The sequence below is a fragment of the Paraburkholderia metrosideri genome (genome assembly GCF_904848625.1).
Lineage (GTDB): Bacteria > Pseudomonadota > Gammaproteobacteria > Burkholderiales > Burkholderiaceae > Paraburkholderia > Paraburkholderia metrosideri.
The window spans coordinates 57,672-115,342 of the sequence record NZ_CAJHCP010000017.1; the positions used below are offsets into that span (position 1 = coordinate 57,672).

Here is a 57,671-nt window from a genome sequence, read left to right on the forward strand (position 1 = left end):
GCCGGGCATTTTCACATCTGGAGGTGGTTATGTCCCAAGCTGAACCGGCAGGACAGGGCAGAAACCGTCCGGCATTACGGCTCGTGGAAACGAAAGACCTCTCACGCGACGAATGGCTATCGGTGCGGAAGAACGGGATTGGCGGATCGGACGCCGCTGCTGCCGTGGGTCTTAGTCCGTACATGAGTCCGCTCGAACTGTGGATGGTCAAGACCGGGCGAGACGCCGGGCTGGTACGGCCTGATCCCACCGACACCAGTGAACCGGTCTATTGGGGAACGTTGCTCGAACCGATTGTCGCCGCCGCGTACACGCAGCAGACCGGCAACCGCGTGCGAAAGGTCAATGCAGTACTCCAGCATCCGACGATTCCCTTCATGCTCGCGAATCTGGATCGGGAAATCGTCGGCGTGCCTGGTGTGCAGATTCTCGAATGCAAGACTGCGGGCGAGTTCGGCGCACGGCTGTGGCGCGAGGGTGTGCCCGAATACGTGCAGGTGCAGGTTCAGCACCAACTTGCCGTCACGGGTAAGCGGGCGGCGGATGTGGCCGTGCTGCTCTGCGGGCAGAAGCTTGACGTGCACCGGATCGAACGTGACGACGCATTGATCGCGCGGCTCATTCCACTCGAAGCCGCGTTCTGGCGATACGTCGAGACCGATACGCCGCCGCCCGCGGATGGCTCGGATTCGGCCGATCGCGCGCTGCGCTGCCTGTATCCGGGAACCGGCGGGACGGTTGATTTCAGCGACGACCGGCGCATGTCGTCGGCGTTCGCCGACTTGGTTGCAGTTCGGGCCGATATCGAGCAGCGCGAGGCGCAGGAAGCGCTGCTCAAGCAGACGATCCAGCAGGCGATGGCCGAATCCGACCGTGCGATCTTCGAGACGGGTTCGGTGTCGTTCAAACGCAGTCGCGATAGCACCGGTGTCGATCTCAAGCGGCTGCTTGTCGATCACCCTGAATTCACGACACAGTACGCGCTCACCAAAACCGGCTCACGCCGGTTTCTCGTGTCCATCTGAACCACTTCCTGCCGTTCCCGCAGTTTTCTCTTTCTCCCACATTGGTTTGCTTCGCCCATCAGTTTCTCTTTCCGTTGTCCGTTTCCCTTATCTACAGGAGAACCACCATGCTCAAGGGCCTCTCAATCACGCCGCCCGTGATCGGTCGCATTTCCATTGGCCGTGTCGTCGAAAAGAACGGTAAACGCCTGCCAGAGAAGGACGATCAATTTACCCTGACGACCCAGGTTCAGCAGCGCGGCGAATGGATGCTGCATCCGCTGAACGAGTCGTTGCGCAAAGTCACCTCTGGCAAGCTTCGCGCGATTCCCGTGCGTTTCCTGTTTAACGATCCCAATCTGAACCTGCGTGCCGAGTATTCGCTGTTCGACCGCGATACCGGGCGACCCGTATGCGTTGGCAATGGCGAGACGTGCAGACGGGCGGGCGAAGCAGGCATTGAAGCGCTGCCGTGTCCGTCGCCAGACGGCTGCGCATTCGGGCAGGCAGGCAACTGCAAGCCATATGGTCGGCTGAACGTCACGATCGGCGCCGAGGATGAACTTGGGTCGTTCGTCTTTCGCACAACCTCGTTCAACTCAATTCGCACGCTTGCCGCCCGGCTTCATTACTTCAGCGCCGTGTCAGGCAATCTGCTCGCGTGTCTGCCGCTGGAGTTGAAGCTTCGCGGCAAGTCCACAACGCAGAGTTACCGGTCTGCCATCTACTACGTGGACCTTGGGATGAGCGGCGGCGCCACGCTCGAGGAGACGATCACGCAGGCACGCGAACTCGATGCCCGCCGCAAGGCTGCCGGTTTCGATCAGTCGGCGCTGGATGCCGCAGCGCGAACCGGTTTTGCCAACGGCGCTTTCGAGGAAAGTCCGGAGGACGGTGCGGCCGTCGCCGAAGAGTTCTACCCGGAGGGCGAACCGGATGGATCGAGCGGCAAGGCTCAGACAGCGCAAGGCCAGACCGGAAACGATCGGCCGACGCTGCGCGACAAGCTCGACCGGAAAACAGCGCTCCTTGGGGGAGCCGCCGCATGAGTACGCGTGGCGTTGCGCCGTCGCGCTGGTCAATCGTGCTCGCAAGCGGAGCCACCGGAACCGCCATCTGCATGTCGGTGCTTGCGGGCTGGCAACGCGGAGGCCGACTGCCAGAGCGGCTGGTATGGGTGGCGATCGGTATCGTGCTGGTGATCGCTGCTCACCTCCTGCCGGCACTCACACGGACAGCGCCACGACCGGTGCGCTGGGTGGCTGGCTGCCTGTGGGTCGCGTGTATGGCGGCAACCTGCTACGGTCACGCAACGTTCTTCCTGCTTGCGCAGCAGCACGCCGGCGAAAACCGGGCGGCATCAGTCACGCCGATGGTCGCGACGTTCTCGGGACCGTCTGGTCGTAGTCTCGCGGCGATCATGACGGAACGGGCGAAGGTGACGGGCGCGCTGGCTGTCGCCAATACCCGGCATTGCGCGCGTGACTGTTCAGCGGTACTGATCCGTCGGGTATCGCTGGCGGCGCAGCTCGATGCGCTGAACGCTCAGGCCGATGAGGCACGGCGGCGACAAGTCACGGCTGACCGTGATGCGGCACGGCGTGAACTGCTGCTGGGCGATCCGGTCTCCAAGCGGCTGGCGGCGACGCTCGGCACCAGCGTGACGCGTATCGATCTGTTGTCAGGATTGGCGTACGCGGCCATATTGGAAGGCGTCGCCTGCTTGCTCTGGACGGTCACGCTTCAATCACGAACCACCGCAGTAGTCACGCCGGCGGCGATCAATCCGGTCGCGCTAAGTCACGTGAGCGTCTCGCCCAGTCACGCGCCGATTGCGGTACCCGGTACGGAATCGGTGACGTCTCCAGTTCCCCGGGGCTCACCAGATACCGAAGTCATGGGACTCGCCAGAGATGTGGCAGCCGGTCACGTGCGCGCAACCGTTGCCGATATCCGTCGTCACCTGGGCTGCTCGCAAGCCCGCGCGGCAGCATTGCGCAAGCGGCTGGGCGAACTCTCTCAACCCTCCTAACCCAGGCGCTCGCCTGGGTTTTTCCACTTAAATCCCGTGTATCCGATTCTCTTCGGAGGCGGACGCACGTCTATCGACTGGAGAAAACCATCATGAATCTGCCGTCTATCCACCTTGCTCGCCCACGTATGAAGTCGGGGAAAATCTTCGTCACACCTGCGGCGCTGACAGCATTGCAGACCGCGGGCGTTTCCCTCTTTGTGCCGCTGCTCCGGCATCTACGCTGTGACTGGGGCGATATTTCCGAGAGTGATCGCCGACAAAACGAACTTGCCCTGACTGCCGGCTTACGCATCCTATCGAACTACGCGCTACCGAAGGGTGGAAGTGTGTGGATCATCACGGAATGGGACCGCTCGGCCACGACGATCCTGTTGCCAGACGATTACTGATGTGAGTTAGCGACGGGCGAGTCGACCGGCAAGACGCTCGACGATCTCAATCACCATCGCCCGGTCGTTGCCGCTCAACTTCGCGAGCAGTTGCCCGACGTACTTGGCTTGATCACTGGTGCGACCACTGGCTTCGGTCAGCATGTCCGCCGCGTCGCACTGAAAGATCTCGGCCAGTTCCACCAGCCGCGCGACGGTCGGCATGACGATGCCGCGCTCCAAGCGCGAGACCGCCTCGTTGCCGATGCCGAGGTATTCCGCGACCTGCTCCTGCGTCAGGCCGCTCTCCACGCGGTGCTTCGCGATCGCCCGGCCGATCACGCCGGCCAACCGTTCCGTGTCTGTTTCTGGCATGTGCTCTCCGATTCGACCTGAATGGTTGAGCACCACCCTTTTAAAATTAAGGACTCTATGAGTTGAAACTAAACCTTTAACGATCAAATGCCGTTATTCCATCCAGCAGGAAAACTCCCAAGCGGGACATGGTGGGCAATTGCGCTCCCGATAACACGCCGCGCGATGACGCCTTTTGCGATCGCCGCGCGAACTTATCCATTAGGTTCAGGACATGAAAGATCGTTTCAAGCCACGTCTTTTTCTGCTATGTGCCACCGCCGCGTCGCTGCTTGTGTACGGTTGCAGCGACAAGGACCTCGACTACCGCAACGCTGAAGTCAACAACGGCAAAATATACGCTGGCGATGGAAACACGCCGTTTTCTGGTCGCGTTACAAATGTACCGTTCAACCAAGCTCTAATGCCGCAACCGGGCTTCAGCACGGCCATGCAGACGTTCAATGCAGTGATCAAAGGCCCCGCGCCCGGCTTGTACAATGCCGCACTATGCGATTTGCATGTCCGCGACGGCCTGCTTGACGGCAAAGCGATCTGCAAGGCTCCGCAGTCGGATGTTGTCCGGGCCGAAGCAGCGTTTAGCGACGGCACGCTGAAAGACACGTTGACGATCAACGACGAGGATGGGACGACTGTTCTCACCAGCGTGTCATTCGTCGACGGTCAACCCGATGGCAAGCAGGAGATCCGCAAGCCCGGCACGCACCAACTGATTCACGTTGTCCATTGGAGGAAAGGCGTTCTCGACGGTGAAGAGGAAGGTTTCGATGAAGACACCGGCAATCGCATCCTCCTTGCGAACTGGTCCAACGGACAGCACGATGGTGACTATGCCGAGTACGCGCCGGACGGCAAGCAGGTAATTCGTCACGTGAAGTTTGTTCAGGGCGCGAAGGACGGGGTTGAAGAGCTCTTCTATCCCGATACTGGCAAGCCAAGACAGTACGGTCAATATGTCCACGGCCGGGCGACGGGAACTGCGAAGGCCTGGGACCCGGATGGTCGGCTCGTGTACGAACGCGATTACGCGGACGGAAACAAGATCCCGGACAGCCCTGAGTTGATCGCCTGTATCGAGCACGTCATCAACGACGTCAAGGATGCGGCTGATGGCTCGATCGGTCGTGAGGATGTCGCGAGAGCAACGTGCAGGGAAGCGCAGCAAGCAAATCCAGGAACGACGGAGCAGCCTGCTGCACAGCAGATTGCACCGGAGATCACTGCCTTGACCACCACGGCATCGTCGCCGACTGCAGGCCTTAGTACTAGCGCAAGTTCGTCGAGCAGCGTAAGTGCCGCCACCAGCGACGGTCCGGCAGCAAAGCGCTGTGGGTGGATCGAAAACGATATGCCGTCCGGCCTGACGCTCAAGGATCGCGATGGCAAATGGAGCGTTTCATCGGCCGACAGTCAGGCAGACGGATTTGCACATATGCCGGACACGAACAAAGGTGACTCTTGTGGCTGCCTAACGGTCGAGACCAACAAGCAATCAATGCGCGTCACCAAAGTACTTGGCGGGAAAATCCTTCCGGTCGCAACCTGTCAGCGCGACAGAAGTCTGGGCTAATCTGGATCATCGAGGTGACGAAGTGGCACCCCGCTTCATTTAGAGGGGTGCCACTTCAACGCCACCTTCGGCTATTTTTTTTGCGTCCACAGGCGACCTAAATCTAAGTTGCTTCCATCGGACCGATTACAGGCCATCACCGTTCGCTCGTACAAGCACGGATACCGGAGTCATCATCGGACTTGGCATCGATAGTTGGCGACGTCGCGGCGAATTTCCTGCCAACGCATGTCTAACCTAGCCCGGCGCCTCCCGCCGAGAATACCGATGTTCATTTTGCAGCTGGGAAAGGCGGGCTGGCCTACTTCAGAAGACTCTTGAATGCAGCGACGATGAGCTTCTCGCGCTCCTCGATGAACACTGCAAAATTCTCCAGCGATAGATCAACCTCAGGAATATAGTTCCTCGCCATGTAGGCCTTGCGCTCATCGACGTTTGGATAGCTCCCGATCAGCCAAGAGCCAAAGTCCTTACCTGACTTCTCCATGTTTGGCACGCCCTCCAGGAGCTGAAGATTGGCCAGCCGATTAAAACTGTCCAAGTAGCGAGCGATATTCGCCTCAGGAATATTCCTTGCCGCCAGTCTTTTAGCTGTGAACAAGCTTTTCGGAAAAATATGGTCCTGGTGAAACTTGTTTCGAAAATCCAAGGTCGGGTAAAGGAATGCAAGGATTGAATATGTATAGGGCTGGGCGTACTGAAAGTGGAGCAGGCTCGTGATTTCGTCGTCGTCAAAATTAAGCGACTTGGAAGTTCCTCGAAGTTTCGCCGCTATCTGCTCGACAGGAAAGCCCTCGGCTTCGCCGGACTTGCTGATGACCTCTCGGATGGGCCTCAGCACATTGTCAGGCTGTCCGCTGAACGTCCCTTTTAGGAGCACGGCGACCAGCCACTTAAAGATCTTTTTGCGATCTTCTACATATTTTCCGGAGTCTGAAAAATTCAGGGGGCTTCCGATTTTCTTAAGGTAATAGGCAATCGGAATCACCGCGTTGTTTGACGTCAAGGTATCGCGCTGATAACCCAAGACGGACAACAGATCGAAAGCGGCGCGGATGGCCCCACATATGTCCGGCCAGTTTTTCTCAATCCTGAGCATGTTAGCCTGATTGAAATTGTCGACCTTGAAGGCGATTTCCGAGAAATCGCTGAGCACCAGGCAGCTCTTCAGCACGAAGTCTTTATTGACGTTGAACCCGTCACCGATCGCGTTAATTTCGTCCACGAAAGAGGTAATTTCCTCTCTGGCGTCGAGCTCCTTCCACTGAGCGGTGGCGATCGAGAGCAGCAGGTCCGAGTAATTGAGCTGGGTACCACCGCTATTTACCCGAATGAAAATGTTGAGCACCTTGTCGAGGCTCTCGTCCCTCTCAAGGAAAAAATTGATCAATCGCCGATTGTGCACGATGTCGTAGAGTTTGAAGAGTGCCCGATTGGCGAAGAGAAATTGCTCCGGGCCAATTGACGAAATACCCTTCGTGATGAGGTAACTGTTAACATCGACAATCTCCTTAAAATTTAGGACTTCGCCGACCGAGAACCAGTAATGGGCTGCATCGCTCTTCATCGCCTCATCAGCGGTCAAGAAACTGAAATCGTATTCGAAGTCATCGTCCGCTGAGGGGGCAATGAGATTCAAATGCAGGCGTCGCTTTGGAAACGCCGTGTTGTTGTCCCAGCGCTTATGGGGCAGTTTGTAGGCGTATGTGCCTTTGAGCCCGATATATAACGAGGTCAGCCGCTGCTGACCGTCCAGGATGGCGGTAATACCATGCTCGCCATTTGTGTTAGATTTCGGATTATGCCGCCCGTCGCGTTCGTGGTAATTCTGGACGAACTCATAGAACTGGTAGTTTCCGACGTTCTCCCGTTCCACGTCCCAGAACAGGAACGAACTGATGGGATAGTCGCGCATCAGCGAATCGAATAATTTTTCGATTTGATACGTATTCCAAACGAACTCGCGTTGAATGGCTGGGAGTAGGTAGTTCTTGCGATGAACCTTCTCGACGGCTTCTTTGATTGTAATCGGTTCCACAAAGGCCAATTTTCTCTCTCCCCGTTGGCTGTCGTTTGAATGCGGCGCCGTGCCCCCATGTTTGCAAACGCATAGAGGCTCTCTGTTAGTTTAAGCAAAGCGTCTGCCGCTGGAACCCTTAGCGTAGTGCGCCAGCGTAAGTGGCAGCGAGACTTCGGACCGATTCTACCGCAACGCTGTAAATGAACATGCCCGCTCAGGGTGCCGAGCTGATAGCTTTCTTCACGATCTTGGACCTGCGTGAGCGGCTATGGTCCACAGTAGGCTGATTGTTCGGGACCTTTGGAATTTCGGCAATCAACGATGAACGAAACGCTCGTACACGCGGAGGGTAATCGGGCAACATAAACGCCATCTTGGTTATAAATCATTCTATCCACATGGCTAGCGTGCGCGGCATTCGAACCGCTACCACGCTCAGCTAAATGTTCTGCTCAAAAAGAAGCCGCCTAAATGCGACTTCTTTCTTGTGCCGTTGATCGCGCCATCGCTTACTTCTTCGCGCTCAGGCAACTCCAGAACCGAGTCTGACAACTGGTCAATACATTACCCGAGACTCGGCGCCCGATGATTCAACTGATTTACTCATCGTCTGGGGCGTCCGCTCCGGCCATGCGGTATTTAATGTCATAGTTGATGACGAAGTCGGTCTCTTCTGCGGTTAGTCCGTAGAGCGAAGCTAATCGCAAATCAATCTTGTCGATGCTCGCTTTCGCTCGCGAGCCGTAAAACTCGTCGTATTCGATGTGATCAATTCCACCGCCAGCGCGGGACGTAATTTTTTTTCGCTCCGCATGGCTAGCCAGTTCACGCATGAGTTGCATATTCTGTTTCGCCAGATCGGCATCTTCTAGTAGCCCAGCGGGAACAGGGAAATTAGTGGCGAGCGTATCGCTCAAATGGAAACAGTCGCTGTAAGCAACGAAATAGGAGTAAAACAAGCTGCTGTTGAGCAATGCGGTCGCTGCTTGAGCGTGTGCCGATTTCCCAAAATAAATGTAGCGAGCATGAGAATTCGCCGATTGCACGCCGTTCTTCGCGTAAAACGGGAGTATTGACGTTACTTTTGTCCAGTATTGGGTAGCTTCCTGATAAAAGGCGAAATGCGTGCTTTCGCCGCGCTGCTTGAACGCTCCAATGTTTAGTGTGGACGCTTTTCGCACCTTGTTGAAAACCGAAGAAGACAAGGTGCTAGGGTGCTTTGCAATAATGCGACCGGGTTGCTCACTATCCGTTTCTTCAACGAAATACATCGTGCTGAACAACGTGTTGCGGCTGCTGGTCGGCCATCGGTGATAGCGTGTTGTGTACGTTAGCCGATGTCTTTGGCCGCGCTTCGCGAAGAAGATCGTGGAACGGCAATGCTGCAGACCATCAAATAGTTTTCCTGGCCGATCGTCAAAAGTTGCGGCCCAAAGAACGCTGCTCGCGTCCCTTAGGGTTGAGCGTAAGATATTCATTCGTGACGAACATACTAACGGCATCTGCACGATGAAACTAAAGCGCGTCGACTCGTGACATAGAAGAAGCGAACGTTCGGAGCAAAGGCCGTAGAGGTTGCCGCAAGCCTCCGTTGCATAACCTTTGACTGTATAGACTTTCTTGACGCTAGAATATTCTTTCCATGGTGGATTTCCGATCACGACATCAAATCCGCCGTCGTGCATAACGCTGTAGAACTCGGCGAACCAGTGGAACGGTTGATGACTTTCGCGCCACGCTGAAAAATGTGTCTTTTTTGTCGGGTCGATGCCGTAGTCTCGGGCGAGATCTTTGTCCAATTCCAAACTCAGGTTCCTCAGCTTTTCGCGCAAGCGACGCTTTTCTTCGGACGTCACTTTGCCGCCGTGCAAGGTCTGTTGATTGCGGAATTGGTCGAATAGTTTGGCCAGTTCGGCGATGCTCCCCTTGATCTCGGCACGATGGGTTTGGTCGCTCGCCAACGTCTTTGAACCGTCGAACTGTGCCTCCGTGGCGTAGCCGATCAATGTATTGCCGGTTCGGATGTTGAAATCGATGTCCGGCAACGGTTCTAGATCCCGACCGCGTTCTCCATCCACCTGCGACACCAACTTGAGGAAGAGGCGCAATTTACAGATTTCCACCGCCTCGGCCATGATGTCCACGCCGAAGAGGTTGTGCAAAATGATGCTCTTATAAATGTAGTACCGTCGAGAAGGGTGCTTGTCGACTTCCGCCAGCACGTTCTCGAAATCGGCTTCGCACGCCTTGTTCAGTTTTTTTGCATCCTGAACGAAGCCGTCCATGCGGTCTAGGCACGATTCGTAGAGTGGTTCGAGAACATTCAGTGCCGCGAACAGAAAGGCTCCGGAGCCACAGGTTGGATCGAGGACGGTGATTCCGTGATGGAATTTCCCGCCCGCTGTGTCTGGCGAGCGGCCGACGATAGCCTGCCAGACTGCGCGCAGCAGATCGGGGCTTGAACAAGTGTCAATGACGTCTTGTACGAATTGGCGGATGTCCAGGTTTAACGTGATCAGCGTATCGACGTCGTTGACCTCGCCTTTCAGTAGCTTCTCGCGCACGGCAAGGCAGCGAGTTCGACGCTCCACGTATTCCCGCCAGGTTTCGTTCGGAAGGCTGCCACGCTCACCCGTCGCGGTGGCGAACACCGCGTCTCCTAGGTTGTAGCGACGATCGAACATACGCGCCTCGGCATCCTGCATGCCGGCACAAACAAAGTCGGGCAAGGATGTTTCCGGGACGACCACGCCGCTGGCGTCGATTACTCCCCTCGTCATTGCTGGATTCAGGTAGCGTTCGGGCGTAAGACTCAGCAAATTCCAGATGGAAGCCTCCCCGTCGAAGGCGACTTTGCACCGTGCGCGCGTTTGTTCCAACAGGTACGGAATGACGGTGTTCTTGCTGATGTATTCGGTGATGTCTTCCTTGGTGTAGTACGCCCCCATCTGCTTCTGGTTGATGTACTTCTCGAAGATGTAGCCCAACACGTCGGGGTTAATCTCCTTACCGGACGACAGGGGCCGGTCGTCTAGGTGCCAATCCCACGCATCGAAAAACGCAAACAGTTGCTCGAATGCTTCGTCGGAGACGTCGATGTTGTCGTTGGCCTCTTCCAATTCGTGAACGGCGAACAGGCCGCCGTTGAGGTAGGGGACATCACCGATCAGTTGAGCGAGCGAGGCGTCGCGTTCGGCCTTGGGTTGACCCAGACCTTCGTGGAAGAGGCGGCGCAGGAACTGACGGTAGAAGCTGTGGAACTGGTCTTTGCCCGCCTGAGCCTGCACCTGAGCCATGCGGTTGGACAGGTAGTTTTCGTCGCCGTGGAGGAAGCCTTTCTTCTGAATGAAATAGACGAACATCAGTCGGTTGAGCATCAGAGATGCGTACCAAGCTTGTTCCGCTTCGCCCTTGAGCCCCTTGATGAACTTGGCGAAAGCGCCGTGCTGCGCCTTGAATTTGTCGTAAAAGCGCTTGGACACCTGATCGCGATCGAAGGCTCGCCGCAACCCTGTGATGACGTCAGTCAGCGTAACCGCCTCTTCCTCTTCCAGCGACCAAACGATCTGCTCGAGCTTTTGGCGCAGCGACTCGCCGCTTTGCCCCTTGCGCCAAGTGTGCGTACGGGTCGCCGTGGGTTGCCCGGGCACGCGCAGTACCCAGAGCCAAGTGAGCATGGTTTCGCCTTGATCGGCAAACACTAGCAAATGCTCGTGGGCAATCTTAGTGGTTTCCCGGTCGATCTTGAGCTGCACCGAGCGGGGGGGGATGTGACCGGCGGCGTCGGGCGTGCATCGGAATACGGCGACGCCGTGGTTTTGAGCCACTTGGGTGAGTGTGTAGCCTTGGCCGTCGACCGAAATGGATTGCGGCCGAAGGGTGGGATTTGCCCATCCCATTTCGTTGAAGAGCTGCTTCAAGTCGAATTCGTTTAGCCGCTTTTGAAAAAGCGATGCGGAGATTTTCATTGTTGGTCTCTTGCTTTACTCAGACGAGCCCCATTGAGCAGATAAGCTTGGGTTCGCGTTGCTGTTCTTGGTCATCGATCATGCAGAAACGACCATCTTCTCGCAGGGCGAAGACCATTTCGATCAGCGTATGATCGCCGATGCCGGCCTTGAGCTGGCGGTTGAGCGTGTCAGTTGCGGATTGGTAGAGGGGGTAGCGGTAAATTTCTTCCAGCACCCGGTCGATGCGCTTCACGTAATCGTCGGTGATGAACAGATCACGTTTTTCGCCTTGGCTTTCGCGGAAGCGCTTGATCCGCTCGAACGTCTTGAAGCGCGCACCGGACGGGCGTCCCAACGCACCGCCGAAGGTTTTCTCTTCCTCGGCAATGTGTGCCAACCCCGCCAGCGTGAGCGTGTGGTGGTTTTCGGAGCGTGGACGCGCCGGCGTGTCTGCGGAGCATGCCGCCGCCTTTAGGATCGTGAGCTGCGACTGAGTCACAGGTTGGCCCGACTCGTCAATCCAAGCCAACGCGTCGTTGCCTTGCGTAGTGCGCATGTAGACCAGCGCGCCGCAGGGCGCTGTTAGCGTTGACTCATGGGCCTTGGTGGCATACACCACGTTGGGCATGGCCTCGATCTTGCTCGTGAGAGTTGGGTCAGCGTCGGTGGCGTTTTTCCAGATTTGCCAAGCATAAGAGGACAAATCTACCTCCGTATCGCCGTCGTCGTCGAGGATGCCGTTCTTTTCGGTGTATAGGTCGCGGATCAGATCTCCGTCCGCGTCGTCGTCGAAGAAGGTTTCGTCAGAGCCCACGACTTCGGCGTTTTGGATCAAACGCTGCCGTACGCGCGCACGTAAATTGATAAGCCGTTCCACGCCATCGGCCGGCACGAACGAGTAGCACAGGATCGTATCGGCTTGCTGGCCGATACGATCTACGCGGCCGGCGCGCTGGATCAGGCGGATGATGGCCCAAGGTAGGTCGTAGTTGAGGATAATGTGCCCATCCTGCAGGTTCTGTCCTTCGGAAAGTACGTCGGTTGCGATGAGCACCCGCAGCTCGTCTACTTTCTTGATGATCTCCCGCTTGTCGTTGGACACGGGGGAGAAACGCCATGCCAACAAGGTCGGGTCGGCGCTTTGGCCGGTGGCTTCTTCCACCTGTTTGATCCCGTGCGCCAACAGTTGCGTTTTCAAGTATCGGGCCGTGTCGGCGAATTGGGTAAAGACGAGAAGTTTGTCTTCGGGGTGACGCTCCTTGATCAACTCGATCAGAGCGGCCAGTTTGCTATCGGCGTCTGCTTTCCACTTGCCGCACCGCGCGAGCACCTGGAGCAGGGATTTCGTGTCATTCAGCAAATCCTTGGCGAGTGCCTTGACGAACAAGGAACTGGGCAACCACTTGAAACGACTACTCAATGGGCCGCTATACGCTTGGTAGGCTTTAGCCGCGCGTTCACGGAAATCGGCTTCGGTGTTCAAGCCGTTGGTGCTAGTCGGGTCGCTGTCTTCGTCGTCTTCGGTTGCGAGCAGGCCGTCCGGGTCCTCGTCATAGTGGCGCGTGTCGAGCAATTCTGCGCTTTGCGTTCCGAGCGGCACATCCAGTCCGTTCTCCAAGGCGTGCAGGACGATGAAATTGCGGAGAATGTGCCGTTCGATCGACAGAATGAAGGCCGGCCCGGCGCTTTCTAGGCGCTTAAACAGGTTGGTGCGGCAGAAGCCCATCAGCCGGGTGCCGGCGCGCGACAAACCATCGATGACCCTAATTTGATGCGGTGCCGGCGGCGACTTCGGCTTCAATGCGATGTAGTTGCCTAGACCGTACCGGGGCAGGATCAGATCGTTTATGGCGTTGACGACTGAGTCGCTGTAGAACCGCGCATACGGGTCTGCCGGATTCTTTTCGTCGATGTTAAACGAGAGGTTCTTCGGAATGCGCTTGGGAAAATACGACTTGCGTCCGTCTGAAAACAAGAGGTATTTGCCTCGGGCGTCCTCTTTCGCGTAGTGCTGCATGATGAAGCCTCGAGTGCGGCGCACCATGTACATGCGCATCAGTTCGCGCCAGTCGTCTGGGATTTCGCTCTTCTCGAAGGCAGCCAACGACCGAACGCTGCACTGATGGCGGCGTACGAACTCGTGTTCGCCACCCAACTGGGAGAGCAAGTGCTCGGGGCGGATTCCGATGTCGGCGTCGTCGCGAAGGAACAAGGCCAGTTGGGCCGATAGGTCCAAGTAGGTTTTGTTATAGGGCGTTGCCGAGAGAAGTACTGTCCGGCAATCGTTGCGCTCGATGTATTCACGGATGACCTTCCAGCGCTTTCCTTCCTTGTTGCGCAGATTGTGCGATTCGTCGACCACCACGAGGCGGTAACGCCGTGTTTTTTCGGGAAGTTCGGCGATCACCTTCGACAGCGACAGCACCTTGGCGTGTAGGCGATATCGATGCGCGTAGTCTTCCCACATCGGCACAAGGTTCTTCGGGCAGATAATCAGGGTTTCGGTGTGGTAATCGTCCTCGAACACCTTGGCCAGCGCCGTCGCCATCATGGATTTGCCGAGGCCCACGACGTCGCCGATCAAAACGCCGCCGCGCTTGTTCAGGTGGTGAGCTGCGATCTTGACGGCCGCGACCTGGAAATCGAACAGCGAGTCACCAAAGACCGACGGGATACCGAACTCTGACAGGCCTGCCCGGGCTTCCTGTGCCAAGTGGTAAGCCATCTTGAGGTAGACGTGGTAGGGCGGCACCAGACGCTCTCCCGCCCAGCTCTCGTCGATGATGTCGGCCAGCTCCTTGGAGATGTCGACGCACCAGCGATCTTCCCAGCGGTCCTCGAACCACTTAGCCAGCTTGTTGCACGCGTCGTGCTCCAACACGTCAACGTTGAGTTCGCCTTGCTTGGCAAGGCCGGCCAGCGTGAGGTTGGAACTGCCGAGGAAACCTGTAATCGGATTGTTGGCGTCCTGCCGGTGCAATAGGTAGAGCTTGGCGTGGAGTGGGTGGCGTAGATACACCTTGACGACCAACTTGGACGTCCGAATTTGCGCCGATAGCTTGCGCAGGGCCCCTTCGTCATCATTGGTGGGTGCGCCGAACGTCAACTGCTGACGAAACTCTTCGGCGATGCGGCGCTTTTCCCGCAACGCGGTCTGGTTATCGAGCAGGGATTCGTCGTCGCGAACGCGAAGCGCGTGTCGCAGCTCGTCGCTTGGCGTGACGTGCATGCCAACGAGCAAGCGACAGCAATGACCGTCGCCGCCGGACCATTTGTCCACGTAGCTGGAAAGGTGGCGCCATCCGCGAAGGTTGAAATAACCGACGCAAAAATCGGCCCGCTCAGCAACCTGAAGGGTCTCTCTCAGCGTGGGCAGCAGCGCCTTTTCTATGTTGTCGAATATTCTCGGCATGTTTCGCCCTCTGCGCGGCGAGTTTCGTTCGATGTTGGGATTCTAAATATCCGACCGACCGCGCTAAGCTTTCACCGCCAAAGACGCCCGGTCAAAATACTTACTGAGTCGAAAGGGCACGAATTTATCAGGTCTGAGGCTATTTCGTCTCTGCGGGCAACTGCGTTAACGCTTCATAGGCGGCTATGCGGCATCGTATCGTTGTTTCGCTGCTTACCGATCCGCACGCGCGTAGCATAATGGCGCAAACGGAACGAGTGAGTCCAGCATGGCTTGGGACGACCGAAAGCAGAACCGGTGCTGAGCGTGGACGAACTGCCGCGGTTGATGGCGAGGTACCCTGTTCGTGTTCGGCGGGTCAGCGATGGACCAAAAAAGCAAAGAAGGTCAAGCGGATTGCCTGCAATCCTGGAAATTATCGGTTTGGTGGGTGCTGCTCAACCAAGCTGCGGATTGGGAACTCCGTGGGCAAGGCGCCGTCCGGCGATTGCGTTAATTTTGAATTTCGAACGCGAAATCGCAACTATATTGATTTTTTTTACAGCGCAGCGTTTTTAAAACCGAGCCGCGGCTGCGGCGAAAAAAAGTGCCACGTAGGCCAATGGAGGTGGGGGCATATCTGGGGGCAACTTGCTTTCATGGCTACGGCTGATGCTTATAAATACTGAAGTTCAAGGCATTGTTTGATTGTCCTCCTCCCACCAAACCCATTCCGCTCAAACACAAAAACCGGCCCAAAGCCGGTTTTTGTGTTTCACGCCCACGCATTTCAATCAGCAACCCATATCGGACTTTCGCCCTCCAAGCCCCCCAAAAAACCACACCAGCGCCGCCTCCAACCACGGCGCCTCCCCCTCCAAGCCCCAAATCAAAACCTGTCCCACCCATCATCCGCACTCACTCTTGCGGTCGCGGGCCCCGCTAGCGCCACAGCCGGTGCCGAACTCACCCGCCCACCTCTCCGCGCAGAAGCAGCAGAAGCAACAGAAGCGGCTGAAGCAGCCGAAACAGAAGCCGCCCCAAGCGCCGCAGTAGCACGCACACCACCCCCCTCAACCCGCACCACCTCCTCACGCGACCCACCACCACCCGTACCCAAACCTCCCCCCTCTACCACCCGAAAAAACGCCACAACCTCATTCAACTGCGCCCCCTGATCTTCCATCGACCGCGAAGCCGCCGCCGCCTCTTCCACAAGAGCCGCATTCTGCTGCGTCACATTATCCATTTGCGTAATCGCGACATTCACCTGCTCGATCCCACGGCTCTGTTCACTCGATGCCGCCGCAATCTCCGCCATGATGTCCGTCACCCGCGCCACCGCCACCGTGACCTCACCCATCGTCTTACCGGCTTCACTAGCCAGCGCCGAGCCATCACGAATCTTGCCCACGGAGTTAGCAATCAGATCCTTGATCTCCTTCGCAGCACTCGATGACCGCTGAGCCAAACTTCTCACTTCACTCGCCACCACCGCGAACCCGCGCCCTTGCTCGCCAGCACGCGCAGCTTCCACCGCAGCGTTCAAAGCCAGAATGTTCGTCTGAAAAGCAATCCCTTCGATAATCCCCGTGATGTCCGCGATCTTGGTCGAGCTCTCGCTGATTTCCTGCATCGTCTCGACCACCTGACCTACCACGTGGCTTCCCTTCTGCGCCACCGTCGAAGCATTCGCCGCCAACGTGCTGCCTTGCTGCGCATTGTCAGCATTCTGCTTAACGGTCGACGTCAGTTCTTCCATACTCGACGCGGTTTCCTGCAACGAGGCTGCCTGTTGTTCGGTGCGTTGGCTCAAGTCCATATTGCCGGCAGCAATCTCGCGCGCGGCCCCGGCAATATTGACGCTGCTATCGCGCACCCGCGTGACAATCGCCGTCAACCGCTCGGTCATTTCACGCAACGCGCCCAGCAGCTTGCCGGTTTCGTCATTGCTGTCGACGTTGATCCGCGTGCGCAGATCGCCCTGCGACACCGTCCGCGCGACATCAATTGCGAGGCGCATCGGTCCGGTCACTGAGCGCGTAATCAGCACGCAGGCGCCAATCGCGAGCGCGACCGCGATCAGGCAGATTGCGATCAGCAGGTTGCGTTCATTCTCATAGTGCGCGGCGTAATCATTGATCAACTGTTCCTGCCGGCTATGCGTGTAGTCGGCGTACGCGTCGGTCGCGCGAATCAACGCGGCGAGCAGCGGGCGGCACTGGTTGTCCATTTTGACAATGGCCTCGTCGCGCCGGTTGGTCAGCGCGAGATTGACGATATCCGTCGCGACCGGGCCGTAAGAGGCTTCCACGTGATTGATCTCGGCGGCAAGGCTGCGCGCTTTCTCCGACGTATCGGTCGCACTCGCCAGCATGTCGTTGAGCTTTTTCAGATTCGTTTGCACATCTTCGTGCGCCCGCATTACGTCCGCTTTCTCCACTGCGACATCCTGAGGCGTCGTCACAAGGACGAGATTGCGCGCGGCGATGGCGCGGCGGTCGACGGCAGTCCGTATCTGCGCCGCAACCTCCGCGCGCGCGTTGATGCCGTGTACGAAGCTGGTGAATCCGTCCGTCGAATCGCTGAGCGCCTTCAGGGAAAGGCCAGAAACCGCGACGACGATTAAGGACAGCATGCCGAAACCGGCAATCAGTTTGCTTTTGATTGTGAAGTGCTTGAATGTCACGATTTTCTTCTCCAATAACGAAACGTGAACAGCGTTCGTATGGACTCTCAGGTCCGGACAGGGAGCGTCTATGTGACCGCCAAACAGATGGCGGCCCTGCGCTGTTATTTCCATCAGTCCGGCATCCGGTGCACGTGACGCATTACGCACGGATGCCGGCCAAATGGGTATCCCATGTACCGGATATCGGATCGTTCACAGCTGGACTTAAGGCAAACCGGGTAAATCTCTACAAGCTTGCACAAGATGAGTGGAGAAAAGGGATTTTGTAAGAAATTTCGGGATTTTTACGCGCATGATGCAAACATGCGTTTGTCATCTAATCCCGCGTCTGCATGAGAACGGGGTGGGTTCGCGTTTGTCCGTACATGTAGAAATGACTTGAACAGCATCTCGATCATCGTTATGATTGAGCAATCACTCATTTATTGTTTCCGCCGAAACCCGATCGAATCTGCATGGCCCGTCCTAAAAGTGAAGACAAACGCAACGCCATCCTTGCCGCCGCCACCGAGGTGATTGCGGAGCAGGGTCTGGGCGCGCCTACGGCACGTATCGCAAAGCTGGCGGGGGTGGCGGAGGGCACGTTGTTCACGTACTTCGACAACAAAGACGCGTTGCTCAATGCGCTATATCTCGACATCAAGGGCGAGTTGCGCGAAGTGATGATGACCAGTTATCCAAAGCAGGCAAGCGTGCGCGAGCGCGCGCAATACGTGTGGGACAAGTTCGTCGACTGGGGTGTCGCGCAGCCGCAGAAGCGTCGCGCAATGGCGCAACTGGCTGTGTCGGAGCGCCTGACCGAACATACGCGAACCAGCGGCATGAACGCGTTCGCGCACATCAACGAGATGATCCAGACCAGTGTGGCGAGCGGGGCGCTGCGGGATCATCCGCCGGCTTTTGTGGCGGCGATCATGAGCGCGCTGGCGGAAACCACAATGGATTTCATCGTCCGCGAACCGGACGAGGCTCAGCGGTATCGGCAGGCCGGGTTTGAAGCGTTCTGGAACGCGATCGCCCGAAATTAAATTTTTTGTCTAATTAATGAGTGATTACTTGCTCATTTAACGTGAAGGAGTGCAGTATGGCCAAGATCTGGTTAGTGACCGGTAGTGCCCGTGGACTCGGGCGTGAAATTGTCGAAGCCGCCCTGCAGGCGGGTGAAAAGGTCGTGGCGACGGCGCGTGACCCACGGCGGCTTGCCGATCTGTCGGCGCGTTACGGCGCGCAGGTGCACCCCGTTGCGCTCGACGTCACCGATCCGCGGGCCGCGCGCGACGCGGTTCAAGCCGCCGTCGATGCGTTCGGCCGGCTGGACGTAGTGGTCAATAACGCGGGCTTCGGTCACCTAGTGCCGTTCGAACAGACCACCGAGGACGACTTCCGCGCGCAGATCGACGCGAACTTCTACGGCGTCGTCAACGTGACGCGCGCGGCGCTGCCGGTGCTGCGGCAACAGCGCGCCGGGCACATCATCCAGATTTCGTCGGTGGGCGGGCGCGTGGGGATCGCCGGTCTCAGTGCGTATCAGGCGGCCAAGTGGGCCGTCGGCGGTTTCACCGAAGTGATCAGCCAGGAGCTTGCGCCGTTCGGCGTCCACGTTACGGCGCTGGAACCCGGTGGGATGAAAACGGAGTGGGGCGCTGAGGCACGCGGCGCGACGCCAGAGTTGTTGCCCGATTATGTGCCGTCGGTGGGTGCGGTTATCGATATGCTGAAGCAGTACATCGGACATGAAACGGGCGATCCGGCCAAGGTGGCGCAAGTCGTGCTGAAGCTCGCGTATCACGACGCATTGCCGGCGCATCTGCTGTTGGGCAGCGATGCCCTCCATTTTTGCGGCGAAGGCGACAAGGCCCGCACAGCGAACGCCGAAGCGTGGCGCGCGGTTAGCACGGCAACGGACTTCTCGGCATCGGCGACGCTGCCGGACTTTCCCGCTGCATCGACGCAGGCCTGAGCGCTGCATCCGCATCTGGGCAAACAGCCCTAACGTAATCAGAGGACCAACGAGATGGCGAACTGGACCACCGCGGACATCCCCAATCAGACCGGCCGGCTGGCGGTCGTCACAGGCGCGACCGGCGGGTTGGGTCTGGAGACGGCGCTAGCCTTGGCCGGCGCCGGCGCCGAGGTCGTATTGACCGGCCGCAACGAGCAGAAAGGCCAGCTCGCGCTCGCTACGATCCGCAAGCGCTACCCGGATGCGCCGATCCGCTACATGACACTCGATCTGGCGAATCTCGCCTCGGTGCGTCAATTTGCCGAACAGTTCGGCAACGCTCACGCGTCGCTCGATCTGCTGATCAACAATGCGGGCGTGATGACGCCGCCCAAACGGCAAACCACGTCAGATGGTTTCGAGCTGCAATTCGGCACTAACTATCTCGGTCACTTTGTCCTGACCGAGCGCTTGTTGCCGCTGTTGCGCGTGGGCCGCGCGCCGCGCGTGGTCAATCTGAGCAGCATCGCCCACAAGAACGGCGCGGCGATTCATTTCGACGATCTGCAATGGCAGCGCAGCTATCGGCCGTGGGCTGCGTATGGCCAGTCGAAGCTGGCCATGCTGATGTTCGCCTTCGAGTTGCAACGCCGCAGCGATGCGAACGGCTGGGGACTGCTGAGCAATGCCGCGCATCCCGGCTATGCGCGTACTGACCTGATCGCCAACGGGCCAGGCGCGGACAGTCTGCTGCAGATTCTTAGCCGGATGACATTCGAGCCGCTGGTGAGTCAATCGGCTGCGGAAGGTGCGCTGCCCACGCTATTCGCCGCAACGTCGCTTGCGGCCAAACCGGCGGGCTACTACGGCCCGACTGGCTTCTTCGAATTGAAGGGCCCGCCTGGCGACGCGCAGGTCGCGAGGCCTGCGCTGGACAAAGCCGCCGCTGCGCGTCTGTGGGACATATCGGAAGCATTGACCCATGCCCGCTGGCCGGGCACGACCATGGAGCATGCAACATGAAAGTTTTGATTTTCGGCGCGACCGGGATGGTCGGCCAGGGCGTGCTGCGCGAATGTCTGCGTGCGGCTGATGTGGAGGTGGTGCAGACGGTCGGCCGTACCCGCAGTGGTCAGCTTGACCCGCGTCTCATCGAAATAATCCAGCCGGACCTGATGGACTATCGCAGCGTGGAAGCGTCGCTCACTGGCTTCGATGCGTGCTTCTTCTGCCTGGGTGTTTCGTCGGCAGGGATGAACGAGGCTGACTACACGCGGCTCACGTATGACCTCACCCTCGCCGCCGCGCAGACGCTCGCCCGGCTCAATCCGCAGATGACTTTCGTCTACGTTTCCGGTGCGAGCACCGACAGCACCGAGCGCGGCCGCAGCATGTGGGCGCGCGTGAAGGGCCGCACGGAAAACGCGCTGCAACGTCTGCCATTCAAGGCCGTCTATCTGTTCCGCCCCGGCGTCATCCAGCCCTTGAACGGCGCCCGCTCGAAAACCCGCTCATACCGGTTGTTCTACTCACTCACCAAACCTTTTCTGTCGACTCTGCGCGCGTTGTTCCCCAATCACGTGCTGAGCACCGAAGACATTGGCCAGGCGATGCTGGCCGTCGCGCGCCGCGGCGCCAGCAAGGCGATACTCGAAACCGCCGACCTTCGCGCGCTGAGTCGTGAGGCATCCTCTGCGCCTTTGGGTCTGCGCGTCGGCTAGGCGCGTCAAGGGCGGGACAAAACCGGCAAAACCCTGTCTGTTCGATCAATCGATGCCTGAGCGTGTCTGTTACGCTACTGTCTCACTGGCCGCGCGTTCGCCGCGCGGCTCACTTCTTCACGCGCGGAGCACAGCGCATGCTTGAACGAACAGTCCATGGTGACGCGACGACCGAACATTGTGATTGCGATCAGTATCGTGCTTGCCAGCGCGATCCTGGCGATCGCCGTGTGGGTGCTGGTGCAGATGCGCGACGACGCATTGCGCCGCGCTCAGGATTCGGTCTTTAACGTTTCGCTGCTGATCGAGCGCGACGTTTCACGCAACCTGGAAATTTTCGATCTGTCGTTGCGCGCGGTGATGGACGGCCTCAATCAGCCGGATCTGATGGAGCTGAAGCCGCAGACCCGTCAGATGGTGCTGTTCGACGGCTCGGCGAGCGCGAAGGACATGGGCTCGCTGTTCGTGTTCGACGAGAACGGCAACGTCAAATTCGACTCGCAAGCGTCGCCGCCGCGCGATTTCAATGTCGCCGATCGCGACTACTTCAAGGTGCAGCGTGATTCGCGCAATGTCGGTCTGTATATCAGCCGCCCGTTCATGCCGAAGGCGCGCCACAAAGACATCAGCATCGCATTGAGCCGGCGCATCTCACGGCCGGACGGCAGCTTCGGCGGCATCGTGGTCGGCACGATACGTCTCGCGTATTTTCATCGCCTGTTCGACGGGATGAACCTCGGCCCCGGCGGATCGATGGCGCTAATGTTGCGCGACGGCACGATGCTGATGCGGCGTCCTTACGATCCGGCAATCGTCGGCATCAATCTGACCGGCACCGCTAACTATTCGCGCTTCATCACGCAGCCAAGCGGGGACTTCTTCGGCACGGCGTCGATCGATGGTGTGGAGCGCTGGTATGCATTCCGTCAGATCGACATGTATCCGTTGATCCTCGACGTCGCGCTTTCCACGCGTGATATCTACGTGGAGTGGCGGCACCGCGCGTGGATCATCGGCTCGCTGATCGCCGCGCTCGACGCAACGATCATTGCGCTGGCGATTCTGTTCTCGAATCAGTTGCGTCGCCGTCGCGAAGCCGAGGACGAATTGCGCGAACTGGCACGCACCGACGGACTTACCGGGCTGAACAATCGCCGCACGTTCGAAGAGCTTCTGGACGAAGAATGGCGGCGCGCCCAGCGCAACGGATGGCCGCTGTCGATGCTGCTGATCGACGTCGACAGCTTTAAAGGTTTCAACGATCTATATGGCCATTCAGCGGGCGACGATGCACTGATTGCCGTCGCGCACAGCATTGCACAGAACGTGCGGCGTCCAGGCGACACGGCGGCGCGTTTCGGTGGTGAAGAGTTTGCGGTGCTATTGCCGGACACGGACGAAGCCGGGGCCACGTCGCTCGCCGAACAGATTCGCGCTGCGGTGCAGGCGCACCAGGTGCGGCATGTGGCGAGTTCGCACCATGTGCTGACGGTCAGCATGGGTGTGGCCACCGCGCAGGGCAACGCCATCGCAACGAGCCGCGCGCTCGTCAATGCCGCCGATGGCGCGTTGTACGAGGCCAAGGACGCGGGTCGCAATCGCGTGATGTGCTATCGCGCGGCGGGAAATGTGTCGATTGACGATGTCGCCCCGGCCGCCCTGCCTGATTCGCTGCCGACTACCGAACTGCGCAGCGACACCTGAAGCCATCGGCTTCGTCAGCTCATCTCCATCTCATTCACGACGCGCGCGAACCGGTCACCCAACGTACCGGCAAAAAAAACGCCCACGTTGAGAAACGTGAGCGAAAGTCGGAGAGATACAACGAAGTCACAAACAACGCGGCATGCGCTTTTGATGGCGCGATGCAGATGCCAGTCTAAGTGCCGTTGATCGAACTAAACATCAGACGAATCCGAATCGATACTCAACGTTTGCGGTCCTGCGCCTTACATCATCCTGTCCTCGTTATTTTCGCCATCGAAGCTTCAGGCCCGCGGATCGCCGCCGTAAAGGAGTGAGGCACGTTGCCACGTATCCGATAAATCGCGAAATGTTCGCGATTGCGTGGCCGCCTGAGCGACCCGCCGTCGCGACTTGTGAAGGATGCTGAGATGAAGTGGTTCGACCGGATGACTGTATTCAGGAAGCTGCTGCTGGCGTTTGCCGTGGTGATCGGATTTTGCGTCGTAATCGGCGGGATGTCGCTGAGCAAACTGTCGTCGATGCATGCGATCACCGACGCGATCTGCGACAAGCACATGGATGGCCTCTACTGGATGGAAGAGGCGAACCGCCACAAGATCGACTCCGATCTCGCCGCCGCGAATCTCGGCTATGCCGCCGACGACGCCGCTCGTCAGAAATTGAAAGATGGCATTGTGGGCTCGCTGAAGGAGATGCACGCCGCGGACGACGCGTATCGCGCGACGATCGAAGCGGGTAAGGGCCAGGCGCTGTTCGACGACGTGATGAGCAAATCCGCCGCGTGGGAGAGCATCGTGCATCAGCAGATCGGGCTGGAGCCGATTCCCGCGGGCGTCGATAACGCTGAACTGGTGCGCCGCGCGATTGCGTCGAGCGAAGCGTTGCGTGACCGGATCACCGCGCTGATCGACTATCGCCGTCAGCAAGCCAACGACGCGCAGCAGGAAGCGACCGCCGATTATCAGCACATGGTGATCGTGATGAGCATGCTGGTGCTGGGCGCGATTGTCGCGGGCACGTTGCTCGCGGCGATGATCGCTCGCCGTCTCGCGCGGCAACTCGGCGGCGAGCCGGGCTACGCGATGCACATCGCCAACCGTATCGCAGACGGCGACCTGAGCGTACGCGTCGACACCCGCGCAGGCGACACCGACAGCATGCTGTTCGCGCTGCGCAACATGCGCGAGCGGCTGGCTGGCATCGTGTCGGGAATCAGCGAATCGAGCGAGTCGATCCTGCTGGCCTCGGGCGAGATCGCGCAGGGCAACACGGATCTGTCGCAGCGCACCGAAGAGCAGGCCGCTGCGTTGCAGCAGACCGCGTCGAGCATGCAGGAGCTAACGTCGACCGTGAAGATGAACGCCGAGAATGCGCAGCAGGCGGGCGGCGTGGCGCACGGCGCGTCGGAAGTGGCGGTGCGCGGCAGCGGGCTGGTGGGCGATGTGGTCGACACCATGCGCGAGTTGGCCGCCGGCTCGAAGCGGATGACAGACATCATCGCGGTGATCGAAGGGATCGCGTTTCAGACCAATATTCTCGCGTTGAATGCGGCAGTCGAAGCGGCACGCGCGGGCGAGCAGGGGCGCGGCTTTGCGGTGGTCGCGGGCGAGGTGCGCTCGCTTGCGCAGCGCAGTGCGGTGTCGGCGAAAGAGATCAAGGAGTTGATCGAAAGCTCGACGGCACGCGTGGGCAGCGGCGCGGAGCTCGCCGAGCGGGCCGGTCAGACGATGGCCGAGGTCACCCATGCGGTGAAGCGCGTGACGGACATCATGGGCGAGATTTCGTCGGCCTCGCAGGAGCAGAGCACGGGCATCGAGGAGGTCAATCGCGCGGTCGCGCAGATGGACGACGTGACCCAGCAGAATGCGGCACTGGTCGAGCAGGCGGCGGCTGCGGCGGCGTCGATGGCGAGCCAGGCGAGGCAGCTGCAGGCGGCGGTCACGGTGTTTTCGCTGGAGGCGAAGCGGGGGTAAAAGTCGGCGGTAGTCGCGACCAGCGCGCGACGGGCACACGTCGGCTTTTCGCCGCGCTTGCCACGCCCAATGGCACTCCGTACACTCGCGCCTAATTCCTGAGCAGCGGTTTTCCCGGCCGCCGCTCAGCACAAAACACGCCGAATAGAGGAGAACCCCCGCCATGGCCGATTCCTACTTCCCGCGCTGGCGCCGCCAGCCTGCCGCTGCCGAGGGCAGCATCGTCGCCACCGACGAGCGCCTCGCGTGGCCACAAATGTTCGCCATGGGCATTCAGCACGTCGTCGCGATGTTCGGCTCGACCGTGCTCGCGCCGTTGCTGATGGGCTTCGATCCGAACCTCTGCATCTTCATGTCGGGCATCGGCACGTTGCTGTTCTTCGTGCTGGTGGGCGGACGCGTGCCGAGCTATCTCGGTTCGAGCTTTGCGTTCATCGGTCTCGTGATCGCCGTGACGGGCTACGGCGGCCACGGTCCGAATCTGAACATCCCGGTCGCGTTGGGCGGGATCATCGCGTGCGGTGTGGTGTACGCGATCATCGGGCTGATCGTGTCGGCGGTCGGCACAGGCTGGATCGAAACGCTGATGCCGCCGGTCGTCACCGGCGCGATTGTCTGCGTGATCGGTCTGAACCTCGCGCCGATCGCGGTGCACGGCGTGAGCGGCAGCAACTTCGATTCGTGGATGGCGCTGGTCACCGTGCTGTGCGTGAGCGCGGTGGCGGTGTTTGCCCGCGGCATGATGCAGCGTCTGCTGATTCTGATCGGTTTGCTGATGGCGTATGTGATTTACGCGATCGTCACGAACGGCCTCGGCATGGGTAAGCCGATCGATTTCTCGGTCGTCGCCAATGCTGCGTGGTTCGGCCTGCCGCATTTCACGTCGCCGGTATTCGAGCCGCAGGCGATGGCGCTGCTCGCGCCGATCGCAGTCATCCTGGTCGCGGAGAATCTCGGCCACATCAAGGCGGTGAGCGCGATGACCGGCCAGAACCTCGATCGCTATGTCGGCCGCGCATTTCTCGGCGATGGACTCGCGACGATCCTTTCCGGCTTCGCTGGCGGCACGGGCGTGACGACGTACGCGGAGAACATCGGCGTGATGGCCGTGACCAAAATCTACTCGACGCTGGTGTTCGTGATTGCCGCCGTGATCGCGCTGGTGCTCGGCTTCTCGCCGAAATTCGGCGCGGTGATCCAGACGATTCCGGGACCGGTGCTGGGTGGTGTGTCGATTGTCGTGTTCGGGCTGATCGCGGTGACGGGCGCGCGCATCTGGGTCGTCAACAAGGTGGATTTCTCGGACAACCGTAATCTGATCGTCGCAGCCGTCACGCTCGTGCTCGGCGCAGGGGATTTTTCACTGAAGCTCGGTGGCTTCGGTCTGGGCGGTATCGGTACCGCGACGTTTGGCGCGATCATCCTGTATGCGTTGCTGAGGAAGAAGTCGGCGCAAGGGCCGGTGGCCTGATTGTTTGCCCCGCGATAAGCGGGAGAGTGAGCGGCGCGGGCGTGTATCCGGTTTTTGCGGAACAGGCCCGGGCCGTAGCAGAAGCCGTCACACGGTCGATCTTTTTAGTGAGGTCGTGCAATCCGTGCTGCAGAGCAGGGGCGCTCAATAGGTGCGCGCGACGCGTTTTATTTTCCGGCACGGGGACTCGCGCTCTACTTGCTTCGCGTCACTCGTGTGAGGGCGCGCCAAATCAATCTCGCCGAATTCGCGCAGCAATAAGTTTCGTGCGCCGACGCCACAAACCACACGCTATTTCTTCCGTGCCGTCAGCGCCGTCTCCGACAAGTCCACTTCGCGCATCAGCTTGTTCAACGTCTCATCGTTGATCTCCTGACTGTTGCGCAGCGCCAGCAACGTCTTGCGCTCGGCGCGCATCGCCGCCAGCTTCATCCTGAACTCGAGCGCATCGGCGCGGCGTGCCATTTCTCGCGGTTCCTGCTCTTCATCGAGTGTCGCGAGGCGGCGCCGGTAGAGGTCCATCACACGAGCGGTGACATCTGCTGCATAGGCGGCTTCAGATTCCTCCAGATTCGAGCATTCGGTATCGTGGACTTCGTCGACCGCGCGAATCGCCGCTTGGGCGGCCATCGTGCGCGCCAACGCTTCTTCTTTGGCATGCGGGTCCTTGCCGCGACGCCAGCCGCGTAACAACACCGGCAATACTCCGACTGCGACGAGCAGCGACAACAGAATCACGCCTGACGCGATGAAAATTGCCAGATCGCGACCCGGCAGCGGTGTGCCGTCCGGCAACAATTCGGGCAGCGACAACACGCCCGCCAACGTCACCGCACCGCGCACACCGGCCACCGTCGTGACCGACACCATGCGCAAGCCGGGTACCGCGTTCGCCACCCCCTGCTTGGCCGCGCCACGGCTCGCGAACCAGCGTAGCAGCCACACCCACACGAAGCGCATCGCGTACAGCGCGACCGCGACCGCCGCGATGTAGCCGATCAGCAAACCGACCTGCGTGTTGCTGGTTTCGTGCGCGTCGAGCAATGCACGGCCGAGAATGTGCGGAAACTGCAGCCCCAGCAGAATGAACACCATGCCGTTGAAGACGAATTCGATCATCGTCCACGTACTGGCGGCGCGCACCCGCGACGACACCGGTCCTTCGGTCGCGACGCTCGAGTAGTTCATCATCATGCCGGCGGCGACGGCGGACAGAATGCCCGACAACTCGAAGCGCTCGGCGATCAGATAGGCGGCGAACGGAATCAGCAGCGTCATCACGACGCCGGGTGCCGGATCGCCTTCTTCGGTAAGGCTGAAAAAATGCGCCGATACGAAGCTGAACAGCCAGCTAACGGCGGCGCCCACCGCAAGGCCGCCCGCAGCGATGATCACGAAGCTGATCGACGCGTCGCGTAGCGAAAACACGCCGGTCATTGCCGCGGCGATCGCAAACTTCAGCGCGACCAGACCCGACGCGTCGTTCATCAACGCCTCGCCTTCGAGGATATGCATCAGCCGTCCAGGAATGCTGCCTTTGCCGACGATGCCTGACAACGCCACCGCATCGGTCGGCGACAACACGGCCGCAAGCGCGAACGCGACCGGCAGCGAAATAGCCGGCACCAGCGCGTGCACGAAGTAGCCGACCACCAGCACAGTTCCGAACACGAGACCGAGCGCGAGCATCAGGATCGAGCGGCGTGCCATGAAGAACTCGCGCTTGGGAATGCGCCAGCCATCCGCGAACAGCAGTGGCGGAATGAACAGCAACATGAAGATTTCCGGATCGAAGCTGACATGCAAGCCGAGTTTCGGCCACGCGAGCAACGCGCCGATTGCGATTTGCACGAGCGGCAGCGGCAGCTTGAACGGCAACGAGCGCGTCAGCACGCCGGAGGCAGCGACGGCGAGCAGAAGGATCAATACGGTAAATACTATTTCCATCGGTCTATTTCTAGGGATATAACGATCACTTGCTCGGAGATTTTCGACGATGCCGCCGCGTTACGTTCACGAGGGGCCAGCCGAAGTTTAGCCCGAGGACGGGAAAGGCAAATGTCAGGCTTGCATCGCATGCATGAGGCTGCGCGCGAATGCGGCGGTGCCAAGCGTGGCAGGCGCGGTCCGGACGCGTCAGCCGGGCTCGACGCACCGCAACGGTGCGCGTCACGCCCACGCTCGGCGCACGAACCTTTTCGTCGGTGCAATCTTCGGTCGAAAGTGAATTGGAATGTGCGCCAGCGTGCGCATGGAGCTTGCTTAAGCAGTAGCGATGACGCACATTTGAGAAACGGCGCCGAGGTTGTTCGCTTCCGCGTTCGGACCGGGCCGGCTCTTGCGTGAGAGGACTGCATGACGATTGCGCAACAGGACAGAACGGCCACCGTGCCGCATGGTTTCGATGTCGAGGTGACATCGGGGCTTCAGCGTTTTTCAGTGCAGCATGGCGAGCTGACACTGACGAGCGTATTTCAGCCGATTTTCAGCCTGTCGCATATGCGGGCGGTCGGTTACGAAGGTTTGCTGCGCGCGCACGACGCGCTCGATCGTCCCGTGTCGCCGCTCGACGTATTCGGCGAGGCGGCGCGCGTCGGCGATGTGCTGCAGGTGGACCGTCTCGCGCAGACGCTGCATCTGGAGAACTTCAAGGTGCTCGGCGCCGAGCGCGAATGGCTGTTTCTGAACGTGCATCCGGGCGCGCTCACCGATCCGTATCTGTCTGCCGCGCTGCTGGCCACGCTGCGGCGGCTCGATCTGCCGCCACGGCGCATCGTGCTCGAAGTGCTCGAACAGCGTGCTGAAGACCTGGAGCGCCTCGCCGAAGCGGTACGTCAGTTTCGCGAGCGCGGCTTCCTGATCGCGCTCGACGATTTCGGCGCAGGCCACTCGAACGTTGAACGGATCTGGCAGTTGAATCCCGACATCGTGAAACTCGATCGCGTGATGCTCTCGCATGCGGCGCATCGTGCGGATATGGCGACAATTTTGCCGGGACTGGTCGCGTTACTCCATGAGGCGGGCAAGCTGGTGCTGATCGAAGGCGTGGAGACTGAGCATGAAGCGCAGATGGCGCTCGCGTGCAACGCCGACTTCGTGCAGGGTTTTTTCTTCGGTAGACCGAACCCCGGTGCAGCCGATGCCATGCATGCGACCACGTGCATCAGCGAACTCACCGAGCGTTATCGCGATCTGGCCGACGCGCGCGAGCGGCGCAGCGCAACCCGTTTGGCGCCGTATTTGCGGGCCTTCGAGCGCGCGGCCGAGCGGCTTGCCGCTGGCGAGCCGCTCGAAGAGGTGTGCTGGAATTTTCTCGCGCTCGACCACGCCGCGCGTTGTTTCCTGCTCGACGCCAAGGGCCGGCAGGCGGGCCGCAACGTCGTGTTGCGAGCGGATCGCGCGGCGCATGAGACGCGCTTCTTGCCGCTGGCCGATGCTCAAGGCGCGAACTGGTTGCGTCGACCGTACTTCCGCGATGCGATCAACGCGCCCGAACGCGTGCATGTGACGCGACCTTATCTGTCGATCAACGAGGCGTTGCCGTGCGTGACGTTGTCGGTAGCGACACGCGTCGGCGATCAGACTTGCGTGTTGTGCGGCGATATCGATTGGGTGGACGAAGAGCGGTTCTGAGATGATGTCGCTTTAACCGCAGTTCTAACGACACCCGCCGCGCCTATGTCCATCCTGTTCGAAGTCATTGCCACGACCGTTGCCGATGCGCGTCTCGCCGCGCAGGCCGGCGCTAACCGTATCGAACTTGTCACAGCGATGGGCGAGGGCGGCCTGACGCCGAGCGTGGGCGTGATCGAAGCGGTGGTGGCGGCGGTCGATATCCCGGTGAACGTGATCGTGCGGCCGCATAGCCGCTCGTTCGTCTACGACGCCGACGATTACGCCGTCATGCTGCGCGACCTACGGGCCGTGAAAGCAGCGGGCGCGAACGGTGCCGTGATCGGCATGTTGAATGCTGAAAACGAGATCGACCGCGAAGGCCTCGCGCGCGCGATCGATGCTGCCGGTGGACTCGCGATCACCTTCCATCGTGCGTTCGACGAAACGCGTGATCGACGAAAAGCGCTGGACGTATTGCTTGGTTTTGATGCGGTGACGAACGTGCTGACATCCGGCGGACAAGCTTCGGTGCTGAGCGCGGAAGACTCGATCCGCGAACTGGTACGGCAGGCCGACGGATCGCATTGCACCGTGCTCGCCGGTGCGGGTTTAACGGTCGAAGCTATTGAAGGCTTCGTGACGAGAACGCAAGTTGAAGCCGTGCATTTCGGTTCAGGCGTTCGCGTGGGCAGCAACGGTCTTGCGCCTGTGGATCCCGCAAAGGTCACGCAGGTTAGAACGCTTCTAGATAGAGCATCAGGTAACTAACTTGCCACGCAAGGAAAAGACCCAAGCGCAATTGAAATGCCGCTTCGAATAGAACTCGAAGCGGCATTTTTCTTATCACGGCCTGCGTGCGCGCGAAAAACTACTTGGCCACGACCACTGGAATGCCACGCAACTGACCCGCACCCTTCATCTCCTGCAACGACTTTTTCACCGCTTCACCGGTCGCCGCATCGATCAGCAAGCTCGCAGCGAGATCACGCTCACCCCGCTTCACTCCCGCCAGGTTCGCTAGCTTTACGTGACCGTAGCCGCGTACACGCGCATGCAGATCGGCGAGCTTGGCCACGTCTTCCAGGTTATTTGCGTTGAGTTTCGCGAGTGCGCGTTGCAACGTGGTTTCGTAATCGTCAGCGAGTTCGCGCTCCATCCTGCGCTCCAGCGTGCGGCCAAACGGATCGAACAGCGTGCCGCGCAAACCACGCCATTTCGCCATCATGCCGAGCACCGGCCACATCCATTGACCGAAAACTTTCTTGGTCGGATTGACGCCAGGTTGGGCTCGCGTCAGCGTGGGCGGCGCGAGGTTGAACTTGATGCCAAAGTCTTTACCCGCTACGCCTTCAAATTGCGCTTCAAGTGCCTCACGGAAAGCAGCATCCGTATGCAGTCGCGCGACTTCGTATTCGTCCTTCACCGCCAGCAGTCGATAGAACGTCGTGGCCACTGCACGCGTCACGCGCTCGCTTTGCGGATTCACCGCACGTTCTGCACGACGCGCCGCATCGACCAGCGCGCGATAACGCGTCACATACGCTGCGCCACCGTAAATTTGCAGACGCCCTTCGCGATGCGTGATCAGTTCGTCGAGCGTATCGACTCTCGCCGCCTGCTTCGGCAGATGCCGCGCCTGCCACAGCGATTCCAGCGCAGCCGGATCTTCGGCAGCCATGCGGCCGATTGAAAACGCCAGTTGATTCATCGTCACCGCGACGTTGTTCAATTCGATCGCACGCATCAAGGCAGCGAACGACACTGGGACGAGGCCGAGTTGCCACGCATAGCCAAGCATCAGGATATTCGCGCCGATCGTATCGCCGAGAAAACGCGTGGCGAGCGCTTGCGCGTCGCACGTCGACATGCGCTCCGGTCCCGCAGCGTGACGCATCTTGTCGATCAATGCGTCGGCGTGCAACGTCGCGTCGGGGTTCGTCACGAAGGTCGCGTTCGGAATCGCGTGCGTGTTGACGACGATCCGCGTGCGGCCGTGACGCACCGTTTGCAATGCGTCGGCACTGGCACCCACTACCATGTCGCAGGCGAGCAGCACGTCGGCCTGTTGTGTGTCGATGCGAACCTGATTGAGCCATTCATCACGCGCGGCAAAACGAACGAACGACAGCACCGAGCCGCCCTTTTGCGCAAAGCCCATGAAGTCCAGCACCGACGCGCTTTTGCCCTCCAGATGCGCAGCCATGCTGATCAATGCGCCCACCGTCACGACGCCCGTGCCGCCGACGCCCGTCACCAGAATGTCGTACGGCGCGGCGTCGAGATGCGTCGCGGGAATCTTCAGTGCGTCAATGTGGGCGGCGAGTGCTTGCGGATCGAACGCGACGCCTGCGGCTTTTTTCAACTTGCCGCCTTCCACCGTGACGAAGCTTGGGCAGAAGCCGTTCACGCACGAGTAGTCCTTATTGCATGACGATTGATCGATCCGGCGCTTGCGGCCTACCGCCGTCTCAACCGGCTCCACCGACAAACAGTTCGACTGCACACCGCAATCGCCGCAGCCTTCGCAGACTTCTTCGTTGATGAACAGACGTTTGTCCGGATCGGGAAACTCGCCTTTCTTCCTGCGACGCCGTTTTTCCGCCGCACAGGTCTGGTCATAAATCAGCACGGTCACGCCGTCGGTGTCGCGCAATTCGCGCTGCACGGCGTCCATCTCGCTGCGATGGTGGAACGTGGTGCCTTTCGGAAAGAGATCGTGATGACCGTCGTACTTCTCCGGTTCATCGCTGACCACGACGAAGCGTGATACACCCTCCGCTTCTACCTGACGCGCGATTTGCGGAACGGAGATGCTGCCGTCCACCGGTTGTCCGCCCGTCATCGCGACGGCATCGTTATAAAGAATCTTGTACGTAATGGTCGTTTTCGCCGCGACTGCCTGGCGGATCGCGAGAATGCCCGAATGAAAGTAAGTGCCGTCGCCTAGATTCTGGAATACGTGACGCGTTTTCGTGAACATCGAATGCGATGCCCAGTCCACCCCTTCACCGCCCATCTGAATCAGACCGGTGGTGTCACGCTCCATCCACGACGCCATGAAGTGGCAGCCAATTCCTGCATGTGCGATCGAACCATCCGGTACTTTGGTCGATGTATTGTGCGGACACCCTGAGCAGAAATACGGCGTACGTTTCACGCTATCTGCTTCATTCGACAGAATTTGCGGCGCAACCAGATCGACCACACGTTCGCGGCGATCCAGCGCAGGCTTGTGCTTCGCGAGCCACGTCGCGAACACCGGCAGAACGCGCGACGGCCGCAATTCGCCAAGCGACGACAGAAGCAGCGTGCCATCCTCCGCATTTTTTCCGACGACGATCGGCCGCGTGCCTTGCGTGCGGTGGTACAGATGGTCCTTGATCTGCTGCTCGATGACCGGACCCTTCTCTTCGATCACCAGTACTTCAGACAAGCCCGACACGAACTCGTCGATACGCGTCATCTCCAGCGGAAACGACAGACCGACTTTGTAGATCCGCACACCGGCAGTCTCCAGGTCGGCGACGGTCAAATCGAGGCGGCGCAATGTTTCCATCAAATCCAGATGCGCTTTGCCACACGTGACGATCCCCACGTTCGCATGGAGACTCGGTGCGATCCATTTGTCGATGCTGTTCACGCGCGAAAAGTGACGCACGGCATCGAGCTTCGCGTGCATCCGCGCTTCGATTGTCAGGCTCGGCAGATCGGGCCAGCGATTATGCAAACCGCCGGCCGGCGCGGCGAAATCCTGCGGCACGCTCCATTCGGTTTGCAGCGCATCGAGATCGACGGTTGAACCGGATTCGACTGTTTCGGAGATCGCCTTGTAGCCGACCCACGCGCCCGAGAAGCGTGACAATGCCCAGCCATACAAACCGAATTCGAGCATGTCCGCGATATTCGACGGATTCACCACCGGCATATGCCAGGCCATCATCGCGAAGTCGCTCTGATGCGGCATCGACGACGACACGCAGCCGTGATCGTCGCCCGCCACGACCAGCACGCCACCATGCGGCGACGAGCCATACGCGTTGCCGTGCTTCAGTGCATCGCCGGCGCGATCGACGCCAGGGCCTTTGCCGTACCACATCGCAAAGACGCCTTCGACGGTGCGCTCCGGATCCGACTCCACCCGCTGCGTGCCGAGTACCGCGGTGCCGCCGAGTTCTTCGTTGATGGCGGGCAGAAAGCGAATATCACTCGCGGTCAGGAGTTTCTTCGCCTTCCACAACTGCTGATCGACCATGCCGAGCGGTGAGCCGCGATAGCCGCTGATAAAACCAGCGGTGTTCATCCTGTGTGCGTTGTCGAGCGCGCGCTGCATCAACGCGACGCGCACCAGCGCCTGCGTGCCGGTCAGGAAGATCCGGCCGCGCGATGCAGTGAGATTGTCGGACAGCTTGTAATCGGCCAGTGCGGGCGTGCCGTCGATGGGCAGGCGAGCGGTCATGGGTGAGTCTCCGTTTGTTGTGCGTCCGCGCGCGATGGATTGGGGACCACAGAGTGACGCGGCGGAAGAGACTCTATTTTTTAGCGCCGATTAGAGTGATTTATTCCTACTTTGATACGCAGCAGTTGAATGAGCGCGAAGAGCCACACGTTTTAATGAAGTTTTGAGGTGGATTCGCCATGCGGCGGCGGGCTTCGGGTATGCCCTGGGGCGATTGGGCGGGTTGGTGCGCCGCTTCAGGCACCGCAGTTTTACTGTGCCGCAGCTCTCGCCGTGACATCGGCGGCGAGCGGTGCCGCGTCGAGCGGCACGATCTCGTCGAAATGCGAATAGTCGATATGACTCACGCCGTCCTGCTCGCTCATGATGTCGACGAAACGGTAATTCCAGAAAATCTGCTCGGACGTCCACAGATGGCGAGCCTGCATGGTTTGCGAAGTCGACTCATCGACCCCTTCGAGCGTCAGCAGCAGTGTCGTGTCGCGAGCTTTGAGCGTCTCGGTGTTCTCACCGAAGAGCGGGCTGCTTTCGTCGATCACATGCATCACCAACCAGCCCAGCTTGAAGACCGGATGCTGATCGCGCACCAGCGTCAGGTCGTAAAGCTTGCGCATCGGAAAGCCTTCGATTGAGACCTCCTGGCGCATGATCCGCAGCTTGGCGCGGGCCTCGGCGATCACGTTCTGACGTGCATTGGCCGAGCGCACCATCAGCGTCATGCGGCCGTCAAGAGGCCGGACGACTGCCCGGCTGGCAAACACGATCTTCGCGTGCGGCCGCGAAAAGCGCGCGAAGATCAGACCTGTCGCTAACGCGATGCTGGACATGCCGACGAAGATTTCCAGCGTGGCGATCCAGTGTGCGTAGAGGGTTTGCGGATGCATGTCGCCGTAGCCGACGGTCGCCAGGGTCTCGACGCTGAAGAAGAATGCGCCGCCAAAACCCTTGGGAAACTGATTGGCAATCGACCCGTCGCCGAGCATGTAGAGCGTGGCAAACGCGGTGTTGAGCAACAGGAACAGCATCGCGAGTGAGACGAAAAACATCGGCCAGCGAACCACCAGCGCGCGGTGATAGAGATCCTGCCAGAGCGGCGTGGGCATGCCATGCTCGATCACCGTGCGATCGTCGAGGCGCAGTTCGCGGCTGCCGCGCGGGCGACGCTTTCTGGCGCTCGCTTCGGCGTTGTCGAAGCCGGACAGACGGTCTTGAGGTTCGGTGGACATCGCGTGCTCGTGGGGATCATTCCGGGCACAGCGTAGCACGCCGGTTTGTCGGCGGAAGGGGATTTTCGGCGAGTTTGCGGCGCGGGCAGCGAGCCGGGAAAGCGATGTTTCGACGGCGCTTACAGGCGCGTGTTGCCATGTCGTGTACAGGTTGCGCGCATCGCGCGGCCGTGCGTCGAACCAGCGTTGCCGTCTCGTTCAACCGGCTACGGAAACGCTCGCGGCGTCGGAATACCCGCGCCCTGTTCGATATCGTCGACCGCCTGTTGATGCGCGGCCGCTACCGCTTCGGCTTCGTCGCTATAGCCGCCGTCACCGCCAATCGTTGTCCATGACTTAACGGCTTTCTCGCGATGGCGGATTTCATATTCCGCGTCCCAGCGCGCACCGTTAAGTTCGATTGGACGGACGTGTATCGAGTACACGCCGTAGAGGAAGAGTTGTTCAGCCATGATTGCCTCCGGCCGATAGCTGATGCAGGGCGGCGCATCGCAACAGGCGCTGCGCCAGTGCGTCGGGTCCGTCTAGAGTTCGATTGCCCCGAGGATGCGGTGAGCGAGCGCCTTGGCCTCTTCAAGCGCTTCTTCAGGCGTCGACGAGGTGGCTTCCACTTCGTGCAGCCTGGTCTCGTGATCGGTGTCGGCTTCGCCGTCGTCGCGCGAGAGGGTGACCACGCCCTGCCACGTGTCGGGTCCGACTTCTTTTATCGAGGCAACGGCTGTGTAGATGCCTTTGGTGTAGGTGATGTCGTCCATAACGTCGCTCCGTCTTCCAAAGGTTGCGGTTTTTTCATCCTAGCACGATGACGGAGGATCGGTTTCCTGCCCATGCGGCGCGCCATCTCCATCACAATGCGCGCCGCACGAGGCAACAGGATTACAGCAGCGCAACCACCTCATCCAGCGACGGCGCATGCGCACCCGCATGCCGGCAAGCGGCTGCGCCAGCCGCCAACGCAAACCCGAGATGCTCGGACCAGCCGCGCTGCGGCGCGGTCATCAGGCTGAACAGCAAGCCGCCGATCGACGCGTCGCCCGCGCCCACGGTGTCGACCACTTCGACGCGCGGCGGACGTGCTTCGATGACCGCTGCACCGTCGATCAGCATCGCCGACTCCGGCCCGCGCGTCACCATCACGGTCGCGCTCGGGTTCATCGCGCGCAATTGCGCGAGGGCGGCGGTTTCGTCGTCGGTCTTGAACAGCAGGCGCAGGTCTTCGTCCGATACCTTGATCAGATCGGCGAGCGCCGCCATTTTGCGCAGCGTCGGCTCGTAGCCGTGCTCCATCAGGTTCCGGTAGTTCGGATCGAAACTGATCTTCACGCCACGCGAACGCAACTCGGCGGCCAACGCGGCCAGCGTATCGCCGAGCGGTTGCCGCACGAGGCTGATGCAGCCGAAGTGCGCCCACTTCACCTGTGTCATCCAGCCATCTGGCAGCTTCGCCGGATCGAAAGCGAGATCGGCGCCGTTCTCGCCCATAAAGAAGTACGCGGGCGGATGCGTCTGATGAACGATCGCCAGCAAAGGCGGCCGCTCGACGCGTTGCATGAAGCGCATATCGAGGCCCGCCGCGACGCTCGCATTCCACAACTCGTCGGAGAAATTATCGACGCCGAGCGAACCCGCGGACGCCGTCGGCAAACCGAGCCGCGCGACGCAACGCGCGACGTTCCAGCCCGCACCGCCTGGACGCGACAGCCATTGCGACGTACCGGTGCGCACGAGGTCGGTGAGGATGTCGCCGGCCGATACGAAGAGGGGAAACTCAGGGGTCGCGTTCATTGTGCTTTCTCCACGGACTCGGACGTGGTGGCTGCGCTGTCCGGCAGCGCATGAGCGAGCACTTCGTAGCACGCGCCCATCGTGTGATAGTCGGTCTTGCCGGCCGGGCTCTTTTCGTCGCTGTATTTGCGGTTGTCGCAGGTGAGGATGCGATACCACGCGCCGTATTTGTGATCGACGAAATGCGTCCAGCTATAGCGCCAGATCTCGTCGTACCAGTCCCAGAAACGCTCGTTGCCGGTGCGCTTGCCGAGCAGCGCGGCGGTCGCGAAGGTTTCCGCCTGGACCCAGAAATACTTGTCGTGATCGCAGACGGTGCCGTCCGGGCCGAAGCCGTAATAAAGGCCGCCGTGGTCTTCGTCCCACGCGTGCGTCATCGCGGCGTCGAACAGTTCGATGGCGCGCGGCAATAGCCACGGCAGCGGACGGAAGCGCTCCAGAATCAGCAGCAGCTTCGCCCATTCCGTTTGATGCCCCGGCTGAAAACCCCACGGGCGGAAAATATTCGAGCTGTCTTCTTCGTTGTAATGCCAGTCGACCGACCAGTCCGCGTGAAAGTGTTCCCACACCAGACCTTGCGACAGCTTGGCTTGACGCAGCGTGATATTCGACGCCACGCGTTCCGCGCGATCCAGATAGACGAGGTGGCCGGTGGCTTCGTGCGCGGCCAGCAGCGCCTCGGTGGTGTGCATGTTCGCGTTCTGCCCGCGATACGAACTGACTCGCCAGTCGGCCGACGCCTCATCGGCATAGAGACCGGCTGCGGCGTCCCAGAAGCGATGCTCCATCAACTCGAAGGTGGCGCCGATCATCGGCTTCGCTTCTTCGATACCGGCCATCGCCGCATGCGAGTACGCGAGCAGCACGAACGCGAGGCCGTAGCAGTGGCGCGTGCCGTCGAGCGTGCGCTTGTGGCCGTCGCGCCATTCGAGTTCCCAGTCGTAGCCCTCGTTCTGCGCGTCCCAATGGGCTTCGCGCAGGAAGCGCAAACCGTGGCGTGCGTACTCGAGATGCTTCGGGTCGCCGAACTGGCGATACGCCATCGCATAGTTAAATACGTAGCGGCAGCTGCTGACCAGGTGGCGCGTGGTTCTGTCGTAGATCGAACCGTCGTCGCGGAAGAAATGGTAGAAGCCGCCGCTCGGATCGAACACGTTCGGCGCGTAGAAATTCAGCGTGTCCTCGACGTGCGAGAGCAGAAAGTCGCGGCTGCGATAACTCTCGACGGGAGGAACCGTAGCGGCGCTGTTGGCGGGGTGAAGCGGATCAGGTTGCGTCATGGCGTTTTCACCAGCGTACTGGCGCGGGCAATGAGTTGAACGGGCAAGCGGACTTCAAGCTCGGCGGGAGCGTCTTCAAGCAGCAATTCGACGCCGCGCCGGCCGAGCGCTTCCTTGTCGACGGAAAGGGTCGATAGGGGCGGTGTGGCATGCGCGGCGGCAGGGATATCGTCGAATCCGATGATCGCGATGTGTTCGGGCACGCGCAAGCCGCGCGCGTGGCAAACGCGCAGCGCGGCAAGCGCGGCGGCGTCGTTGTAGGCAAATACGGCGTCTGGGCGCGGACCGGGGGCATCCAGCAGCCGATGCATCGCGCGTGCTGCGCCGGTGTCAGGGTCGAGGCCCGCGTCGATCGTCAATTCGAGCGACGGGTCGAACAGCAAGCCTGCTTCGAAAAACGCCTTGCGGTAGCCGAGCGCGCGCTGCGCGATGCTGAAGTGCGCCAGCGAGCCGCCGATGAACGCCACGCGCTTGCGTCCCTGTTCGAACAGATGCCGCATCGCGAGCATTGCGCCGGCGACATTGTCGAGATTCACCGAGCGCAGGCCGGGCGCCCACAGGTCGATCAGCACGAGCGGGCGTTGCATGGCGACCAGCGTGGTCAGCGTTTCCGGTTCGACGAAGCCGGCGATGGCGACCGCGTCCGGCGCGTGCAGGCGCATCTGCTGGACGACGTCTTCGGTCGGACCGGCAGTCAGCACCGACGGCACGATGCCGCGCTCGCGGCACGCGTCTTCCACGCCGTGCAGCACATGCGAGAAGAACGGGCTGGCCGCGAAGTTATTGTGCTGACGGTGCAACAGGAAGGTCAGCCGGCGGATACGCGGACGCAATTGAGCCGCGTCGTAACCGAGTTGCCGCGCCGTTTCGACGACGCGTTCACGGGTAGCTTCGGACAGGCCGGGCTGATTTTTCAGTGCCCGGGAGACGGTGCCGATCGACACGCTGGCCGCACGGGCGACGTCGCGGATGGTTGTGGCCATCAAATGAAGCGGCACGCCGGAGTGCGGCCGCGTGGTGTTTGGGTCCGGGCGATTGTATAGTAAAACGCCGCTCGAACGGCCCGTATGGCGGCCTGTCGACACCCGGAAATACCCGTAGATGTTGATGCTGGCCCAGAATATGCTGTTTAGTAAAATTGGCTAAACATGCTGCTTCCGCGATGCGATGCGATGCGCTGACCAGTCAGGCGTCGAACGGAGCGGCTTCGATTTGCCCTTGTAGCAGCGCAGCGCTTTCTTCCGGGTCGATCAGCACGAAACCGCTGATCGCGTGCTTGGCGCGCCGCTTCGCCAACGCGGCCACCGTCGCGATCTGCTCGCTGGTGTACAGCGTCGCGCCGCTCGCAGGTTCGACGTGCACGCAGCCAATCGCCATCGTCACGAAGCCGAAGAAGGTGTGATTGCCGCGCCGGTCTTCGCCGTGAATGCCGCCTGCAAGCCGGTCAGCCGGCGCGTAAAAGCGCTGCGCGCCTTCGTTGAACAGAGGGATCGCGCGTAATACCCGCTCGTACCAGTCGTCGCTCTGGAACAGGATCAGGAAGTCGTCGCCGCCCACGTGCCCAAGAAAGTCGCGGGTCGGCTCGCACGCGTCGGCGAGCACGGCGGCGGCGAGTTTCAGCACTTCGTCGCCTTGCCAGTAGCCATATTGGTCGTTGAACGGCTTGAAGTGGTTCAAATCCACGTAGCACGCGTGGAAACCGGCCTTGTTATCCAGCAGCCGTGCAATGTGCGAGCTGATCGGAATGTTGCCCGGCAGGAAAGTCAGCGGATTGGCGTAGCGCGCCGCTTCGAGGCGGACTTCGGTAACCGCGCGCACCAGACTTTCGCCGGTGCCGAGGCCCGCATATTTGCCGTTCTCGGTGATGACGAAACCGTCGGCGAGATAGCGCTGGTCGTCGCTGGCGAGAAGCCGGGCCATCTGCTCGACCGTCATCGATTTTTCAATCATGACCGGCGACGCATTCGCAAACTGCATGCACGGCTTCTTGCCGAATAGCTCGCGGTGGTACGGCAATGCGTAGCGATCCATGAAGCTGCGCCGGTTGATCAGCGCGACCGGTTCACCGCTTTCGACGACTGCCACGGCATGCAGATCGGGCAGGCGGTTGAACAGGTCGAGCACGTTGTTGTTAGTGGCGTGACGCGGCAACGCAGGCGCGCGGACCAGCATTTTTTCCGACGCCATACCGCCCGACGGCGACGTGCTGCTCACCGCGCGCGTGGTCTCGGGGAATACGGCGATGTGAGCCGCGCGCAACGCGTCGCGGGCGTTGTCGGTCACCTTGCGGGCCGGCAGCGGATGCGGCGGGGCGAAGAAAAATCCTTGGCCGTAGCCGATCCCCATGTCGCGCACCACGATCAGATCCGCTTCGTTTTCGATCCCCTCGGCCACGAGTTGCGCGCCGCTCGCGTTCGCAAAGTGCTGCATCGCGCGGACGGCCTCGAACTTGAGCGGGTCGCTGGCGATGTCGTGAATGAAGAAGCGGTCAATCTTCACGACGTCCGGTTGCAGCCGCACCCACAGATTCATGCTGGCGTTCGCGGTCCCATAGTCGTCGAGCGCGAACTGCGCGCCGGTGCGGCGCAGCGATGCGATCACCGGCGCGAAGCCGGCTACATCGGGAATGGCGCTTTGCTCGGTCAATTCGATCACGATCCGCTGCGGATCGATGCCGTAATCGCGCAGCAGCGCCAGCGTGTCCTCGCGCGCGGCGGCCAGTTGGCGGATCGCGCCCGCGCTGAAGTTGAGGAACAGCTTGCCGTCAATAGCGAGTCTCGCGAAAGCCTCGATGCAGGTGCGCGCGGCGGCGCGTTCGAGGGCGATCGTGCAGCCCTCCGCAAGTGCTTGCGAAAACAGCGCGAACGGCGCTTCGAGCTCGGTGCCAGCCGGGCCGCGAATCAGCCCTTCGTAGCCCAGGATCGCGCCGTTTTCGAACGCGACGATCGGCTGGAATACGGCGGACAGCTCACGCCGGGCGATCAACTCCTCGATGCGCGGCGCAGCGGGTCGGGGGGACGAGCGAGGTTGCATGGCAGAAGGACGTAGCGATCGACCTTCGGCTTATCGGCTATTTCTGTTTTTAAATTAAGTGAATTTTTAATGAAGTTGCGCACTGAGATGGTGCCTGGGGTGGCAGTCGGGGAGGCGCGCTGCGGCTGTCCAAGAATCGTCTTATGTCATCAGGCCGAGGCGACAGCATCGGCGTTTGGGCGTGAAATAACAAAAAAGCCGCACGAGGCGGCTTTCTTCAAATGACGCTCAGGGAGGGCGCTTATGAATGTTCTGTTTGCATTGCGTGCGTATTCAGCGGCGTGCGACGGCGGCGGCAGCCCGCTCGCGCGAGGTGCCGTGAGTCTCGCCAGTGGTGTCGCGCGCGCCCCAACGTTGCGCGAGCGCGGCGCACACCATCAACTGGATCTGGTGGAACAGCATCAGCGGCAACACGACGGCGCCCACCGCGTGCGACGCGAAAATGACCTTGGCCATCGGCACGCCAGCGGCGAGGCTCTTCTTCGAACCGCAGAAAATGATCGTGATCTGGTCCGCGCGGTTGAAGCCGAGCCGCTTGCTGACGAAGATCGTCACGGCGAGCGCGAGCGCGAGCAGCACAGCAGACACCACCAGCAAACCGCCGAGCGCGGACAACGGAATCTGGTGCCACAGGCCTTCGTTCACTGCCTCGCTGAACGCGCCGTACACCACCAGCAGGATCGAGCCCTGATCGACGAACTTCAGCACGCCGCGATTGCGTTCGATCCACTTGCCGATCAGCGGACGCAGCAATTGCCCGGCCACGAACGGCACCAGCAGTTGCAGCACGATGTTGCCCACCGTATGCCACGGCGAAGCGCCGCCGCTGGCAGCCTGATTGGTCACGACGACGCTGACGAGCGCGGGAGTGATGAAGATGCCGAGCAGGCTGGACGCAGATGCACTGCATACCGCGGCCGGCACATTGCCTTTGGCGATCGACGTAAACGCGATAGACGACTGGACAGTAGACGGCAGCGTGCAGAGGAAGAGGACCCCCGCATAGAGCGCCGGCGTGACAAGTGGCGAAAGGAGCGGTTTAAGCGCGAGGCCGAGCAGCGGAAAGAGCGCGAACGTGCTGAGAAGTACGACCAGATGGAGCCGCCAATGCGTCGCACCCGCCACGATCGCTTCGCGTGAGAGCTTCGCGCCGTGCAGGAAGAACAGCAGGCCGACCGCCACGTTCGTCACCCAGTTGAACCCGACGGCGGCTTGTCCGTGAACCGGCAGAAGGCTGGCGAGGATCACGGTGCTGACCAGGCACAGGGTGAAATTATCGGGAAGCAGTTTCGGGCGAGCCATGTCGGAATCTCGATTCGGTGATGCGCACTGGCGCGGAAGGCGCACGCTCAAGCGGCGCCCCAAGCTATGGAAAACGGCTATTGTTGTTGAAAATCGATTGAAAAAGCAAATTCATTTGCCGAATTGATTAATGAATGTAGTGCATTAAGAATGCGCGGTCGTGGCGATTGGATGCAACGGCTCGCGCCACATTTCAGTATTGGCGAGGCCGTCTGATTGGTCCATGCCGTTTTGACAATTGACGCCGGAAAGGGCGATCAAACAGACAACTACGGGTGACCGGGCGGCGGCAATTCGTCATACGCGAGATCGCCGCCGAGGCCGGCAAAAAGCCGCGTCGCCAAGCGGTTTCAGCGCGTCCGCGCAAGTGCTGTGTCGCACAAAAACGTCGCAGTAACAAGGTGTTACATCCAGCGAGGAGGCCTAACACTTTTTGGCTCGACACCCTCCGCCCACGCCCATAAATTACGGTTCAAAGGCCATCGGGATGCCCCGCGCCGCGAGATTGAACGCGGCGTCCATCACGTCCCAGAACAAGTCCGTTGCAGCTCGAACAGCGGACTTCAGGCAAGTCTTCGGGCATGAGAGTCACCAAGGTGGACGGGTTGTCGAGAACGAAGCACTGGGCGTTGGGCGCGGTCATCACCGTGCTGTGCTCGTTCGTCTATGCAAAAGGACCGGGCGTGCCGCATGGCGGTGGTGGATTTTCAGGCGCGCATTCTGGCGGTTATTCGCATGCGCAGGAGCGTTCCGTGCGAGCCAATATGATTGGCGGTGGCCGTTATTCAGGTGCTCGTGCAGTTGCAGCAAGACCGAACCCGTATCAAGCGGCGGACCGCAACGCACGCCTTTCGCGTGGCGCCCCGAACTACGCGGGCGGCGGCTACGCCAATGGCTTTGGCGGCGGCAATGGTTTTGGCGTCTATAGTCCCAGCGTGCGGGGTTTGACAGCAGCACCGTCGCGCTATTCAGACGATGGTCGCGGGCGCATGCAATATGCCGGTGCGATCACGCAGGTTAGCGCCGAGTCCCGTTCGGTGCCGCGACCGCCTGCCAATGCGCCCATGCGCACGGGGTCTATCCGTGCGGACGTGGCCCGCTACAACGAAGAGCGCGGTGCTTCTCGTGGGATGCAGCGTCAGAATGACGATCCGCGTCAGCCGGAAGGGTCGCCGTATCGTAATTAGCCAGCTGGCCGCGATTTAAATTGCGTCTAGCCAGGGCTTCACGATAATTGGCCGCATCCGCCGCATCCGCCGCATCCGCCGCATCCGCCGCATCCGCCGCATCCGCCGCATCCGCCGCATCCGCCGCATCCGCCGCATCCGCCGCATCCGCCGCATCCGCCGCATCCGGCTCTGCTATGACGCGCGGTGGGCGACCAACATCCACTGCTGATTTACCCCTTCCCTCCCTTCCTGCCGTCGCACTCATTGGCTCCGTTTCGCGGTTCCAATTACCTCGTCGCGCCCCTCCGCGTTAATCCGCTCCGGCACCTACCCCCCCAATCTGAAGCAATGTGACGTTTAGACGCCACACTTTTTTGAAAACTCTCGGCAGCTGAACCCTTCCCATCGTCAAATCTCATCCGCTCTGCGGCGACGCGTCATTTGGATCTCGTCGAATTCTTAAGAACATAGTCTGGAAGGGCTTTACAGCCATTTTGCGCGACGCAGCGAGTCCGACCGAAACACCGTCAGGAGGTCGAAGACTCAAGCTATAGCAGGCCGATAAGCGACAAAACTAATCAGACCGATATACCCGCAATAACCAACGATATTTTTGTCCATAAAAATGGTCCGCAAAGATGGTTCCGCCCAGTTTGGCTCGACGATCGAACGGACAACAAACAATAAGTTCGCGCGAGCTCCCCTTTCGCACAGCCACACCTTTTTGACAAAGACAGGAGAACCCATGAAAACAAGCAACAGCAGTGCGCTGAAGACCATTCTCAAGGCAACCGCGTGTGCCGCTCTGCTGGCCAGTGCATCGTCTGCTTTTGCGCAATCGAGCGTGCAGCTTTACGGTCAGGTCGACGAATGGGTCGGCTCGCAGAAATTCCCTGGCGGGAAATCTGCGGTAGTGGTTTCCGGCGGCGGTATGTCGACGTCGTACTGGGGCTTGAAGGGTACTGAAGATCTGGGCAACGGCTACAAGGCGATTTTCGCGCTGGAAGGCTTTTTCCTCGCGCAGAACGGTCAGTACGGCCGCTTCACGGGCGACACGATGTTCTCGCGTAACGCGTACGTCGGTATCGAATCGCCGTACGGTACGTTCACCGCTGGCCGCCTGACCACGCCGCTGTTCGTGTCGACGATTCTGTTCAACCCGTTCGTCGACTCGTACGTGTTCTCGCCGATGATTTACCACACGTACCTCGGCCTCGGCACGTTCCCGACTTACACGACCGACCAGGGCGTGACCGGCGACTCGGGCTGGAGCAATGCAGTGTCGTACTCGTCGCCGAACTTCAACGGGCTGAGCGCGACGGCGATGTACGCGCTCGGCAACACGACCGAGAACGGTGCGAAAAAGTGGAGCGGCCAGGTGCTGTACTTCCACGGCGCGTTCGCCGCGACCGCCGTGTATCAGTACGTGAACTTCAACAACGTTCCGGGCGACCTCGGCAGCTTCGACACGTCGGGCGTTCCGGGGCTGAGGAGCCAGAGCGTCGGGCAAGTGGGTATGACGTACGACTTCAAGTTCGTGAAGCTCTACGGCCAGTACATGTACACGTACAACGACCAGCAGGTCACGAGCTGGCACGTGAACACGGGACAAGGCGGCGTGACGGTACCGTTCGGCCCGGGCTCGATCATGGCGTCGTACGCGTACTCGCGTAACGGCGGCGGCTCGAACCAGACCCGTCAGACGGCGGCAGCGGGCTACGACTATCCGCTGTCGAAGCGCACGGACATCTACGCCGCGTACCTGTACGACCACATCACCGGTCAGTCGAGCGGCAATACGTACGGCGTCGGCCTGCGCGCGAAGTTCTAGGCGCGTCGACCTCCGCTGCGCACATTCGCTCGCTCGGAAGAGTTGCCGGGTGTGCCGGCCGGCTGTCATGCGCCGGTCGTCATTGCAAAGCCCGCCTTCGGAAGAAGGCGGGCTTTGTCGCTTCTGCTCGCAAGCACAGTGGCATGGCGCGCATGTTTGCCGACCATTTTTTGATAAACACGGCAAAATGGCGTCGATTAATTCCTGAAGCGAGCGATTGAGATGGATACCCTCGTCAGCATGAAAGTGTTCCGCCATGTGGTCGAAGTCGGCAGCTTTGTCGGCGCGGCTGAGCGGATGGAGATGTCGGCGGCGATGGCGAGCAAGCATGTGATGCACCTCGAACAGCAACTCGGCGCGCGTCTGTTGAACCGCACGACGCGGCGCGTCGCGCCGACCGAGGCGGGCCGCGAATACTATGAACGGCTGAGCCAGGCGCTCACCGAACTCGACGAAGCGGGGCAGGTAGTCGGCGCGGCAAGCGTCGTGCCCCAAGGTCGATTGCGGGTGTCGTCGTTGTCGGCGTTTGGCTTGAGCTACGTGATGGCTGCGGTCGCGGACTATGCCGCGCAGTATCCGCAAGTCACCGTCGACATGACCTTGTCCGACCGCGTGGTCGAACTGATCGACGAGGGTTTCGACGTCGCGATTCGTGCTTCGCCCAGCGGATTGAAGTCGTCGTCGCTGATCGCGAGGCAGATCGCGACTGCGCATCTCGTGCTGTGCGCGTCGCCCGCGTATTTGCGGCGGCATGGTACGCCGAAGAGCGTCGCCGATCTCGCGCGCCATAATTATTTGCAGTACGCCGGTGTCTCGGTGCCTGAGATCGCGACAGGCGAGACGTCGCCGCGTTTGCGTCTGTCGGGCAACCTCATCGTCAACCATCTGGAGGCGCAGCGCGTGCTCGTATTACAAGGCGCGGGTATCGCGATGCTCGGTACCGAAGTGATCGGCACCGATCTGGCCGAGGGCCGTCTCGTGCCGCTGCTGGTGGACGATGTGCCGCCGCGCGAGTTGCCGATTCATGTGGTCTATGCGAGCCGACGGCATTTGTCGGCGAAAGTGCGTTCGTTTGTGGACTTTCTTGCCGAGCGGTTCACTAACGAATCGCTGTGGCCGTCGCTCGAACAGATCAAGGCGTTGGCGGCGCGCTAGAGCGTGTCCCGCATGGGGTTCGCGGCGCTCAGGATGGTGGGCTGCGCCACCGCGCTGACTGATTGTGTCGGGCGCAGTGTGCCGGCATCGCGCAAACCATCGCGCTATCAACCTGATGTGCGCGTCATCCGCTGCGGCTCAGCCTGAACGCGAGCCGCAGCGCCTCGACAACCCCGCCGGTCAATCGACGGGGCATTCACCTGCTGAGCCTTAACGCGCGATCCCCAGCCGTGCCTTCGCGTCGTCATATTCCTTCTTCAGACGCTGCACCAGCTCACCGACGCTCGGCACATCGTCCATCAGACCGACGCCCTGGCCTGCGCCCCAGATGTCCTTCCACGCCTTCGCCTTGTCGCTGGCGAAGTTCATCGCGCTCTTGTCCGATTCCGGCAGCGCGTCCGGGTCCAGTCCCGCGTTCAAAATGCTTTCGCGAATGTAGTTGCCGTGCACGCCGGTGAACAGGTTCGTGTAGATGATGTCCGATGCGGTGGATTTGACGATGGCCTGCTTGTAACTGTCGACCGCGTGCGCTTCCTGGGTCGCGATAAAGCGCGTGCCCATGTAGGCCAAGTCCGCGCCCATCGCCTGCGCGGCGAGAATCGAGCCGCCGTTGGCGATCGAGCCGGACAGCACGATCGGGCCGTCGAACATGCGCCGCACTTCGCCGACCAGCGCGAACGGCGAGGTCGTGCCCGCGTGACCGCCCGCGCCCGACGCCACCAGAATCAGACCGTCGACGCCCGCTTCCAGCGCCTTCTGCGCGTGGCGCAGATTGATCACGTCATGCAGCACGATGCCGCCATAGCTGTGCACGGCATCGACGATTTCACGCGCCGGCGCGCGCAGACTGGTGATGAAGATCGGCACCTTGTGTTCTACGCACACGCGCACGTCGTGCTCAAGCCGCGTATTCGACTGATGGACGATCTGATTGACGGCAATCGGCCCGATGATCGCATCGGGATTGGCCGCCTTGTGCTCGGCGAGCTGCGCCTGGATCTGCGTGAGCCATTCATCGAGCAATTCCGCGGGGCGCGCATTCAGCGCCGGGAATGAACCGACGATCCCAGCCTTACATTGGGCCAACACGAGTTCGGGATAGCTGACGATGAACATCGGCGAAGCGACGACGGGCAGCGCAAGGTTTTGCAGAACGGCGGGCAATGCCATAGTGCGAGTCTCCTGATTTGGACGAACCGGCGCGGTGTTGAGCGCCTGGCGTTTGATGAGTTTAGCGGCACATGGAATGGCGCACACGGCAAGCAGCAAGCCGAGGCTGGCTGACAGTCACGCTGCCATCACGATCCTGGCGCGTGTCGGACCAAGCCTTCACCCGAAACCATGTCCGTCCGAAAATTTAAGAACGGTCGTTCGATTATAGGCGAAGCGTGAAGCATGCGCGTCGCTGGATCGTTTGGAACAGTTGGAAGGAGAGTTCAGGTTCTACGTTTGCGTGGGTTATCCCACTCGTATGAACAGATTGGGCTTCTACAATGCTCGAACTCCCAAATGACAAGAGAGACGCCATGGCCTTCGAAAATTTCACGCCCTTTCGCGTCGCCGTGGGCGATGTCGATATTTTCGGAGTGAAAGGGGGAGTCGGGCCGCCGCTGTTGCTGCTGCACGGCCATCCTCAATCGCACCTGATCTGGGAGCGCTGTGCTGCGCAACTGGCCGCGCACTTCACCGTGATTGCTACCGATCTGCGCGGTTACGGCGCGTCGGGCAAACCGGCCAGCGACGCCACGCACATGCCGTATTCCAAACGTACGATGGCGGCCGATCAGGTCGCGGTCATGCGCCATTTCGGCTACGACAGATTCCTCGTGTGCGCGCACGATCGCGGCGCGCGCGTCGCTCACCGGATGGCGCTGGATCATGCCGATGCCGTCGAGCGCCTGATGCTGCTGGACATCGCGCCGACGCTCGCGATGTACGAGGCCACCGACCGCACGTTCGCCACGCATTATTTCCACTGGTTCTTCCTGATCCAGCCCGAGCCGTTGCCCGAAACGCTGATCGGCGCGAACCCGGCCGCTTATGTCGATGCAGTGATGGGCGGGCGTCACGCGGGACTGGCTCCGTTCGAACCGGCTTCGCTCGACGCCTATCGCGCCGCGCTCGCACAACCCGGCGCGGTGCATGCAATGTGCGAAGACTATCGGGCGTCGGCGAGCATCGACCTCGAGCACGATCGTGCCGACATCGAACGCGGCAACAAGATTGGTTGCCCGATGCGCGTGCTGTGGGGCGATAAAGGCGTGATCGAAAAGTGCTTCGATGCGCTGGCCGAATGGCGTCACGTGGCGCGCGATGTCAGTGGCCGTTCACTGTCTTGCGGGCATTACATACCCGAAGAGGCCTCGGATGAACTGGTTGCCGAGATGCTGTCTTTCTTCGAAGCAGTCGAACAATAACCCGCCACGATGGTACGGATTCCGGAATAAACAAAAGAGGTCATTGTTCATATCAGCGGAGCAATGATCCTGACTCTGGCGACAGGAGACCTGCTGACAGAGGTGTCTGCGGACCTAAAAAATAGCGTCAACCTTCTGTAGGGAAATCACCGATGCGGTCCAAAAACCCGCACGCGTATCATCCGTACAGACGCTGATCACGTCCGACAGAATTTCCGCCGCTCGCCTTGATGGTCGAGCGGCTTTCTTTTTGTGGCGACGGTTTTGTGTCGCGCGAGGTTAGGGCGGTGATATTCACGTCACGCACCCGTTCATCACTGTTGACGTGCGATAACCCGCGCGCCGTCTAGTTGCAGCGGCCCATTGTTTGCCGCGAGTTCACTGACAAGATCCGCAATCAACCCAGGCCACTCGTCGCGCGGCTTGAGCATCGATGCGGCGGCGCGCATCACGGCGGCATCATCGAGCAGCCCTAGCAGTTCATCGAAACGCATTGCCCGAACGTCGAGCAGCCTGAATACGATCAGCACCTTCAACGCGTTCTTCGCGTTGCGTGCGGGATCGCCACGCAACCACGCGAGCCGCGAAAATGCGCGTTCAAGCGCCTGTTCGATATTCGTGAACGGTGCGCCATGGCCGGGAATCACCACCCGCACGTCCAGTTTCGCAATGGCTTCGAGCACGGCCTGCTGTTCGGCGAAACCGCTTTCGCCTTCGAGTTCCGGAAAGATCACCCCGAAGCCGCTTTCCCACAGTGCGTCCGCGCTGATCAGGATGCGCTCGCTCGCGCAATACAGCATCAGCGAATGAGGATCGTGGCCTGGCGCGCCCAGCACTTGCCAGTCGAGTGCACCTAGCCGCAGTTGCGCGCCCGGCGCGATGGTCCCGCTGAAGGTGAAGCGTTCGCAGATCTGGCCGGTTGCGCGAAACGTGAGACGCGCCTCGTTCCAGTCGCGCACGTTATCGGCTTCCGATTCGGGGATCAGCGTGCGGCACGGCCATGCCGCTTGCAACAACGCATTGCCGCCGCAATGGTCCGAATGCAGGTGCGTATTGACGATCAGATCGAGTGGCCGCGCGCCCAGCGTTTGCTGCACCAGCGCGAGTGTTTGCGGCGCGTGCGTCGCATAACCGGTGTCGACGAGTGCGGCGCAGTTGTCGTCGGTCAACAGCACATTGTTCGACGACAGCCAGCCTCGTTCAAATACGCGGATCGATTCCGGCAGTGTGATCATGGGGTGGCCAGTTTCGCATCTGCGTGCGCAGGCGCTTCTTCAGGTTTCGGCATGACCAGAATGGTCGACGTGCCGATCAACATCGTGTCGCCGCGCTGATTCACGACGCTGCCTTCGAGATGCGTGAGGTCGCCATTCAGGCTTGCCTTCCAGTGTGCGTCGCGCACACGCCAGGTGATGGTCAGCGTGTCGCTTGCGTGGACTGCTTTTTTCAGCTTGATATCGAATTCAAGGCCGAGCGGTTGCGCGAAAGTCGAAAAGTGCGTGGCGAGCAGTGCCATGAAATGCGCGGTGGGCTGCGTGCCCGACGCGATCAATCCGCCGAACCGGCTTTGCGCGGCGTACGCGTCATCGTGATGCAGCGGGTTGAGGTCGTTGACGAGCGTAGCGAACGATTTCACCGATTCCGCGGATAGCGCCAACGTCGAACTGAAGGTCTCGCCAATCGTGACGATGCGTGGCGCGGCGGTCATTGCGAACCCTTCGGTTGTTGCGCATGCAGGGCGAGGAACTGCGCGTGGCGCACTTCGATCGCATTCCAGACCGCGCGCTTTTCGTCGTCGCCGAATAACGACCAGCCGGCGATTTCCTCAATGGTGCGCAAACATCCTTCGCACCATCCGGTCGATGCATCCATCCTGCACACGCTAATGCACGGTGACAGAACCGAAGCGTCGTCGTCTTCGGTATCGTTACGCTCGCTCGTCGTCATCGCATCACGCCGTTTCGCGCAGTGCCACGTCGACCACCGGCGCGCCCGTCAGCGCGATCAGTTCCTGCGCCGTCAGATTGAACACGGCGTGCGGATGACCGGCGGCGGCCCACAGGCTGTCGAGCGCGAGCAGATCGGCGTCGATCAGCGTGACGGGTTCAGTAGCGTGACCGATCGGACACACACCACCAATCGCATAGCCCGTTTTCTCGCGGACGAACTTCGCGTCCGCGCGCCCAATCTCACCGACTTGCGCGGCCACTTTCTTTTCGTCGACGCGATTCGCGCCGCTTGCAACCACCAGCACCGGTGCATCGTCTTCACGGCGGCGAAACAGAATCGACTTGGCGATCTGTGCAACCGAGCAGCCAAGTCCGGCGGCGGCTTCGGCGGAAGTCTTGCCGGTTTCCGGCAACATGACGATCCGGCCGGCGTGACCGCGTTCGCGTAACAGTTGCGCGACACGGCGTGCCGAATCGGGCAGCGCGGTGAGATCGTCGGATTCGAGGGACGCTTGGTCGTTCATCGTTTCAGGTCCTGATTGATAGGTGAGCGGGATGTTGAACAAAAGACATCCGGCGAAAAGTCACACGCAATTCGCCGCTTCGCTGCGCGCTTTCGCGAGCAGGGCCTTACCGGCGCGCGATACATTGGGCCGGCCAATCGAAGTCGAAATGAAATCGCCGATCGCCACGACTTGCGCGAGGTCGATGCCGGTTTCGATCCCGAGGCCGTTCATCAGATACAGCACGTCTTCGGTCGCGACGTTACCCGTGGCGCCTTTCGCATACGGACAGCCGCCCAGCCCCGCGACCGACGCGTGATAAATCTCGATACCTTCCTGCAACGCCGCGTAGATATTCGCGAGTGCCTGGCCGTACGTATCGTGAAAATGGCCCGACAGACGCTCACGCGGAAACACCTGGGTCACCGCTTCGAACACTTCGCGCGTGCGCTTCGGTGTGCCGACGCCGATCGTATCGGCGATATCGATTTCATCGCAACCGAGCGCGGCGAAGCGCTGAACCACATCCACCACCGACGCCACCGGCACGTCGCCTTGATACGGACAACCCAGCGCGCACGACACACTGCCGCGAATCCGGATGCCATGTTCCTTCGCGGCCTGAGCCACCGGCGCGAAGCGATCGATGCTCTCGGCAATGCTGCAATTGATGTTCTTCTGCGAAAACGCTTCGCTGGCCGCGCCGAAAATCACGATCTCATCGGCATGGGCGGCGAGGGCGCCCTCGAAGCCGCGCAGGTTCGGCGTCAACACGGAGTAGATCGTGCCCGGACGCCGTTCGATGCCGGCCATCACGTCAGCGCCGTCGGCCATTTGCGGCACCCATTTCGGCGATACGAACGACGCTGCCTCGACATTGCGCATACCCGCCGCCGACAGGCGGTTGATCAACTCGACCTTGGTCGCGGTGGGCACGAATTCTTTCTCGTTCTGCAGCCCGTCACGCGGGCCGACTTCGACGATTTTTACTTGCTGGGGAATGGCCATGTTCTGTCTCCTGCCGCGTGTCGCGGCGCTCTTTCAGTTTGAAGCGGTCGTGCCGTTCAGTATCCGCGCTCCAGATTCACCACGCCGCTCACGCTTTCGCCACGCACCAATGCGTTGATTTTTCGCGCGACCTGTTCAACGCTTTCGCTGCGCAATGTCAGGGCGGAGATATGCGGGGTGATCGTGATGCGCGGCTCGTTCCAGAACGGATGATCGGCGGATAACGGTTCTTCGCGGAACACGTCGAGTGTGGCGGCGGCCAATTGTCCGCTCGCTAACGCATCGAGCAGATCCTGTTCGATCAGATGCCCGCCGCGTGCGACGTTGATCAGATACGCGCCGCGCGCAAGCTTCGCAAAGACTTCTGCATTCAGCACGCCGCGCGTGCCGGGTGTATGCGGTAGCAGGTTCACCAACACCTTTACGCCGTCGAGAAATGCATCGAATTGCGCTTCACCCGCGAACGTCCTGACACCGTCGATCTGCCGGGCGCTGCGGCTATAGCCGCGCACCGGCATGCCGAATGCCGCAACGGTTTGCGCCACGTGCGCGCCGAGCACGCCGAGTCCGAGGATACCGACCGTAAAACTTTCTCGCGGGTGCGGTTCGAGCGCGTGCCACTCGCGTTCGTTCTGCAACGTTTGATATTCGTCGAAACGCCGTAGATAGCGCAGCACCGCATGCGCCACATATTCGGCCATTTGCGGTGCCATGCCGCCGTCTTCGAGGCGAATCAGCTGTGCGTGGCGGGGCAATGTGCCGGGATGTTCGTGTTCCAGCGCGAGGATCGCATCGACGCCTGCGCCGAGATTGAAAATCGCGCGCAGACCGTCACGGCCGGCAAGCATGTCACGCGGAGGCCGCCATACCACCGCGAAGTCGGCCGGTGCGGTATCGCCGGGCTGCCATTCACGCAAATCGGCGTCGGGCAGTGCGCGGGCGAAGTCGTGCAACCACGCAGCGGCGTCGGCATGTGGCATATAGAAGAGGATTTTCATACGGGCCCGCAGACGCCCGCGTTGCCGGGACGGACCGCGCCCGCGCCACGGCACAACGCCTGCGCTGCTTCCAGCAATGCTTGCGGCATGGGGTCTCCTGCGTTGATAGATAAACCTCATTCTACTTTTTCAACGTGGATCGCGCGCAATTGCGAACGGCCGTGCGGTAACGCGGCGCATCGTGGCGTAGCGGTTCGTTCTTGCAGGCGCGCCTGCACATGGCGCGGGCAGTACTGTCACGTGGCCCGGTTCGCGCGGTGGCTTTCATTTGCCCATAACCAAAGCACAAAAACTTGGTTCGCCGCTAACGCTCGCAGCGGGACAATCATTTCCCGGATTCCCGCAGCGAGGCACCCACATGCTTTCATGCACCAAATCGACATGGCCACCGCGACTCGTCACCGTTCCCGGTTTGCATGGCAGTGAAGGCGCGCACTGGCAAACGTGGCTGGAGCGTCAGTTCGCGCGCTCGCTGCGCGTCGAGCAGACCGATTGGGATGCCCCCAATGTCGCGCGATGGGCGCAGTCGTTGCGCGAACTGCTGGCGCGTGAGCGGGGCCCGTTCGTACTTGCCGCGCATAGCTTCGGATGCCTCGCGACCGCGCATGCGTTGCAGCAGGCGTCGTATGCGAACGATGTGGTCGGCGTGCTGTTCGTCGCGCCTGCGAGTCCTCAAAAATTCGCGTTTGCCGGGCCGTTCGAAGCGCGGCGCCTCGGCGTGCCGTCGATTCTGATCGGCAGCGAAACCGATCCGTGGATGCCGCTCGCCGGCTCGCGCGATCTCGCACAACGTTTCGGCAGCGCCTTCGTGAATCTTGGCGATGCAGGGCATATCAACACGGCGGCCGGCTTTGGTCCGTGGCCGCGTTCAAAGTATCTTATCGATACGCTCGTGCATTGTGCCGCGCCGCTGCGCTTTCGCGAGGACGAGTTCGAGCCTGCGCAGCACGCGTTCGTTTGAAGGAATTGGCTGGCGTGCCCCGCGCCGGATGCATTGAATGCAGCGGATTCAGCCTGCAAGCGGTCCCATCGAGGCCCCTGCTGATCTGTTAAGCAATCCGTTAGAATCCCGCTTCACGCTGCATATTCGTGCAGCCACAGGTTTTTATTATCGATAGGCGGGGACAAGATGGCAGGCAAGACGGGGACTTCGCGCTGGCTCGCAGCCGGCATGACGGCAATCACGCTCGCGTTGGGCGCTGTGTCGACGGCACACGCCGACACATCGTTGCTCAACGTGTCATACGACGTGACGCGCGAGTTGTATAAGGACATCAACTCCGGCTTTATCACGGCGTATAAGCAGAAGAGCGGTGAGACCGTGTCGATTCGCCAGTCGCACGGCGCGTCGAGCGCGCAGGCGTTGTCGGTGCTGCAAGGTTTGCAGGCTGACGTCGTGACGATGAACCAGCCTAACGACATCGACCTGCTCGCCGAAAAAGGCCAACTGGTGCCGGCCAATTGGCGCGCACGTCTGCCGGACGACAGCGCACCGTACACGACGACCATGGTGTTCCTCGTGCGCAAAGGCAATCCGAAGCACATCAAGGACTGGGACGATCTCGCGAAACCTGGCGTGCAGGTGGTGATCGCGAATCCGAAGACATCGGGCAACGGACGCTATGCGTATCTCGCCGCGTGGGGTTTCCGCAAGCAGCACGGCGGCACCGACGCGCAGGCGCTCGACTTCGAAAAAGCGATCTTCAAGAACGTGCCGGTGCTCGATACGGGTGGCCGTGGCGCGACGACCACGTTCACCCAACGCGGTATTGGCGACGTGCTAGTGACGTTCGAAAACGAAGTGTCGCTGATCGACACGGGTGTGGGCGCGGGTAACTTCGAAGCGGTGTATCCGTCGGTGAGTCTGCTGGCGGCTCCCCCGGTGACTATCGTCGACAAGGTGGTCGACAAGCGCGGCACGCGCAAGCAAGCGCAGGCTTACCTGGACTATCTGTGGTCGCCAGCTGCGCAGGAAATCATCGCGCAACATCATCTGCGTCCGCGTGATAAGAACGTGCTGGCCAAGCATGCTGCCGAGTTCAAGCCGATCAAAACCTTCACCGTCGAAGAGATGTTCGGTAGCTGGCAAAAAGCGCAGCAAACCCATTTCGCCGATGGCGGCACGTTCGATCAGATCATCGTCGACAAGAAGTAAGTCTGGAAATTGGATGTGAGAAGGGCCGCGTGTCGTGAGACACGCGGCCCTTTGTTTATTCGCGCACTCAAGCGGGCGTTTTATCGCACGCCTGATTCAATGCTCAGTTCGGCGCGGCGTGCGTATCGCAGCCATGCTCGCAACCGCTCTGATCCAGCGGCATCTGCTGCGCAGCTTCAGCGCGAATGCCGAGGCGCTCCAGCAGCTTGCGATCGGCTTCGGCTTGCGGATTGCTGGTGGTCAGCAACTGGTCACCGTAAAAAATCGAATTCGCGCCAGCGAGGAAACACAGCGCCTGCAACGCTTCATCCATCTGCTCGCGACCTGCCGACAGACGCACCATTGCCTTCGGCATCGTGATACGCGCCACTGCGATCGTGCGCACGAATTCGAACGGATCGATGGCTTCAGTGCCCGTCAGCGGCGTGCCTTCGACCTGAACCAGATTGTTGATCGGCACCGATTCCGGATACGGCTCCATGTTCGCCAGTTGCGAGATCAACCCAGCGCGCTCGCGACGCGATTCACCCAGACCCACGATCCCGCCACAGCACACGTTGATACCCGCATCGCGCACCCGTTCGAGCGTGTCGAGGCGGTCCTGATACGTGCGCGTCGAAATGATCTGGCCGTAGAACTCCGGCGACGTGTCGAGGTTGTGGTTGTAGTAGTCGAGGCCCGCATCGCGCAGCGCTTGCGCCTGATGCGTTTCGAGCATGCCGAGCGTCACACAGGTTTCGAGACCCATCGCCTTCACGCCGCGGATCATGTCCTTGATCGGTTCCAGGTGACGGTCTTTCGGATTGCGCCACGCAGCGCCCATACAGAAGCGCGTCGCGCCATTTTCTTTCGCAACCTTCGCGGCGGCGAGCACTTCGTCGACCGGCATCAGCTTGTCGGCTTGCAGGCCCGTGTCGTGATGCACCGATTGCGGACAGTACGCGCAATCTTCTTCGCAACCGCCGGTCTTGATCGACAGCAGCGTCGACAGTTGCACGGTGTTCGCGTCGAAATGCTCGCGATGCGTTTGCTGGGCGCGGAACATCAGGTCGTTGAACGGCAGTTCGTACAGCGCGATGATGTCGGCGACGCGCCAGCGTGCGACCGGTTTTGCATCGCCTGCCGCCGCGGCGTTGGCGTGGTTGTTTGCTGCGGCTGCGTCGGCTGCCGTCGGGGTGATGTTCAGATGCGTCATAAGGTCAATCCTCTTGGATAGAAGGGATGTTTGGATCAGCGTTGCGCGTGGGGCTGTGTATTGGTCAGTGATTCAGACCGCAAAGCGCGCAGCGTCTGCAAAAGCCGGTCGATGTCGAGCTGCTCGGCCGCAAGTTCGGGCGACGTCGGGCTCAGATGCGGCACGATGCCGAGCAGCGGCGCGTCGTGTTCACGCGCGAGATGCTCGCGAATCGACGCGATGTTTTCATCGGGGAAGGTCATGTCGGGATCCACGCGATTCGCGACCCAACCGGCGAGCGTGAGTCCGCGCGCGGCGATGGCTTCGGCGGTGAGCAGTGCATGGCTGATGCAGCCGAGGCGCATGCCGACTACCAGTACGACCGGCAGCTTCAGC

The 57,671-nt window shown here is 60.6% G+C and carries 45 protein-coding genes (1 of these 45 only partly in view); 21 read left to right on the forward strand and 24 right to left on the reverse strand.

The genetic code is table 11. The features are described 5' to 3' along the window. Positions 1-29 precede the first annotated feature (29 nt). The 4 genes from LMG28727_RS29905 (at position 30) to LMG28727_RS29920 (ending at position 3,428) form a co-directional block, all read left to right on the forward strand. Positions 30-1,025 carry a YqaJ viral recombinase family nuclease gene (locus tag LMG28727_RS29905; RefSeq protein ID WP_201645942.1) on the forward strand — a complete coding sequence of 332 codons (996 nt, stop codon included), beginning with the start codon at positions 30-32 and terminating at the stop codon, positions 1,023-1,025. Between the two features lie 107 nt (positions 1,026-1,132). Next, on the forward strand, positions 1,133-2,053 hold the full coding sequence (locus LMG28727_RS29910; protein WP_201645943.1) for a recombination directionality factor: 921 nt from the start codon (positions 1,133-1,135) through the stop codon (positions 2,051-2,053). Further along, positions 2,050-3,036, forward strand: a complete 987-nt coding sequence (locus tag LMG28727_RS29915) for a hypothetical protein (RefSeq protein ID WP_201645944.1) — start codon at positions 2,050-2,052, stop codon at positions 3,034-3,036. The genes LMG28727_RS29910 and LMG28727_RS29915 overlap by 4 nt, the downstream gene beginning before the upstream one ends. 92 nt (positions 3,037-3,128) lie before the next feature. Then, positions 3,129-3,428: a hypothetical protein gene (locus LMG28727_RS29920; RefSeq protein WP_201645945.1), complete on the forward strand. Its 300-nt coding sequence runs from the start codon at positions 3,129-3,131 to the stop codon at positions 3,426-3,428. A 6-nt stretch (positions 3,429-3,434) separates the two neighbouring features. On the opposite strand, the gene LMG28727_RS29925 is transcribed toward LMG28727_RS29920, so the two are convergent. Beyond that, a complete protein-coding gene (locus tag LMG28727_RS29925) occupies positions 3,435-3,782 on the reverse strand; it encodes a helix-turn-helix domain-containing protein (protein ID WP_201645946.1) in 348 nt (115 codons plus the stop codon). 214 nt (positions 3,783-3,996) lie between these two features. Between LMG28727_RS29925 and LMG28727_RS29930 the strand changes: the two genes are divergently transcribed. Beyond that, positions 3,997-5,352, forward strand: coding sequence for a DUF4087 domain-containing protein (locus LMG28727_RS29930; protein WP_201645947.1), 1,356 nt, complete (start codon positions 3,997-3,999; stop codon positions 5,350-5,352). A gap of 301 nt (positions 5,353-5,653) precedes the next feature. Here LMG28727_RS29930 and LMG28727_RS29935 read toward each other — a convergent pair whose 3' ends face one another. The 3 genes from LMG28727_RS29935 to LMG28727_RS29945 form a co-directional block, all read right to left on the reverse strand. Beyond that, complete coding sequence (locus tag LMG28727_RS29935; protein ID WP_236592480.1) at positions 5,654-7,390, reverse strand: DUF262 domain-containing protein; 1,737 nt, start codon at positions 7,388-7,390, stop codon at positions 5,654-5,656. Between the two features lie 581 nt (positions 7,391-7,971). Further along, on the reverse strand, positions 7,972-11,340 hold the full coding sequence (locus tag LMG28727_RS29940; protein ID WP_201645949.1) for an Eco57I restriction-modification methylase domain-containing protein: 3,369 nt from the start codon (positions 11,338-11,340) through the stop codon (positions 7,972-7,974). A gap of 19 nt (positions 11,341-11,359) precedes the next feature. Beyond that, positions 11,360-14,734, reverse strand: coding sequence for a helicase-related protein (locus tag LMG28727_RS29945; protein WP_201645950.1), 3,375 nt, complete (start codon positions 14,732-14,734; stop codon positions 11,360-11,362). A gap of 306 nt (positions 14,735-15,040) precedes the next feature. On the opposite strand from LMG28727_RS29945, the gene LMG28727_RS29950 reads away from it, so the two are divergent. Further along, positions 15,041-15,292 (forward strand): hypothetical protein, encoded by a 252-nt coding sequence (locus LMG28727_RS29950; protein WP_201645951.1) that lies wholly within the window; start codon positions 15,041-15,043, stop codon positions 15,290-15,292. Between the two features lie 310 nt (positions 15,293-15,602). Here LMG28727_RS29950 and LMG28727_RS29955 read toward each other — a convergent pair whose 3' ends face one another. Then, on the reverse strand, positions 15,603-17,402 hold the full coding sequence (locus LMG28727_RS29955; RefSeq protein WP_236592473.1) for a methyl-accepting chemotaxis protein: 1,800 nt from the start codon (positions 17,400-17,402) through the stop codon (positions 15,603-15,605). A gap of 458 nt (positions 17,403-17,860) precedes the next feature. Between LMG28727_RS29955 and LMG28727_RS29960 the strand changes: the two genes are divergently transcribed. The 7 genes from LMG28727_RS29960 to LMG28727_RS29990 all read left to right on the forward strand — a co-directional run bounded on the left by LMG28727_RS29960 (position 17,861) and on the right by LMG28727_RS29990 (position 26,219). After that, positions 17,861-18,433: a TetR/AcrR family transcriptional regulator gene (locus LMG28727_RS29960; RefSeq protein ID WP_201645953.1), complete on the forward strand. Its 573-nt coding sequence runs from the start codon at positions 17,861-17,863 to the stop codon at positions 18,431-18,433. 56 nt (positions 18,434-18,489) lie between these two features. Further along, positions 18,490-19,365 (forward strand): SDR family NAD(P)-dependent oxidoreductase, encoded by an 876-nt coding sequence (locus LMG28727_RS29965; RefSeq protein WP_201645954.1) that lies wholly within the window; start codon positions 18,490-18,492, stop codon positions 19,363-19,365. Between the two features lie 54 nt (positions 19,366-19,419). Then, the gene (locus tag LMG28727_RS29970; protein ID WP_201645955.1) at positions 19,420-20,370 is read left to right on the forward strand and encodes an SDR family oxidoreductase; all 951 of its coding nucleotides are present in this window, start codon (positions 19,420-19,422) and stop codon (positions 20,368-20,370) included. Continuing rightward, a complete protein-coding gene (locus LMG28727_RS29975; RefSeq protein WP_201645956.1) occupies positions 20,367-21,068 on the forward strand; it encodes an NAD(P)H-binding protein in 702 nt (233 codons plus the stop codon). Before LMG28727_RS29970 ends, LMG28727_RS29975 begins: the two co-directional genes overlap by 4 nt. Before the next feature lie 156 nt (positions 21,069-21,224). Then, the gene (locus tag LMG28727_RS29980) at positions 21,225-22,772 is read left to right on the forward strand and encodes a sensor domain-containing diguanylate cyclase (RefSeq protein WP_201645957.1); all 1,548 of its coding nucleotides are present in this window, start codon (positions 21,225-21,227) and stop codon (positions 22,770-22,772) included. 410 nt (positions 22,773-23,182) lie between these two features. Continuing rightward, positions 23,183-24,748, forward strand: coding sequence for a methyl-accepting chemotaxis protein (locus LMG28727_RS29985; protein ID WP_201645958.1), 1,566 nt, complete (start codon positions 23,183-23,185; stop codon positions 24,746-24,748). A gap of 163 nt (positions 24,749-24,911) precedes the next feature. Next, complete coding sequence (locus tag LMG28727_RS29990; protein WP_201645959.1) at positions 24,912-26,219, forward strand: solute carrier family 23 protein; 1,308 nt, start codon at positions 24,912-24,914, stop codon at positions 26,217-26,219. A 291-nt stretch (positions 26,220-26,510) separates the two neighbouring features. Here the strand turns inward: LMG28727_RS29990 and LMG28727_RS29995 are convergent, their stop codons facing one another. Next, complete coding sequence (locus LMG28727_RS29995; protein ID WP_201645960.1) at positions 26,511-28,166, reverse strand: Na+/H+ antiporter; 1,656 nt, start codon at positions 28,164-28,166, stop codon at positions 26,511-26,513. Between the two features lie 408 nt (positions 28,167-28,574). Here LMG28727_RS29995 and LMG28727_RS30000 point away from each other — a divergent pair, with 408 nt between their 5' ends. Together LMG28727_RS30000 and LMG28727_RS30005 are read left to right on the forward strand one after the other, a co-directional pair. Next, positions 28,575-29,852 (forward strand): sensor domain-containing phosphodiesterase, encoded by a 1,278-nt coding sequence (locus LMG28727_RS30000; protein ID WP_201645961.1) that lies wholly within the window; start codon positions 28,575-28,577, stop codon positions 29,850-29,852. Positions 29,853-29,897: 45 nt separating this feature from the next. Further along, a complete protein-coding gene (locus tag LMG28727_RS30005) occupies positions 29,898-30,602 on the forward strand; it encodes a copper homeostasis protein CutC (protein ID WP_201645962.1) in 705 nt (234 codons plus the stop codon). A gap of 100 nt (positions 30,603-30,702) precedes the next feature. On the opposite strand, the gene LMG28727_RS30010 is transcribed toward LMG28727_RS30005, so the two are convergent. From LMG28727_RS30010 to LMG28727_RS30050, 9 genes are all read right to left on the reverse strand, one after another. Next, positions 30,703-34,290: an indolepyruvate ferredoxin oxidoreductase family protein gene (locus LMG28727_RS30010; RefSeq protein ID WP_201645963.1), complete on the reverse strand. Its 3,588-nt coding sequence runs from the start codon at positions 34,288-34,290 to the stop codon at positions 30,703-30,705. 251 nt (positions 34,291-34,541) lie between these two features. Next, entirely contained in the window at positions 34,542-35,516 is a 975-nt protein-coding gene (locus LMG28727_RS30015) for an ion channel (RefSeq protein ID WP_201645964.1), read from the reverse strand. A gap of 206 nt (positions 35,517-35,722) precedes the next feature. Further along, positions 35,723-35,968, reverse strand: a complete 246-nt coding sequence (locus LMG28727_RS30020) for a hypothetical protein (protein WP_201645965.1) — start codon at positions 35,966-35,968, stop codon at positions 35,723-35,725. 72 nt (positions 35,969-36,040) lie between these two features. Next, the gene (locus LMG28727_RS30025) at positions 36,041-36,271 is read right to left on the reverse strand and encodes a hypothetical protein (RefSeq protein ID WP_201645966.1); all 231 of its coding nucleotides are present in this window, start codon (positions 36,269-36,271) and stop codon (positions 36,041-36,043) included. Between the two features lie 121 nt (positions 36,272-36,392). Then, positions 36,393-37,301: a carbohydrate kinase family protein gene (locus LMG28727_RS30030; protein WP_201645967.1), complete on the reverse strand. Its 909-nt coding sequence runs from the start codon at positions 37,299-37,301 to the stop codon at positions 36,393-36,395. Continuing rightward, entirely contained in the window at positions 37,298-38,581 is a 1,284-nt protein-coding gene (locus tag LMG28727_RS30035) for an AGE family epimerase/isomerase (RefSeq protein ID WP_201645968.1), read from the reverse strand. The genes LMG28727_RS30030 and LMG28727_RS30035 overlap by 4 nt, the downstream gene beginning before the upstream one ends. After that, positions 38,578-39,564 carry a LacI family DNA-binding transcriptional regulator gene (locus tag LMG28727_RS30040; RefSeq protein ID WP_201645969.1) on the reverse strand — a complete coding sequence of 329 codons (987 nt, stop codon included), beginning with the start codon at positions 39,562-39,564 and terminating at the stop codon, positions 38,578-38,580. The genes LMG28727_RS30035 and LMG28727_RS30040 overlap by 4 nt, the downstream gene beginning before the upstream one ends. Positions 39,565-39,766: 202 nt before the next feature. Further along, the gene (locus LMG28727_RS30045; RefSeq protein ID WP_201645970.1) at positions 39,767-41,614 is read right to left on the reverse strand and encodes an EAL domain-containing protein; all 1,848 of its coding nucleotides are present in this window, start codon (positions 41,612-41,614) and stop codon (positions 39,767-39,769) included. Between the two features lie 273 nt (positions 41,615-41,887). Next, positions 41,888-42,916 carry a bile acid:sodium symporter family protein gene (locus LMG28727_RS30050; RefSeq protein WP_201645971.1) on the reverse strand — a complete coding sequence of 343 codons (1,029 nt, stop codon included), beginning with the start codon at positions 42,914-42,916 and terminating at the stop codon, positions 41,888-41,890. 581 nt (positions 42,917-43,497) lie between these two features. Between LMG28727_RS30050 and LMG28727_RS30055 the strand changes: the two genes are divergently transcribed. The 3 genes from LMG28727_RS30055 (at position 43,498) to LMG28727_RS30065 (ending at position 47,071) form a co-directional block, all read left to right on the forward strand. Continuing rightward, positions 43,498-44,103 carry a hypothetical protein gene (locus LMG28727_RS30055; RefSeq protein WP_236592475.1) on the forward strand — a complete coding sequence of 202 codons (606 nt, stop codon included), beginning with the start codon at positions 43,498-43,500 and terminating at the stop codon, positions 44,101-44,103. Between the two features lie 727 nt (positions 44,104-44,830). Further along, positions 44,831-45,916 (forward strand): porin, encoded by a 1,086-nt coding sequence (locus tag LMG28727_RS30060; RefSeq protein ID WP_201645972.1) that lies wholly within the window; start codon positions 44,831-44,833, stop codon positions 45,914-45,916. Positions 45,917-46,138: 222 nt separating this feature from the next. Continuing rightward, on the forward strand, positions 46,139-47,071 hold the full coding sequence (locus LMG28727_RS30065) for a LysR family transcriptional regulator (RefSeq protein WP_201645973.1): 933 nt from the start codon (positions 46,139-46,141) through the stop codon (positions 47,069-47,071). A 210-nt stretch (positions 47,072-47,281) separates the two neighbouring features. Here LMG28727_RS30065 and LMG28727_RS30070 read toward each other — a convergent pair whose 3' ends face one another. After that, positions 47,282-48,241, reverse strand: coding sequence for an NAD(P)H-dependent flavin oxidoreductase (locus tag LMG28727_RS30070; RefSeq protein ID WP_201645974.1), 960 nt, complete (start codon positions 48,239-48,241; stop codon positions 47,282-47,284). Between the two features lie 356 nt (positions 48,242-48,597). Between LMG28727_RS30070 and LMG28727_RS30075 the strand changes: the two genes are divergently transcribed. Beyond that, positions 48,598-49,488 (forward strand): alpha/beta fold hydrolase, encoded by an 891-nt coding sequence (locus tag LMG28727_RS30075; protein ID WP_201645975.1) that lies wholly within the window; start codon positions 48,598-48,600, stop codon positions 49,486-49,488. Between the two features lie 314 nt (positions 49,489-49,802). Here LMG28727_RS30075 and LMG28727_RS30080 read toward each other — a convergent pair whose 3' ends face one another. Genes LMG28727_RS30080 through LMG28727_RS30105 form a run of 6 tightly spaced genes read right to left on the reverse strand, consistent with a single transcriptional unit; the run spans position 49,803 to position 53,946 of the window. After that, positions 49,803-50,723, reverse strand: a complete 921-nt coding sequence (locus LMG28727_RS30080) for an MBL fold metallo-hydrolase (RefSeq protein ID WP_201645976.1) — start codon at positions 50,721-50,723, stop codon at positions 49,803-49,805. Beyond that, positions 50,720-51,196, reverse strand: a complete 477-nt coding sequence (locus LMG28727_RS30085) for a MaoC family dehydratase (RefSeq protein WP_201645977.1) — start codon at positions 51,194-51,196, stop codon at positions 50,720-50,722. Before LMG28727_RS30085 ends, LMG28727_RS30080 begins: the two co-directional genes overlap by 4 nt. Then, positions 51,193-51,435, reverse strand: a complete 243-nt coding sequence (locus tag LMG28727_RS30090) for a DUF1289 domain-containing protein (RefSeq protein WP_201645978.1) — start codon at positions 51,433-51,435, stop codon at positions 51,193-51,195. Before LMG28727_RS30090 ends, LMG28727_RS30085 begins: the two co-directional genes overlap by 4 nt. A gap of 4 nt (positions 51,436-51,439) precedes the next feature. Then, the gene (locus LMG28727_RS30095) at positions 51,440-51,961 is read right to left on the reverse strand and encodes a YbaK/EbsC family protein (protein WP_201645979.1); all 522 of its coding nucleotides are present in this window, start codon (positions 51,959-51,961) and stop codon (positions 51,440-51,442) included. Positions 51,962-52,021: 60 nt separating this feature from the next. After that, complete coding sequence (locus LMG28727_RS30100; RefSeq protein ID WP_201645980.1) at positions 52,022-52,948, reverse strand: hydroxymethylglutaryl-CoA lyase; 927 nt, start codon at positions 52,946-52,948, stop codon at positions 52,022-52,024. 56 nt (positions 52,949-53,004) lie between these two features. Then, complete coding sequence (locus LMG28727_RS30105; RefSeq protein WP_201645981.1) at positions 53,005-53,946, reverse strand: 2-hydroxyacid dehydrogenase; 942 nt, start codon at positions 53,944-53,946, stop codon at positions 53,005-53,007. 358 nt (positions 53,947-54,304) lie between these two features. Here LMG28727_RS30105 and LMG28727_RS30110 point away from each other — a divergent pair, with 358 nt between their 5' ends. Together LMG28727_RS30110 and LMG28727_RS30115 are read left to right on the forward strand one after the other, a co-directional pair. Next, complete coding sequence (locus LMG28727_RS30110; RefSeq protein WP_201645982.1) at positions 54,305-54,907, forward strand: RBBP9/YdeN family alpha/beta hydrolase; 603 nt, start codon at positions 54,305-54,307, stop codon at positions 54,905-54,907. A gap of 168 nt (positions 54,908-55,075) precedes the next feature. After that, positions 55,076-56,101: a sulfate ABC transporter substrate-binding protein gene (locus tag LMG28727_RS30115; RefSeq protein WP_201645983.1), complete on the forward strand. Its 1,026-nt coding sequence runs from the start codon at positions 55,076-55,078 to the stop codon at positions 56,099-56,101. 103 nt (positions 56,102-56,204) lie between these two features. Here the strand turns inward: LMG28727_RS30115 and bioB are convergent, their stop codons facing one another. After that, a complete protein-coding gene (gene bioB, locus LMG28727_RS30120) occupies positions 56,205-57,296 on the reverse strand; it encodes a biotin synthase BioB (protein ID WP_201645984.1) in 1,092 nt (363 codons plus the stop codon). Positions 57,297-57,331: 35 nt separating this feature from the next. Beyond that, positions 57,332-57,671: the final stretch of a dethiobiotin synthase gene (bioD, locus tag LMG28727_RS30125; RefSeq protein ID WP_201645985.1), read on the reverse strand. The gene runs 428 nt beyond the window's last position; 340 of the gene's 768 nt are visible here — the last part of the coding sequence; the start codon falls outside the window, past its right edge; the stop codon is at positions 57,332-57,334.

Bases quoted from the DNA above. Each gene is read 5' to 3' on its own strand.
- LMG28727_RS30020 (WP_201645965.1), bottom strand. From the start codon at position 35,968: ATGGCTGAACAACTCTTCCTCTACGGCGTGTACTCGATACACGTCCGT.
- LMG28727_RS29985 (WP_201645958.1), top strand. From the start codon at position 23,183: ATGAAGTGGTTCGACCGGATGACTGTATTCAGGAAGCTGCTGCTGGCG.
- LMG28727_RS30055 (WP_236592475.1), top strand. From the start codon at position 43,498: ATGAGAGTCACCAAGGTGGACGGGTTGTCGAGAACGAAGCACTGGGCG.
- LMG28727_RS30110 (WP_201645982.1), top strand. From the start codon at position 54,305: ATGCTTTCATGCACCAAATCGACATGGCCACCGCGACTCGTCACCGTT.
- LMG28727_RS30005 (WP_201645962.1), top strand. From the start codon at position 29,898: ATGTCCATCCTGTTCGAAGTCATTGCCACGACCGTTGCCGATGCGCGT.
- LMG28727_RS29970 (WP_201645955.1), top strand. From the start codon at position 19,420: ATGGCGAACTGGACCACCGCGGACATCCCCAATCAGACCGGCCGGCTG.
- LMG28727_RS30085 (WP_201645977.1), bottom strand. From the start codon at position 51,196: ATGACCGCCGCGCCACGCATCGTCACGATTGGCGAGACCTTCAGTTCG.
- LMG28727_RS30045 (WP_201645970.1), bottom strand. From the start codon at position 41,614: ATGCAACCTCGCTCGTCCCCCCGACCCGCTGCGCCGCGCATCGAGGAG.
- LMG28727_RS30060 (WP_201645972.1), top strand. From the start codon at position 44,831: ATGAAAACAAGCAACAGCAGTGCGCTGAAGACCATTCTCAAGGCAACC.
- LMG28727_RS29990 (WP_201645959.1), top strand. From the start codon at position 24,912: ATGGCCGATTCCTACTTCCCGCGCTGGCGCCGCCAGCCTGCCGCTGCC.
- LMG28727_RS29910 (WP_201645943.1), top strand. From the start codon at position 1,133: ATGCTCAAGGGCCTCTCAATCACGCCGCCCGTGATCGGTCGCATTTCC.
- LMG28727_RS29945 (WP_201645950.1), bottom strand. From the start codon at position 14,734: ATGCCGAGAATATTCGACAACATAGAAAAGGCGCTGCTGCCCACGCTG.
- LMG28727_RS29960 (WP_201645953.1), top strand. From the start codon at position 17,861: ATGGCCCGTCCTAAAAGTGAAGACAAACGCAACGCCATCCTTGCCGCC.
- LMG28727_RS29975 (WP_201645956.1), top strand. From the start codon at position 20,367: ATGAAAGTTTTGATTTTCGGCGCGACCGGGATGGTCGGCCAGGGCGTG.
- LMG28727_RS30040 (WP_201645969.1), bottom strand. From the start codon at position 39,564: ATGGCCACAACCATCCGCGACGTCGCCCGTGCGGCCAGCGTGTCGATC.
- LMG28727_RS29905 (WP_201645942.1), top strand. From the start codon at position 30: ATGTCCCAAGCTGAACCGGCAGGACAGGGCAGAAACCGTCCGGCATTA.
- LMG28727_RS30100 (WP_201645980.1), bottom strand. From the start codon at position 52,948: ATGGCCATTCCCCAGCAAGTAAAAATCGTCGAAGTCGGCCCGCGTGAC.
- LMG28727_RS30115 (WP_201645983.1), top strand. From the start codon at position 55,076: ATGGCAGGCAAGACGGGGACTTCGCGCTGGCTCGCAGCCGGCATGACG.
- LMG28727_RS30000 (WP_201645961.1), top strand. From the start codon at position 28,575: ATGACGATTGCGCAACAGGACAGAACGGCCACCGTGCCGCATGGTTTC.
- LMG28727_RS29980 (WP_201645957.1), top strand. From the start codon at position 21,225: ATGGTGACGCGACGACCGAACATTGTGATTGCGATCAGTATCGTGCTT.
- LMG28727_RS30030 (WP_201645967.1), bottom strand. From the start codon at position 37,301: ATGAACGCGACCCCTGAGTTTCCCCTCTTCGTATCGGCCGGCGACATC.
- LMG28727_RS29965 (WP_201645954.1), top strand. From the start codon at position 18,490: ATGGCCAAGATCTGGTTAGTGACCGGTAGTGCCCGTGGACTCGGGCGT.
- LMG28727_RS30080 (WP_201645976.1), bottom strand. From the start codon at position 50,723: ATGATCACACTGCCGGAATCGATCCGCGTATTTGAACGAGGCTGGCTG.
- LMG28727_RS30065 (WP_201645973.1), top strand. From the start codon at position 46,139: ATGGATACCCTCGTCAGCATGAAAGTGTTCCGCCATGTGGTCGAAGTC.
- LMG28727_RS29925 (WP_201645946.1), bottom strand. From the start codon at position 3,782: ATGCCAGAAACAGACACGGAACGGTTGGCCGGCGTGATCGGCCGGGCG.
- LMG28727_RS30095 (WP_201645979.1), bottom strand. From the start codon at position 51,961: ATGAACGACCAAGCGTCCCTCGAATCCGACGATCTCACCGCGCTGCCC.
- LMG28727_RS29930 (WP_201645947.1), top strand. From the start codon at position 3,997: ATGAAAGATCGTTTCAAGCCACGTCTTTTTCTGCTATGTGCCACCGCC.
- LMG28727_RS30090 (WP_201645978.1), bottom strand. From the start codon at position 51,435: ATGACGACGAGCGAGCGTAACGATACCGAAGACGACGACGCTTCGGTT.
- LMG28727_RS29920 (WP_201645945.1), top strand. From the start codon at position 3,129: ATGAATCTGCCGTCTATCCACCTTGCTCGCCCACGTATGAAGTCGGGG.
- bioB (WP_201645984.1), bottom strand. From the start codon at position 57,296: ATGACGCATCTGAACATCACCCCGACGGCAGCCGACGCAGCCGCAGCA.
- LMG28727_RS30025 (WP_201645966.1), bottom strand. From the start codon at position 36,271: ATGGACGACATCACCTACACCAAAGGCATCTACACAGCCGTTGCCTCG.
- LMG28727_RS29940 (WP_201645949.1), bottom strand. From the start codon at position 11,340: ATGAAAATCTCCGCATCGCTTTTTCAAAAGCGGCTAAACGAATTCGAC.
- LMG28727_RS30070 (WP_201645974.1), bottom strand. From the start codon at position 48,241: ATGGCATTGCCCGCCGTTCTGCAAAACCTTGCGCTGCCCGTCGTCGCT.
- LMG28727_RS29995 (WP_201645960.1), bottom strand. From the start codon at position 28,166: ATGGAAATAGTATTTACCGTATTGATCCTTCTGCTCGCCGTCGCTGCC.
- LMG28727_RS30015 (WP_201645964.1), bottom strand. From the start codon at position 35,516: ATGTCCACCGAACCTCAAGACCGTCTGTCCGGCTTCGACAACGCCGAA.
- LMG28727_RS30010 (WP_201645963.1), bottom strand. From the start codon at position 34,290: ATGACCGCTCGCCTGCCCATCGACGGCACGCCCGCACTGGCCGATTAC.
- LMG28727_RS29915 (WP_201645944.1), top strand. From the start codon at position 2,050: ATGAGTACGCGTGGCGTTGCGCCGTCGCGCTGGTCAATCGTGCTCGCA.
- LMG28727_RS30105 (WP_201645981.1), bottom strand. From the start codon at position 53,946: ATGAAAATCCTCTTCTATATGCCACATGCCGACGCCGCTGCGTGGTTG.
- LMG28727_RS30050 (WP_201645971.1), bottom strand. From the start codon at position 42,916: ATGGCTCGCCCGAAACTGCTTCCCGATAATTTCACCCTGTGCCTGGTC.
- LMG28727_RS30035 (WP_201645968.1), bottom strand. From the start codon at position 38,581: ATGACGCAACCTGATCCGCTTCACCCCGCCAACAGCGCCGCTACGGTT.
- LMG28727_RS30075 (WP_201645975.1), top strand. From the start codon at position 48,598: ATGGCCTTCGAAAATTTCACGCCCTTTCGCGTCGCCGTGGGCGATGTC.